Annotated in this window: 52 protein-coding genes (1 of these 52 cut by a window edge); 28 read left to right on the top strand and 24 right to left on the bottom strand. The window is 70.2% G+C overall.

The window, feature by feature from the left end; genetic code table 11:
* Nucleotides 1–45 precede the first annotated feature (45 nt).
* Entirely contained in the window at nucleotides 46–1209 is a 1164-nt protein-coding gene (locus tag ACFO0C_RS39485) for a response regulator (protein ID WP_378071922.1), read from the top strand.
* An 8-nt stretch (nucleotides 1210–1217) separates the two neighbouring features.
* Here ACFO0C_RS39485 and ACFO0C_RS39480 read toward each other — a convergent pair whose 3' ends face one another.
* From ACFO0C_RS39480 to ACFO0C_RS39450, 7 genes are all read right to left on the bottom strand, one after another.
* A complete protein-coding gene (locus ACFO0C_RS39480) occupies nucleotides 1218–1622 on the bottom strand; it encodes an Hpt domain-containing protein (RefSeq protein ID WP_378071921.1) in 405 nt (134 codons plus the stop codon).
* A 50-nt stretch (nucleotides 1623–1672) separates the two neighbouring features.
* Complete coding sequence (gene rhaI, locus ACFO0C_RS39475; protein WP_378071920.1) at nucleotides 1673–2824, bottom strand: L-rhamnose isomerase; 1152 nt, start codon at nucleotides 2822–2824, stop codon at nucleotides 1673–1675.
* Nucleotides 2821–3888 carry an ABC transporter permease gene (locus ACFO0C_RS39470; RefSeq protein WP_378071919.1) on the bottom strand — a complete coding sequence of 356 codons (1068 nt, stop codon included), beginning with the start codon at nucleotides 3886–3888 and terminating at the stop codon, nucleotides 2821–2823. Before ACFO0C_RS39470 ends, rhaI begins: the two co-directional genes overlap by 4 nt.
* Nucleotides 3885–4883, bottom strand: a complete 999-nt coding sequence (locus ACFO0C_RS39465; protein ID WP_378071918.1) for an ABC transporter permease — start codon at nucleotides 4881–4883, stop codon at nucleotides 3885–3887. Before ACFO0C_RS39465 ends, ACFO0C_RS39470 begins: the two co-directional genes overlap by 4 nt.
* Complete coding sequence (locus ACFO0C_RS39460; protein WP_378071917.1) at nucleotides 4880–6493, bottom strand: sugar ABC transporter ATP-binding protein; 1614 nt, start codon at nucleotides 6491–6493, stop codon at nucleotides 4880–4882. Before ACFO0C_RS39460 ends, ACFO0C_RS39465 begins: the two co-directional genes overlap by 4 nt.
* Nucleotides 6493–7521, bottom strand: coding sequence for an autoinducer 2 ABC transporter substrate-binding protein (locus ACFO0C_RS39455; protein ID WP_378071916.1), 1029 nt, complete (start codon nucleotides 7519–7521; stop codon nucleotides 6493–6495). The genes ACFO0C_RS39460 and ACFO0C_RS39455 overlap by 1 nt, the downstream gene beginning before the upstream one ends.
* Before the next feature lie 579 nt (nucleotides 7522–8100).
* Complete coding sequence (locus ACFO0C_RS39450) at nucleotides 8101–9225, bottom strand: DUF3618 domain-containing protein (RefSeq protein ID WP_378071915.1); 1125 nt, start codon at nucleotides 9223–9225, stop codon at nucleotides 8101–8103.
* A 367-nt stretch (nucleotides 9226–9592) separates the two neighbouring features.
* On the opposite strand from ACFO0C_RS39450, the gene ACFO0C_RS39445 reads away from it, so the two are divergent.
* Nucleotides 9593–9790, top strand: coding sequence for a hypothetical protein (locus ACFO0C_RS39445; RefSeq protein ID WP_378071914.1), 198 nt, complete (start codon nucleotides 9593–9595; stop codon nucleotides 9788–9790).
* Nucleotides 9791–9998: 208 nt separating this feature from the next.
* On the opposite strand, the gene ACFO0C_RS39440 is transcribed toward ACFO0C_RS39445, so the two are convergent.
* Nucleotides 9999–10433, bottom strand: coding sequence for a phage holin family protein (locus ACFO0C_RS39440; protein WP_378071983.1), 435 nt, complete (start codon nucleotides 10431–10433; stop codon nucleotides 9999–10001).
* 153 nt (nucleotides 10434–10586) lie between these two features.
* On the opposite strand from ACFO0C_RS39440, the gene ACFO0C_RS39435 reads away from it, so the two are divergent.
* Nucleotides 10587–12845 carry a serine/threonine protein kinase gene (locus ACFO0C_RS39435; protein ID WP_378071913.1) on the top strand — a complete coding sequence of 753 codons (2259 nt, stop codon included), beginning with the start codon at nucleotides 10587–10589 and terminating at the stop codon, nucleotides 12843–12845.
* 78 nt (nucleotides 12846–12923) lie between these two features.
* Here ACFO0C_RS39435 and ACFO0C_RS39430 read toward each other — a convergent pair whose 3' ends face one another.
* From ACFO0C_RS39430 to ACFO0C_RS39420, 3 genes are all read right to left on the bottom strand, one after another.
* Nucleotides 12924–13484: a Uma2 family endonuclease gene (locus ACFO0C_RS39430; RefSeq protein ID WP_378071982.1), complete on the bottom strand. Its 561-nt coding sequence runs from the start codon at nucleotides 13482–13484 to the stop codon at nucleotides 12924–12926.
* A 422-nt stretch (nucleotides 13485–13906) separates the two neighbouring features.
* The gene (locus ACFO0C_RS39425) at nucleotides 13907–14482 is read right to left on the bottom strand and encodes a Uma2 family endonuclease (RefSeq protein WP_378071912.1); all 576 of its coding nucleotides are present in this window, start codon (nucleotides 14480–14482) and stop codon (nucleotides 13907–13909) included.
* Between the two features lie 102 nt (nucleotides 14483–14584).
* Nucleotides 14585–15919, bottom strand: a complete 1335-nt coding sequence (locus ACFO0C_RS39420) for an aminotransferase class I/II-fold pyridoxal phosphate-dependent enzyme (protein WP_378071911.1) — start codon at nucleotides 15917–15919, stop codon at nucleotides 14585–14587.
* 58 nt (nucleotides 15920–15977) lie between these two features.
* Here ACFO0C_RS39420 and ACFO0C_RS39415 point away from each other — a divergent pair, with 58 nt between their 5' ends.
* From ACFO0C_RS39415 to ACFO0C_RS39380, 8 genes are all read left to right on the top strand, one after another.
* Nucleotides 15978–17465 carry a CoA-acylating methylmalonate-semialdehyde dehydrogenase gene (locus tag ACFO0C_RS39415; protein WP_378071910.1) on the top strand — a complete coding sequence of 496 codons (1488 nt, stop codon included), beginning with the start codon at nucleotides 15978–15980 and terminating at the stop codon, nucleotides 17463–17465.
* Nucleotides 17466–17475: 10 nt separating this feature from the next.
* A complete protein-coding gene (locus ACFO0C_RS39410) occupies nucleotides 17476–18813 on the top strand; it encodes an aspartate aminotransferase family protein (protein WP_378071909.1) in 1338 nt (445 codons plus the stop codon).
* Nucleotides 18814–18966: 153 nt separating this feature from the next.
* On the top strand, nucleotides 18967–20418 hold the full coding sequence (locus ACFO0C_RS39405; protein ID WP_378071908.1) for an aminobutyraldehyde dehydrogenase: 1452 nt from the start codon (nucleotides 18967–18969) through the stop codon (nucleotides 20416–20418).
* A 3-nt stretch (nucleotides 20419–20421) separates the two neighbouring features.
* Nucleotides 20422–21534, top strand: coding sequence for an ABC transporter ATP-binding protein (locus ACFO0C_RS39400; protein ID WP_378071907.1), 1113 nt, complete (start codon nucleotides 20422–20424; stop codon nucleotides 21532–21534).
* A gap of 41 nt (nucleotides 21535–21575) precedes the next feature.
* Complete coding sequence (locus tag ACFO0C_RS39395) at nucleotides 21576–22784, top strand: polyamine ABC transporter substrate-binding protein (protein WP_378071906.1); 1209 nt, start codon at nucleotides 21576–21578, stop codon at nucleotides 22782–22784.
* Nucleotides 22785–22788: 4 nt separating this feature from the next.
* Complete coding sequence (locus ACFO0C_RS39390; RefSeq protein ID WP_378071905.1) at nucleotides 22789–23652, top strand: ABC transporter permease; 864 nt, start codon at nucleotides 22789–22791, stop codon at nucleotides 23650–23652.
* Nucleotides 23649–24440: an ABC transporter permease gene (locus ACFO0C_RS39385; protein WP_378071904.1), complete on the top strand. Its 792-nt coding sequence runs from the start codon at nucleotides 23649–23651 to the stop codon at nucleotides 24438–24440. The genes ACFO0C_RS39390 and ACFO0C_RS39385 overlap by 4 nt, the downstream gene beginning before the upstream one ends.
* Nucleotides 24441–24586: 146 nt before the next feature.
* Complete coding sequence (locus ACFO0C_RS39380; protein WP_378071903.1) at nucleotides 24587–25969, top strand: aspartate aminotransferase family protein; 1383 nt, start codon at nucleotides 24587–24589, stop codon at nucleotides 25967–25969.
* A 255-nt stretch (nucleotides 25970–26224) separates the two neighbouring features.
* Here the strand turns inward: ACFO0C_RS39380 and ACFO0C_RS39375 are convergent, their stop codons facing one another.
* Nucleotides 26225–26560, bottom strand: a complete 336-nt coding sequence (locus ACFO0C_RS39375) for a gamma-glutamylcyclotransferase family protein (protein WP_378071902.1) — start codon at nucleotides 26558–26560, stop codon at nucleotides 26225–26227.
* A 143-nt stretch (nucleotides 26561–26703) separates the two neighbouring features.
* Nucleotides 26704–28731, bottom strand: a complete 2028-nt coding sequence (locus ACFO0C_RS39370; RefSeq protein WP_378071901.1) for a glycoside hydrolase family 3 protein — start codon at nucleotides 28729–28731, stop codon at nucleotides 26704–26706.
* A 62-nt stretch (nucleotides 28732–28793) separates the two neighbouring features.
* Between ACFO0C_RS39370 and ACFO0C_RS39365 the strand changes: the two genes are divergently transcribed.
* Together ACFO0C_RS39365 and ACFO0C_RS39360 are read left to right on the top strand one after the other, a co-directional pair.
* Nucleotides 28794–29309 (top strand): response regulator, encoded by a 516-nt coding sequence (locus ACFO0C_RS39365; RefSeq protein ID WP_378071900.1) that lies wholly within the window; start codon nucleotides 28794–28796, stop codon nucleotides 29307–29309.
* 71 nt (nucleotides 29310–29380) lie between these two features.
* Nucleotides 29381–31015, top strand: coding sequence for a sensor histidine kinase (locus ACFO0C_RS39360; protein WP_378071899.1), 1635 nt, complete (start codon nucleotides 29381–29383; stop codon nucleotides 31013–31015).
* 80 nt (nucleotides 31016–31095) lie between these two features.
* Here the strand turns inward: ACFO0C_RS39360 and ACFO0C_RS39355 are convergent, their stop codons facing one another.
* From ACFO0C_RS39355 to ACFO0C_RS39330, 6 genes are all read right to left on the bottom strand, one after another.
* Entirely contained in the window at nucleotides 31096–32367 is a 1272-nt protein-coding gene (locus ACFO0C_RS39355) for an NAD(P)/FAD-dependent oxidoreductase (RefSeq protein WP_378071898.1), read from the bottom strand.
* 5 nt (nucleotides 32368–32372) lie between these two features.
* The gene (locus ACFO0C_RS39350; protein ID WP_378071897.1) at nucleotides 32373–32828 is read right to left on the bottom strand and encodes an Lrp/AsnC family transcriptional regulator; all 456 of its coding nucleotides are present in this window, start codon (nucleotides 32826–32828) and stop codon (nucleotides 32373–32375) included.
* A gap of 48 nt (nucleotides 32829–32876) precedes the next feature.
* Nucleotides 32877–34148 carry a 4-aminobutyrate--2-oxoglutarate transaminase gene (gene gabT / locus ACFO0C_RS39345; RefSeq protein WP_378071896.1) on the bottom strand — a complete coding sequence of 424 codons (1272 nt, stop codon included), beginning with the start codon at nucleotides 34146–34148 and terminating at the stop codon, nucleotides 32877–32879.
* A 2-nt stretch (nucleotides 34149–34150) separates the two neighbouring features.
* Nucleotides 34151–35587 (bottom strand): gamma-aminobutyraldehyde dehydrogenase, encoded by a 1437-nt coding sequence (locus tag ACFO0C_RS39340; RefSeq protein ID WP_378071895.1) that lies wholly within the window; start codon nucleotides 35585–35587, stop codon nucleotides 34151–34153.
* Nucleotides 35588–35727: 140 nt separating this feature from the next.
* Complete coding sequence (locus ACFO0C_RS39335; protein ID WP_378071894.1) at nucleotides 35728–36933, bottom strand: PP2C family protein-serine/threonine phosphatase; 1206 nt, start codon at nucleotides 36931–36933, stop codon at nucleotides 35728–35730.
* A 9-nt stretch (nucleotides 36934–36942) separates the two neighbouring features.
* Nucleotides 36943–39291, bottom strand: a complete 2349-nt coding sequence (locus tag ACFO0C_RS39330) for a glycoside hydrolase family 3 N-terminal domain-containing protein (RefSeq protein ID WP_378071893.1) — start codon at nucleotides 39289–39291, stop codon at nucleotides 36943–36945.
* Nucleotides 39292–39527: 236 nt separating this feature from the next.
* On the opposite strand from ACFO0C_RS39330, the gene ACFO0C_RS39325 reads away from it, so the two are divergent.
* Genes ACFO0C_RS39325 through ACFO0C_RS39315 form a run of 3 tightly spaced genes read left to right on the top strand, consistent with a single transcriptional unit; the run spans nucleotide 39528 to nucleotide 42668 of the window.
* Nucleotides 39528–40844 (top strand): substrate-binding domain-containing protein, encoded by a 1317-nt coding sequence (locus ACFO0C_RS39325; protein ID WP_378071892.1) that lies wholly within the window; start codon nucleotides 39528–39530, stop codon nucleotides 40842–40844.
* Complete coding sequence (locus ACFO0C_RS39320) at nucleotides 40841–41767, top strand: carbohydrate ABC transporter permease (protein ID WP_378071891.1); 927 nt, start codon at nucleotides 40841–40843, stop codon at nucleotides 41765–41767. Before ACFO0C_RS39325 ends, ACFO0C_RS39320 begins: the two co-directional genes overlap by 4 nt.
* A 1-nt stretch (nucleotide 41768) precedes the next feature.
* Complete coding sequence (locus ACFO0C_RS39315; protein ID WP_378071890.1) at nucleotides 41769–42668, top strand: carbohydrate ABC transporter permease; 900 nt, start codon at nucleotides 41769–41771, stop codon at nucleotides 42666–42668.
* Here the strand turns inward: ACFO0C_RS39315 and ACFO0C_RS39310 are convergent.
* Nucleotides 42633–43670 (bottom strand): LacI family DNA-binding transcriptional regulator, encoded by a 1038-nt coding sequence (locus ACFO0C_RS39310; protein ID WP_378071889.1) that lies wholly within the window; start codon nucleotides 43668–43670, stop codon nucleotides 42633–42635. The genes ACFO0C_RS39315 and ACFO0C_RS39310 overlap by 36 nt on opposite strands.
* 383 nt (nucleotides 43671–44053) lie before the next feature.
* Here ACFO0C_RS39310 and ACFO0C_RS39305 point away from each other — a divergent pair, with 383 nt between their 5' ends.
* On the top strand, nucleotides 44054–44206 hold the full coding sequence (locus ACFO0C_RS39305) for a hypothetical protein (RefSeq protein WP_378071888.1): 153 nt from the start codon (nucleotides 44054–44056) through the stop codon (nucleotides 44204–44206).
* 38 nt (nucleotides 44207–44244) lie between these two features.
* Here ACFO0C_RS39305 and ACFO0C_RS39300 read toward each other — a convergent pair whose 3' ends face one another.
* Nucleotides 44245–45126: an LLM class F420-dependent oxidoreductase gene (locus ACFO0C_RS39300; protein WP_378071887.1), complete on the bottom strand. Its 882-nt coding sequence runs from the start codon at nucleotides 45124–45126 to the stop codon at nucleotides 44245–44247.
* 66 nt (nucleotides 45127–45192) lie between these two features.
* Here ACFO0C_RS39300 and ACFO0C_RS39295 point away from each other — a divergent pair, with 66 nt between their 5' ends.
* The 5 genes from ACFO0C_RS39295 to ACFO0C_RS39275 all read left to right on the top strand — a co-directional run bounded on the left by ACFO0C_RS39295 (nucleotide 45193) and on the right by ACFO0C_RS39275 (nucleotide 50163).
* A complete protein-coding gene (locus ACFO0C_RS39295; RefSeq protein ID WP_378071886.1) occupies nucleotides 45193–46104 on the top strand; it encodes a formylglycine-generating enzyme family protein in 912 nt (303 codons plus the stop codon).
* 455 nt (nucleotides 46105–46559) lie between these two features.
* On the top strand, nucleotides 46560–47051 hold the full coding sequence (locus ACFO0C_RS39290; protein ID WP_378071885.1) for an Hsp20/alpha crystallin family protein: 492 nt from the start codon (nucleotides 46560–46562) through the stop codon (nucleotides 47049–47051).
* Nucleotides 47052–47262: 211 nt separating this feature from the next.
* Nucleotides 47263–47448, top strand: coding sequence for a hypothetical protein (locus ACFO0C_RS39285; protein ID WP_378071884.1), 186 nt, complete (start codon nucleotides 47263–47265; stop codon nucleotides 47446–47448).
* A 93-nt stretch (nucleotides 47449–47541) separates the two neighbouring features.
* Nucleotides 47542–49131: a methyl-accepting chemotaxis protein gene (locus tag ACFO0C_RS39280; protein WP_378071883.1), complete on the top strand. Its 1590-nt coding sequence runs from the start codon at nucleotides 47542–47544 to the stop codon at nucleotides 49129–49131.
* Between the two features lie 33 nt (nucleotides 49132–49164).
* Nucleotides 49165–50163: a P1 family peptidase gene (locus tag ACFO0C_RS39275; protein ID WP_378071882.1), complete on the top strand. Its 999-nt coding sequence runs from the start codon at nucleotides 49165–49167 to the stop codon at nucleotides 50161–50163.
* On the opposite strand, the gene ACFO0C_RS39270 is transcribed toward ACFO0C_RS39275, so the two are convergent.
* Nucleotides 50150–50965 (bottom strand): MerR family transcriptional regulator, encoded by an 816-nt coding sequence (locus ACFO0C_RS39270; protein ID WP_378071881.1) that lies wholly within the window; start codon nucleotides 50963–50965, stop codon nucleotides 50150–50152. The two genes, ACFO0C_RS39275 and ACFO0C_RS39270, sit on opposite strands and share 14 nt — an antisense overlap.
* A gap of 60 nt (nucleotides 50966–51025) precedes the next feature.
* On the opposite strand from ACFO0C_RS39270, the gene ACFO0C_RS39265 reads away from it, so the two are divergent.
* Nucleotides 51026–52045, top strand: coding sequence for a TIGR03617 family F420-dependent LLM class oxidoreductase (locus ACFO0C_RS39265; protein WP_378071880.1), 1020 nt, complete (start codon nucleotides 51026–51028; stop codon nucleotides 52043–52045).
* Here the strand turns inward: ACFO0C_RS39265 and ACFO0C_RS39260 are convergent.
* On the bottom strand, nucleotides 51994–52368 hold the full coding sequence (locus ACFO0C_RS39260) for a DUF427 domain-containing protein (protein ID WP_378071879.1): 375 nt from the start codon (nucleotides 52366–52368) through the stop codon (nucleotides 51994–51996). The two genes, ACFO0C_RS39265 and ACFO0C_RS39260, sit on opposite strands and share 52 nt — an antisense overlap.
* Nucleotides 52369–52384: 16 nt before the next feature.
* On the opposite strand from ACFO0C_RS39260, the gene ACFO0C_RS39255 reads away from it, so the two are divergent.
* On the top strand, nucleotides 52385–52846 hold the full coding sequence (locus ACFO0C_RS39255; RefSeq protein WP_378071878.1) for an aminoacyl-tRNA deacylase: 462 nt from the start codon (nucleotides 52385–52387) through the stop codon (nucleotides 52844–52846).
* A 121-nt stretch (nucleotides 52847–52967) separates the two neighbouring features.
* Here the strand turns inward: ACFO0C_RS39255 and ACFO0C_RS39250 are convergent, their stop codons facing one another.
* Nucleotides 52968–53822 carry an SDR family oxidoreductase gene (locus ACFO0C_RS39250; RefSeq protein WP_378071877.1) on the bottom strand — a complete coding sequence of 285 codons (855 nt, stop codon included), beginning with the start codon at nucleotides 53820–53822 and terminating at the stop codon, nucleotides 52968–52970.
* Nucleotides 53823–53986: 164 nt separating this feature from the next.
* Here ACFO0C_RS39250 and ACFO0C_RS39245 point away from each other — a divergent pair, with 164 nt between their 5' ends.
* The 4 genes from ACFO0C_RS39245 to ACFO0C_RS39230 all read left to right on the top strand — a co-directional run.
* A complete protein-coding gene (locus ACFO0C_RS39245) occupies nucleotides 53987–54358 on the top strand; it encodes a winged helix-turn-helix transcriptional regulator (protein ID WP_378071876.1) in 372 nt (123 codons plus the stop codon).
* A gap of 12 nt (nucleotides 54359–54370) precedes the next feature.
* Nucleotides 54371–54721, top strand: coding sequence for a UBP-type zinc finger domain-containing protein (locus ACFO0C_RS39240; protein WP_378071875.1), 351 nt, complete (start codon nucleotides 54371–54373; stop codon nucleotides 54719–54721).
* 68 nt (nucleotides 54722–54789) lie between these two features.
* The gene (locus ACFO0C_RS39235) at nucleotides 54790–56349 is read left to right on the top strand and encodes a methyl-accepting chemotaxis protein (protein WP_378071874.1); all 1560 of its coding nucleotides are present in this window, start codon (nucleotides 54790–54792) and stop codon (nucleotides 56347–56349) included.
* Nucleotides 56350–56441: 92 nt separating this feature from the next.
* Nucleotides 56442–56501 carry the 5' portion of a diguanylate cyclase gene (locus ACFO0C_RS39230; protein ID WP_378071873.1) on the top strand. Its footprint extends 963 nt past the window's final position, so 60 of the gene's 1023 nt are visible here — the first part of the coding sequence; it begins with the start codon at nucleotides 56442–56444; its stop codon lies off the right edge, out of view.

Below are 56501 nucleotides of genomic sequence, written 5' to 3'. Positions count from 1 at the left end.
GGGAGCCACGTACCACCAAGGCCGGTCAGTTGAAGGAGGGCCACGATGAGGACCGAGCTGTACCGGTCGGGCGACGCCGATAATGTCAAGAAGCCAACGCTGCTGCTCGTCGATGACGACGACGTGGTGCTGGAGACGCTCTCCATCCAGCTGGGCCGCGACCATCGGCTCCTGATGGCGGGTAACGCCGAGCAGGCGCTGAAGCTGCTCGCCGCGCACGAGAACGTCGCCGCGGTGGTCAGTGACGTGCGGATGCCCGGGATGGACGGCATCGCGCTGCTCGGGAAGATCCAGCAGGACTACCCGGACGTCGTCCGGATCCTGCACAGCGGGCACGGGGACATGAAGACCGTGATCGCCGCGATCAACTCCGGCGGTGTCTACCGCTACCTGTCGAAGCCGGCCAGCCGCACCGACATCATGGACGCGATCAAGGGTGCGGTCACCCGGCACGATCACGCCATGGCCGAGCGCAAGATGGTCGACACCACGCTGAAGACCAGCGTGCAGGCCCTCTTCGGGATCCTCGAACTGTCCAGCCCGCTCGGGTTCGCCCGCGCCGGCCGGATCCGCAAGCTGGTCGGCGAGCTCACCAGCGCCCTCGAACTCGACGGGCTCTGGGAGATCGAGGTCGCCGCGATGGCCTCGCAGATCGGCGCGGTCAGCGTGCCGGCCGAGGTCATGCGCAAACTCACCGAGGGCGACAACCTCACCCCGGACGAGCAGAAGGCCGTCAACGGGATGCCCGGCATGGTCCTCCCGCTGATCAAGGACATCCCGATGATCGAGGACGTGGTGTCCACGGTCCGCGGTCTGGCCGGCGAGAAGCCTCCGGCGGGCGGCTGGTCGCCGCTGGTCGAGGGTGCGATCAGTGTCGTGCGTACGGCCATCGAGTACGACACCGCGGCGGCCCGGTCCAGCACGCCGGCGATGGCCATCGGCGCTCTGACCCGGGCGGGCACCTGCGCGCCGCACGTGCTGGCCGCCCTGCGCCAGGTCAAGGGTGTGGAGAGCCCGGTGGCCGGCAGCACGCACGCCTACGCCGTGGCCGACCTCCAGGTAGGGATGCGCCTGGCCCAGGACGTCACCGCCACCAACGGGCTGGTGCTGATCGGCAGCGGCACCGTCGTGACCGAGGCGATGCTGGACCGTCTCGTCAACTTCTCCCGCGTGGTGGGTCTGGTCGAGCCGGTGCTCACCGCGGCCTGACCCAGATCTCATCCGGGTATCCGCTCGAACTCGAGCGTCAACGCCCGGACCGCCCGCAGCGCGCCGTCGGTCTCGGCGCGCAGGCGATCTCCCGTCGGGCCGGGGTCGGCGACGGCCCCGGCCCGGGCCGCGTCCTCCACCCGCGAACACACCGCGGCCAGTCCGGCGGCGCCGATGTTCGCGGCCGACCCCTTCAAACTGTGCGCCTGGTCCCGCACCGGGCCCGGATCTCCCGCGTGCATCAGGCGAACCAGCTCGTCCGCCGCGAGAGGGGCCTTCGCGGCGAACGAGCGCAACAGCCGGAGCACCAGGGCCAACTCGGCGGGCGACGGTTTCGCCTCGACGAGATCGGCGAGGCGGGCCCGTACACCGGCCACCCGGGCCAGGTCCTCCGGCTGTGTGGCGGTCTCCATCCGCTCATCGTGCTCTCGGATGGACCCATTCAGGGATGGTTTGCGACGATTTATGCTCCCCAGCTGGCCTGGGTCCCGCCCACACGCTCGGCGGCGGCCGTCTGGGCGTACCCCGATGCCTGGAAAGCCTTGACCGGGTCGCGCGGCAGCCCCCGTGCCTCCCGCCGGTCCGCGAGCGCCGCACGCACATCGGTCTCGTAGGCGTCCATCAGCACCTGGTGCGCCCCCAGGACGTCACCCTCGCGCTGGGCGGTCGCGAGCGCCGCCTGATCCACCTGCAGCGCCTTGGCCAGCGCCTGCTCGACGTTGAGCACCGACAGGATCTGGCCGGGGATCTTCTCCTCGATGTTGTGACACTGGTCGAGCATGAAGTTGACGCCCGACTCCGGCCGGTGCGCGTCCGCCGCCACGATCTCCGACATGATCCGGAACAGCTGGAACGGGTCGGCCGAACCCACGATCAGGTCGTCGTCGGCGTAGTAGCGCGAGTTGAAGTCGAACGCGCCGAGCCTGCCCTGCCGGATCAGCTGCATCACGATGAACTCGATGTTCGTGCCCGGCGCGTGGTGGCCGGTGTCCAGCACGACCGTCGCCCGCTCGCCCAGCGCCAGGCAGTGCAGCAGCGACGTGCCCCAGTCCGGGATGTCGGTCGAGTAGAAGTACGGCTCGAAGAACTTGTACTCCAGCAGGATCCGCATGTTGTCGTCGGACGCGTCGTAGATCTCCCGCAGCGACTCGGCCAGCCGGTCCTGGCGGCCCCGCAGCGAGTCCTGGCCGGCGTAGTTCAGGCCGTCCGGCAGCCAGATCTTCAGATCCGTCGAACCGGTCTGCCGCATCACGTCCAGGCACTGCTTGTGGTGGTCGATCGCCTTGCGCCGGATCGCCGGATCCGGGTTGCAGAGCGAGCCCAGCCGGTAGTCGTCGTCCTGGAAGACGTTCGAGTTGATCGCGCCGATCCGCACACCCAGCTTGTCGGCGTGCGCCCTCAGGTCGCTCCAGTCGTCGACCAGATCCCACGGGATGTGCAGCGAGACCCGGTTGGCCAGGCCGGTGAGACGATTCACCTGCGCGGCGTCGGACAGCTTCTCGTACGGGTTGCGTGGCCCACCGGGACGGGTGAAGACCTTGAACCGGGTGCCCGAGTTCCCGTACGCCCAGCTCGGGACCTCGATCGTGAAGCCGTCCAGACCGTCGAGGTTCATGATGTGGTACCTCCGTACCGTCGATTGGTGAGCCCGTTCAACAGCGCGGCGAACACCAGCACCGCGCCGAGCGCGAGGAGCTGGTACTGCGAACCCTCGTTGCCGACGAAGGCCAGCAGGATGCCGGCGTTGAGCCAGACGATGAGCAGAGTGGCCAGCACGACCCCGGCGACCCGGCCGATGCCACCGGTGATCGCCACACCGCCGAGGACGGCGATGGTGATCGCGGGCAGGGCCATGCCGTTGCCGGAGACGCCCGCATCCGGACGGGCCGAGGCGAACTGCCCCACGGTCACCACGGCCACCAGGCCGGAGATGAGACCCGCGTAGACGTACGCCTTGAAACGCGTGTCCCGGACCGGGAGGCCGGCCCAGCGAGCGGCGACGTCGTTGGTGCCGATCGCGTAGAGACGCCGCCCGTACGCCGTGCGGGCCAGCAACAGCCAGACCGCGACCACGGTGGGCAGCAGGAACGTGAAGATGCCCAGCGGCACGTTCGGGAGGTACTCGCCGATCAGCGGCAGCTCCACCGACCGGCTCAGGGAGAACAGCCCCTGGATCGGCTCGGTGCTGATCGGCTGCTGGTTGTTGACGACGATCGCGATGCTCTTGTACGCGTAGAACGTCGCGAGCGTGGCGATCAGGGCCGGGAAGCCGATGTACGACACCAGGAACCCGTTGATCGCGCCGAGGAACGCGCCGAACCCGGCGGTCGCGATGATCGCCAGCCACAGCGGCCAGCCCCACTCGCCGTACGCGAAGCCGAACACCATCCCGGCCAGACTCACCATCGCGCCCACCGACAGGTCGATGCCGCCGCGTCCGGAGAGGATGACCAGCATCTCGGCCAGGCCCAGCATGGCCAGGGGGACGGCGCTGATCAGGCTGGCCGACATGTAGTCGAAGTCGTACGGTGCGGTCAGGTAGCCGCCCGCGTCGTTGATGAAGAAGGTGACGACGACTACTACGATCAGTACCGCCAGCAGGGCGATTCGCTGCGTCAGCAGGATCTTGAGCCAATCGGACTTTTCCGATTTTGTCGGCTTTTCTGCCACCGTGGTCATCGGGCCCTCCTTGCGCGGGCGCGCAGCAGGTCGGCGCCGACCGCGACGATGATGAAGATGCCGACGAACAGGTCGGACAGTTGCGAACGCCAGCCCAGCTGGGTCACCCCGGACGCGACCGACTGCACCAGCAGCGCGCCGAGCAGGGTGCCGAGCACCGAACCGCGGCCGCCCATGATGCTCGTCCCGCCGATCACGACCGCCGCGATCACCGCCAGCTCCTTGCCGGAACCGACCGACTGGTCCAGCGTCGACGTGCCCTGCGCGATCACGAAACACGACGCCAGGCCGACCAGCACGCCGGTGAAGACGTAGGCCAGCAGCACCCGCCGCTGCACCCGGACCCCGGCCAGGCGCGCGGCGACCGGGTCCCCGCCGATGGCGTAGAAGTGCCGCCCGCCCGCGGTGTGCCGCAGGTACCACCAGACGGCCGCGGTGATGACCACGGTGATCAGGAAAGCGTGCGGGACACCCAGCGTGCGCCCGTCGGGTCCACGGCCGAAGAACGCCAGGGTGCCCGGGATGCCGTTGACCGTCCCGGACCCGAAGATCTGCAGGCCGAGGAACATGAACAGGTTCGCCGTGCCGAACGTGATGATGATGGCGTGCACCCGGCCGTAGGCGATCAGCGCGCCGTTGACCAGGCCGAGCACCGCGCCGGCGGCTATCGACAGCAGCACCGCCGTGCCGAGGCTCACCCCGTCGGTGCCGACCAGCGCTTTCGCGGTCAGCACCGAGCACACCATGATGGCGCCGCCGACCGAGACGTCGATGCCGCCGGTGATGATCACGATGGTCATGGCCACGCCGACCAGAGCGATCGGTGCGGTCGCCACCAGCAGCGGCTGGATCGAGCCGGCGGTCAGGAACGCCGGGGTGCTGACCGCCAGCGCCGCCCACAGCACGGCGATCACGCCGACCAGTACGACCTCCTGCCCGGTGATCGGGCTCGGCAGCACTCTCCGCTTGATCTTCGCTTCCGCCACCGCGGTCATGCGTCGCCTCCCGCGGCCGTCTTGTCCGTTTCGCTGCCCGTCTTGTTCACTTCGCCGCCGGCGGCTGCCTTGTTCGTCTTGCTGCCTTCGGTGGCTGTCTTGTCTGTTTCGCCGCCTCCGGCGGCTGCGGCCAGCAGGTCGACCTGGCTGGCGTCCGGGCCGAACTCGTCGGTCGTGGTGCCGCCGCGCACCACCTGGATGCGGTCGGCGATGCGCAGTGCCTCCGGCAGGTCGGAGGTGACCACCAGGACGGCGGTGCCCTCCTCGGCCAGCTCGGTGATCAACCGGTGGATCTCCTCCTTGGCGCCGACGTCCACACCCTGCGTCGGCTCGGCCAGGACCAGCACCTTCGGCCGCTCCACGAGCTGCCGGGCCAGCACCACCTTCTGCGCGTTGCCACCGGACATCGCGCTGATCGCCTGCCGCTCGTGCGGCGTCTTCACCGCGAGCCGCTCGATCAACTTGAGCGCCACAGCCTTCTCCCGCGCCCGGTCCACCCACACGCCGAACCTCGACATCAGCCGCAGATGACCCGCCGAGATGTTGAAGGCGATCGACTGGAAGCCGAACATCCCCTCGACCTTGCGGTTCGCCGGCAACAACGCGATACCGAGCCGCTGTGCATGCTCGGGACTCTTGATGTTGACTTGACTTGAGTTGATCAATATTGATCCATGTGTACTGCGATCAATGCCGTACACACATGCCGCGATCTCCGACACGCCCGAGCCGACCAGTCCGTACAGTGCGACGATCTCGCCGGCCTTGACGCTCACGTCGACGTCGCGGAACCTGCCGTCCCGGCTGAGGTTCCGCAACTCCAGAACCGCCGGGCCGTCCGGCACCTCGCGATGCGGACGGGCGTCCGACAACTCCTCGCCGACCATCAGGTGAGCGATCTGCCGGACGCTCAGATCCCCGATCGGGTACGTGCCGATGGTGCGCCCGTCACGCATGACCGTGACCTCGTCGGCGATCCGGAACAGCTCGTCCAGACGGTGCGAGATGTAGATGACCGCCACGCCGGCGGCGGTGAGCCGCCGGACCACGTCGAACAGGACCTCGATCTCGGCGTCGGTCAGGATCGCCGACGGCTCGTCGAGGATCAGCACCTTCGCGTCCGCGGCCAGGGCCTTCGCGATCGACACCTGCTGCTGTTCGGCCACCGACAGGGTGCCCACCTCGGCGGTCGCATACCGTTCCGGCAGGCCGAGCAACTCCAGCAGCTCGACGACCTTCGCGTTCTGCGCCGGCCAGTCGACACGTCCGGTCCGCTTCAGCTCGCGACCGAGGAAGATGTTCTCGGCGACCGTCAGCTCGGGGAACAGCTGAGGCTCCTGATAGACCGTGGCGATGCCGAGTGCGATCGCCGCCGTCGTCGACCCGAGCTTGACGGCCTGGCCCTCGAACTCGATCTCGCCGGTGTCGGCCACCTCGGCCCCCGCCACGATCTTGATCATCGTGGACTTGCCGGCGCCGTTCTCACCGACCAGGGCGTGGACCTTGCCCGCCCGTACCGTGAAATCGGCGTGCTGAATGGCCCGGACCGCGCCGAACCGCTTGGAGACAGCGGTCAGGCGCAGTCGCGGGTTTTCGATCTCGTCGGTCATCAGTAGTTGAACTGGTCGACGTTCTGGTCGGTGATCGCCAGCGCCGGGCCGAGGAGCAGCATCTTGTTCGCCTCGGTGTAGGCGACCGCGGACAGCTCGCTCGACACGTTGTTCGTCGCCGCGAACGGCTTGCCCTGCGCGATCTGGGCGCCCGCCCACGCGGTCAGGTAGCCGAGGTTCTCCACGTCCCAGAGGATCGCGGCGGTCGACGACTTGTCCTGCAGGTACGGCTTCATCGCCTGCGGGGTGCCCAGGCCGACCGTGAACACCTTGCCGATCTTGCCGGCGTCCTTCACGGCCTGCGCCACACCCGGCGCCGACGACGTGCACTCACCGACCAGGCCGGTCAGGTCCGGGTGCGCGTTCATCAGGTCGGTCGCCATCTGCGTGGCCTTCGCCTGGTCCTCACCGGCGTAGACGATGTCGACGATCTCCGCCTCCGGGTACTTCTCCTTGGTGTACGCCTTCTGGACCTCGATCCAGGAGTTGAGGTTCTCCGCGGTCTGCCCGCAGGACACGATCGCGTACTTCCCCTTGTCGCCCATCGCCGTCAGCAGCGAGTCGGTCAGGCCCTCGCCGATGCCCTGCGCGGTCGCCTGGTTGACGAACACCTCCCGGACACTCGACGGGGCGTCGGTGTCGGCGGTCGCCACGTGGATGCCGGCGTCCTTCGCCTGCTGGAGCAGCGGCGCCATGCTGTCCGGGTCGTTCGGGGCGACGATGAGGGCGTCGACCTTCTGCTGGATGTAGGAGCGGACGATGTCGGCCTGCGCGGCGGCGTCCGCCTGGGTCGGGCCCTGGTAGAGCCACTCGACGTTGCCGAGCGCGGCGGCCGCTTCCTTGCCGCCGGCGTTCATCGCCTCGAAGTAGGGGACACCCTGAAGCTTCGGGACGAAAGCCACCTTGTAGGTCTTCTTACCCGCATCGCCGGTGGCGGCGGTGTCAGTGTCGTTCTTCTTGGTGCAACCGGTCAGAGCTATGGCAGCAGTCGTGGCCATGACGACGGCAGCAGTGAACCGAGGGCGCATGACGCCTCCTGATTAAGGGTTCTTGAAACGTTCTAGCTGAGGTGTGAGTCACGTTACGAGCCCGTTAGGGCAGGGTCAAGAGTTGATTCCCAGGGTGCCCTTGATTTCTTCCTCAAGCAGGCCATTCGCCCCAAGTCTCATCCTGATACGTTTCAAGCTCTGCCGCCGTTACCCCGTTTCGTCCCTTCACCGACTTACCGTCCCCTTCCCGCCACGTCTTCCCCCGTCGCCCATGCCATCGGCAGGGCCGGCCCCGGAGTGCGGCTGATGCCGGTGCGTGTCATGCCCGGCGAACCTGCGCCACGGCCCGGATGGAAGCCGATCTGGGCGGAAGCCGATCTGGGCGGAAGCCGATCTGGGCGGAAGCCGATCTGGGCGGAAGCCGATCTGGGCGGAAACCGATCTGGGCGGAAACCGATCTGGATGGAAACCGATCTGGACGGAGATCGAGGCGAACCCGGCTCTCGCGTCGCTCCCCGTCGTTCGTGATCCCGGCCCGACCCTGCTTCGGTGCCGACAGCGACGGGCCCCGCCATCGTGTGGCAGGGCCCGTGGAAGGTGTGACCTGTTCCCTCTCGGTCAGCGGAGTCTTCGGATCAGAATCGCCGCGACCGCCGCCACGGCCAGTGCGGCGCCGATGAAGGCGTAGCGCTGCCGCTGATCGGCCACCCGATCCGGGATGGTGCCGAATGCCGACCCGGCGCGGCCCCGCAACGTACCGACGGCTTCGGATGCCCGGCCGGGAAGCGTGCCGATCGCGGTGGTGGCTCGCTCGGCTGCCTCGGCTGCAGCCTCGGCGATGTGTGTCCCGGTCTCGGCCGACTCCTGCCTCGCCTGCCCCGTCCGCGGGGAGGCGCCGGACGTTCCGGCTCGCGGGCCACCCGCCGGCGTGGATCCGGTACTCGTGATCCCGCCGGCGGGTGTGCTGCCTTCCGAGCCTTTACGTCCGATCGTCTCGGCTGCGGTCCTCGCCTTTGCGGCCAGCCCGCTCGCGGCTTCGGCGGCCGCCTCCCTGATCCGGCCGGGTTCCGCGTCGGCAACGGTCTCGGTGATGCCCTTGGCCAGCCGATCCGCCTTCTCCGCGGCAGCCCTGGCCTTCTCCGCGGCGACGTCACCCAGATGGCCCGCCCGGTTCCTCGTCGCGGTGGCAGCCTCGGCCAGTTGCTCCTTCTTCTCGGCGAGGCTCTCCGTCAGGTGCGCCTTCTTCTCGGCGGCGGCATCGGCGATCTGCTTCGTCTTCGTGGCGGCGGCGTCCTTCACCCGGCTGGGCACGTCCAGCCTCGCCACCAGCGCGGCCGCGGTCTCGCCCATGTCCGCCCTGGTCTGTTCGATCTCGGCCCGCAGGGCCTCGGCCCGGGCGTCGGGATCGCCGCCCCGGTCGCTCCGGGCACTTTCGGCGGTACGGTGTACGCCCTCGCTGCCGGCCGTCCCGGATGTCGGGCGGGTCGCGACGTCGCCATGGTTCGTTACGTCGTCCGAGCCGGCTGTCTCGGATGTCGGGCGGGTCGCGACGTCACCGTGGTTTGTCGCGTCGTCCGAGCCGGCCGTCACCGCGTCGCCGGCCGGAGCCGTGTGTTGCGAGCCTGCCCGGGGCACCGCCGCGCGTCCGGTCGCCCGGCCGGCCGCCGGATCGGAGCGCTGCCCGGAGCCGGGTTCGGCCGCCGTCTGTCCGGAGGCCGACCCTGGTGTGCTTCCGGATGTCACGGCCGCGGTGGATCCGGTGGCCGGGTCCGGGGTGCCGCCGGTCGCCGTACCGGTGGATGGTTTTGTTGCCGGGCCGGACGTCGCGCCTGGTGAGTGGCCCGCGGCGGGGTTGGCGGCCGGCGCCGGCGAACCCGTGCGGCGCGGCGGATGCGGTGCCGGTTTCGGCGGCGCGGCACCGTGCGGCGCGGGGGAGCGACTGCCCGGCGCGGCCTTGGACGGCGGTGCGCCGGCGGATGGTGGGGCAGGCTTCGGACCTGCCGGCCCGTGCGGCTGCCCCGCGCCGCCGGCCGTGGCCGGTGACGGCTTGGGAGTGGCCGCACCTGCGGGAGACGGGGCGCGACCGGTCGCCGCGGCGACGGTGGCCGGCGTGACCTTCTGCGGTTCCGGATTTCCGGGTGCCGGTGACGCGCCACCCGGCGGCGGCCCCGGTTTCGGTGGTGTGTTCCTGGCATCACCGGATCGCGGTGCCGCGGCCTTTCCGGAGGAGGAACCGGTGGTCACCGTGCTCCGTGACCCCGGACCGGGCGTAACCGTGCTGTGTGTGCCCCTGGCCGGCTCCGGCTGAGAGGAGGCATCGGTGTCGAACAGTGTGGGATCGGGTGCGGCCGCGTGAGGCTTCGCCGTGCCCGGAGGCCCGGGTACCGGCCCGGCCGGTGGCGTGGCGGTGTGCTGGCCATCGGCGGCGGGCCGGTTCGAGGCGGGCGGGCCGGGTTTGGGCCGGTTGCGGCCGGGAGCCGGGCGGCGGGGCTCGGCGCGGTCGCGGTGCGGAACGCTCATGACGGCGTCCCGCGCCGGGCCGCGGCCATGAACTCGTTCACGTCGCGGCGTCCGCTGGCGATCGCGGCCTCCGGGGTGGGCGGTACCGCCTGCCGTATCTCACGCCTTCCGGCGATCGCGGCGATTCCCGCACCACAGAACAGTGCCACCGTGACGATGAGCGCGGCCGCCCAGACCGGCATGGCGAGGGACAGGGCGGCGCCCGCGGTCAGCAGCAGGGCGCCGACCCCGTACAGGGCGATCACCCCGGCCCCGCCGAGCAGGCCCGCACCCTTGCCGGCTCGCTTCCCCTTCTCGGTCATCTCGATGCGGGCCAGTGCCAGCTCGTCGCGGACCAGCGTGGTCACCTGCTCACTGAGCCGGCTGACCAGCTCCGCGGTCGATTGATCAGTTCGTGCGTCTGTGTGGGTCATCGTCCCTCCGTCCTGCACGTATGTCGCTGGCAGACGTACCCACACCAATCCTGACTAATCGCCCGCCACTGGCGCTCCCGATTCCCGCAACACCTGAGGAATGCCCGTTATGCGGCTTGGGGCAGGTGGGGGTGAGCTTGATGCGTGCGCCGGGCGGGTATAACGGTGCGCATGCCTGATGCGCCCGTGCTCCTCGCCGGACGGTACCGGCTGGGCGAGAGCCTGGGCCGCGGTGGGATGGGGCGGGTGTTCCTGGCCCGCGACGAGACGCTGCAGCGTGACGTCGCGATCAAGGAGATCGACCAGCCGCTGGGTGCGGACGGTGCGGCCTCCGCGCGGCGCACGCTCCGGGAGGCCCGGGCCGCGGCCCGGATCAACCACCCCAACGTCATTCAGGTGTACGACGTCCTGCAGCTCGACGACCGCACCTGGATCGTCATGGAGTACGTGCCGAGCCGGTCGCTCCGTGAGGAGATCGCCGAGCAGGGCCCCCTCGATCCCTATCGGGTCGCCCGGATCGGGCTGGATCTGCTCGGCGCGCTGCGGACCGCGCATCGTCTCGGCGTCGAGCACCGCGACGTGAAGCCGGCGAACGTCCTGCTTGCCGATGACGGGCGGGTGTTGCTGACCGACTTCGGGATCGCGGCGGTCGACGACGACGGGGTCATCAGTCGTTCCGACATCCTGGTCGGGTCGCCGCAGTTCATGGCGCCGGAGCGGGCTCAGGGCACCCGGAGCGGGCCGGAGGCCGACCTGTGGTCACTCGGCGCCACGCTGTATGCGGCGATCGAGGGCCGTTCGCCCTACGAGCGTGGTTCGACGATGGCCACCCTCGCCGCGCTCGCCACGGAGGAGCCGGATCCGCCGGTGCACGCCGGGGTGCTGCGCCCGCTGCTGGACGGCCTGCTCCGCAAGGACCCAGCCGTGCGGATCACGGCCGAGGACGCCGAGGGCATCGCCCGCTCCGTCATCACCGACCTCACCACGCCCTCCGAGCCTGCGGCGCCGTCGAGGCCGTCCGGCCTGGCGGGACTCGCCGCCAGCATCCCCGCAGCGTTCCGGATCCCCCGCCCCCGTTCCTCCAGCGAACGGTCGACGGCGGCGCGCGGTGAAGGGGCTGCGGCGCGCGGTGAAGGAGCGGCGGCGCGCGGCGAACGGCCGGCAGCGGCGCCCGGTGCGAGGACGGGATCCGCCGCGGAGGCCGAGCGCGCTCCAGATGCCGAGCGCACCCCAGACGCCGGGCCCGCTCCAGATGCCGAGCGCGCTCCAGATGCCGGGCGCGGCCATGGCTCGGGGCGCCGCCCGGATGCGGGATCCGGCGGGAACGCGGGCGCGGCGCAATCCGGTGGCGAGGGTGTGAAGGCGTCAACGCCGTCCGGCACCGGGTCGGCGGCGGCCGCGGTGCCGCTTGGGGAGCAGCTGCCGGACGCTTCGGCCGAGGTGGGCGCACCTGGTGAGTTGACTGCGGAGCCGCTTCCGGGCTCAGTGCTGGACGCCTCGGCCGCCGTGCATGGTGGGCCGGAAGCGGATCCGGACAGTGCGGGCGCGAGGAGTGGCACGGCACCGGAGTCGGACCCTGCGGTCGCCGATGACGTTCCGGAGGCCGGGCCAACAGCGTTGACCAGTGCGGATGCCGCGCCGGACCTGATGCCGGAGGCCATTCCCGCCGGGGTGCCCGACGACTCGACGCCTGGAGCGACAGAACTGGACACCAGGGTCGGCCTGTCGCCGACGCGGCGCCGCGGGGTGCTCGTGGCGGTGGCTGCCGTTGCCGTGGTTCTCGTGGCCGGGGTCGCCTGGGCGGTGAGCGGCAGCCCGGACGGTCCCGAGGCGCGCCCAGCCGTGACCGGCGTGGCGCCGTCGGCCGGTTCGGTGGGCGGCGGCACGGCGGCCCCGTCGCCGTCGGCCTCGGTGGATGCGGTTCAGGCCCCGTCGAGTCCGAGCCCGAGCGTGAACACGAGTCCGAGCCCGGACGGTGATGGGCGGCCGCAGCTCCCGGCCGGATGGGTGGAGTACAAGGACAAGACCGGCTTCTCCCTCTATGTGCCGGCGGGGTGGGAACGGTCCAAGGAAGGGACGATGGTCTACTTCCGCGGGGACGGGAAGATTCTCGGCATCGACCAGACCGACGAGCCGAAGTCGGATCCGGTGAAGGATTGGCGTAACCAGTCGGCGAATCGCGTGGCGGCGGGGAACTTCCCTCAGTACCGCGAGGTGCGCATCGAGCCGGTGGATTACTTCCTGAAGGCCGCCGACTGGGAGTTCACCTTCATGCGTGACGGTGCCCGCCGGCATGTCAACAACCGTGGCACGGTGGTCGCCTCCGACAAGGCCTACGGCATCTACTGGCAGACCCCGGACTCCGAGTGGTCCGACTCCCGCGACGACCTCCAACTGGTCTTCGACAGTTTCCGGCCGGCCGAGGGCTGAGGACGGGCAGGACGCAACCGGCAGGGCGCAACCGGCGGGACGCTCCGGCGGGCCGGAGCAGCAGGATCGGAACGGTGGTCAGTAGTCGAGGAGGAACGTGGTGTCGATCGACATGGCGAACGGCTCCTGGGATGTCAGCTTCTCGCCGTGTTTCGCGACGGCATGTTCGATGTAAGCGCCGTCCGCCAGGCGGAACAACCGCAGAGAGACGGACGGGTAGTCGGTGAAGTCCGGTTCGGCGAGCAGATACCACGGAATGCCGGCCGCGGCGTAGGCCAGCATCTTGAGACCACGGTCGATCTTGGTGTTACTCGGTGAGGTGATCTCGCAGACGAGGACCACATCGGCCGCATCGCTGACCGCGGCCCCGGTCGGACCCTTCTTGACGGCGAGGTCGGGGATGAGGATCCGCCCAGTAGCGAGCCTGATGTTGGGCGCCTGGGGCGCCCGAAGATCCGCTGTCCGTGCCGCGGGCCGCAACGAGTCCCGCAGGTTGCCCATGATCTCTTGGTGATGGTCGTTGGGCGAGGGGGTCACCAGGAGGCTCCCGTCGAGCAACTCGATGCGATGGTGTGTCTCGCCGAGCGCCAGATAGTCCGTCTCGGACCAGGGCCCTTCGTGGTCGTCGAGTGTCCCCATGCTCACCGGCAAAGTGTCGCATGCGCTCATGCCAAATATGGTCTCATGACAACTAAGCGCAAAGCAAGTAGTGATAGGTCAACTGGAGATCGGCTGTGCGGCGGCCCGGGCGGCAGTGGCCGGGCGCCCGGCCACCGCGGCGTGGCCGTCAGTGACCAGCCCGACGGTCGTCCGCACGGGTGGTGCAACGCGCTTGCCGACCACGAAGGGCCCGAGATGACCTCCAGCTGCTCTTCGGCAGTGCCGACCGGCGGGTGGAGGCGGGGCAGCTGGCAGCCCGAGGCGGGGCGGCCGGCGGGTCGAGGTGGGGCGGCCGGCGGGTCGAGGTGGGGCGGCCGGCGGGTCGAGGTGGGGCGGCCGGCGGGTCGAGGTGGGGCGGCCGGCGGGTCGAGGTGGGGCGGCCGAGGCTGGGGTGCCGTGGATCAGCTGCGCTGGATGCCGAGCAGGCGATTTCCGGTGATCGAGATCGGGAACGGCTCGTCGATCGTCAGCGTCTCGTCGCCCTCGGCCACCGCATACGTCTGGTAGCCGTTGGCCGCCAGGCGGAACAGGTGAAGTGTGACGGATTCGTATGCCGTCATCTCCGGCTCGATGAGTAGATACCACTTGATCTTTGCCGCGGCGTAGAGCTCTTTCTTGACCAAGCGGTCCATGGTGGCCGTGCCGGGCGAGGTGATCTCGCAGACGAGGAGAACGTCGGAGGCCTCCGCGACGGTGACGACCCGAGGCCCTCTGGAGACGATGAGGTCGGACTGCGCCAATCGTCCCGCGGCCAGCCGGACATCAACGTCCTGCCTGACTCGGAGTCCTGACGTGTCGCCCGCCGGCAGCAGGGTCGCGTAGAGCCGCCCGCTGATGTCCTGATGCGGTGCGTTCGGTCGTGGTGTCACCCAGAGGCTCCCGTCGAGCAACTCGATCCGATAGTTCATCGCGTCGAGCGCGAGGAACTCGTCCTCGGTCCAGGGGCCCGTGTGGTCGTCGAGGGAGACCTCCGTCATGGGCAGAGTGTCGCAAGCGCTCATGCCCGAAATTGTCGTACGGTAAGTTGTTATGAGTCAAGGTGTTATGAGGCCAGGTGTTATGGGGCAACGTGGTACGGGTCAGCGGGGAATGGGCTGTGCCGCCGCCCGGGCGGCCGTGGCCAGGCGCTCGGCGACCTCGCCGTGGTCGGTGGCGACCAGCCCGACGGTCACCCGCAGGTGGGGTGCCACGGCGCTGCCGACCGCGAAGGCCGTCCCCGCCGCCGCCCCGATCCCGGCGCTCGCCAGGCTCAGCAGGGCCGCCTGCTCGTCGGCGACGGGCAGCCAGATGTTCAGCCCCTCGCCGGGTGGCAGGTCGATCCCGGCGGACGCCAGCCCGGCGGTGATCAGGCGGCGGCGCCGTGCGTACTCGTCGCGGGCGGCGGCGACGGCGGTGACCGAGGCCGGGTCGGTGAGGAGGGTGAGCAGCAGATGCTGGAGGAGCCGGCTGGTCCAGCCCTGGCCGAGCAGCCGCCGCTCCAGGATCGGGTCGAGGACCGTCGCCGGGCCGCTGACCGCGGCGAGCCGCAGGTCGGGGCCGTGTGATTTGGAGAAGCTGCGCACGTGGACGGTCTGCCGGGGGACGTGTGTGCCGACGGACAGCGGCGGCCCGGAGGAGAGGTCGCCGGCCGAGTCGTCCTCCACCACGTACACCTGAGGGGTCTGGGCGAGGACCGCGGCGAGGGAGGCGGCCCGCGACGGTGACCACGACGCGCCGGTGGGGTTGAGGGCGCGCGGCTGGAGGAAGACAGCGGCGGGCCGGCGGGTCAGGGCGGCGGCGAGCCGGTCGGGGATCATGCCGTGCGCGTCGGTCGCGACGCCGACGACGCGGGCGCCGAGCGTGTCGAGCAGGTCGAGCAGCGGGGGGAAGCACGGGTTCTCGACGAGCGCGATGTCGCCGAGGCGCAGCAGGGCGGTGGCGACGTGGTCGACGGCGTCCATCGCCCCGTCGAAGACCGCGAGACGCTCCGGAGAGTACGGCCACCGCTCCCGCAGCAGCGTCCCGAGCTCCGGCAGCACCGGCTCGTCGAGGTAGCTGCTCGGCGCGGGGGAGAGGCCGCGCAGCCCGGGAAGTGGCGGTAACAGCGCCGGGTCGGGGACTCCGGTGGAAAGATCCAGTCCGAAACCCGAAGTTCGCCGCAGTGCTGCCCGATAACGACCAGGGCCGCCGGCGCCGGGTGTGGCGACGACGGTGCCGCGCCGCCCGTCGGTGCGGATGGTGCCGGCCCGGCGCAGGAGCTGCCACGCCGAGTTGACGGTGCTGGGGGAGAGGTGCAGCTCGGTGGCGACGGAGCGCACCGGGGGCAGTTTGAGGCCGCCGGCCAGGGCGCCTTCGCCGACCGCGCGGCTGACCGCTTCGGCCAGGCCGCGAGCGCTGGCGTCGGTCAACCGGTCCATGACGGCCTGGTAAAACATTATGTGACAGTACAATCAACTCATTGTTCGGTCTAGAGTCGTCACATAATCTCGGTGCATGAATCACATCGCGCACTGGATCGGCGGCGCCGAGTCCGCCGGCACCTCGGGCCGTGTCGGCCCGGTCTTCAACCCGGCCACCGGCGAGCAGATCGCCACCGTCGACCTCGCGAGCAAGGCCGAGCTCGACGCGGCCGTCGAGACCGCCAAGGCGGCGGCGAAGGAGTGGCGTTCGGCCTCCCTCTCGAAGCGGTCCGCGGTCCTGTTCAAGTTCCGGGAGCTGCTCGCCTCGCGCACCGGCGAGCTGTCCGCGATCGTCACCCGCGAGCACGGCAAGGTCCTCGCCGACGCGGCCGGTGAGGTCGCCCGCGGCCTGGAGAACGTGGAGTTCGCCACCGGCATCCCGCATCTGATGAAGGGCAACTTCTCCGAGCAGGCGGCCACCGGCGTCGACGTCTACTCGATCCGCCAGCCGCTCGGTGTGGTCGCCGGCATCACCCCGTTCAACTTCCCGGCGATGGTCCCGCTGTGGATGTGCGCCACCGCGATCGCCTCGGGCAACGCGTTCGTGCTCAAGCCCAGCGAGAAGGACCCGTCGGCCTCGCTCTGGCTGGCGAAGCTGTGGAAGGAGGCGGGTCTGCCGGACGGCGTGTTCACCGTCGTCAACGGCGACAAGGAGGCGGTCGACGCCATCCTGGTCCACCCGGACATCGCGGCGGTCAGCTTCGTCGGCTCGACCCCGATCGCCAAGTACATCTACGAGACCGGCACCTCGCACGGCAAGCGCGTGCAGGCCCTCGGCGGCGCGAAGAACCACATGATCGTCCTGCCCGACGCGGAGCTCGACGCGGCCGCCGACGCGGCGATCAGCGCGGGTTACGGCGCGGCCGGCGAGCGTTGCATGGCGATCTCCGTGGTGGTCGCGGTCGGTGAGATCGCCGACCCGCTGGTCGCGGCGATCGCCGCGCGGCTTCCCAAGATCAAGATTGGTGACGGTACGGATCCCGCCTCCGAGATGGGCCCGCTGATCAGCGCCCAGCACCGGGACAAGGTGGCCGGTTACATCGAGGCCGGTGCCGAGCAGGGCGCCACGGTGGTGGCCGACGGCCGCGCCGACGACCTGCCCAAGGACGGCTTCTTCCTGGGCGCGACGCTGCTCGACAACGTCACCCCGGAGATGATCGTCTACACCGACGAGATCTTCGGCCCGGTGCTGAGTGTGGTCCGCGTGGACACCTACGCCGAGGCCCTCGAACTGGTCAACAACAACGAGTACGGCAACGGCACCGCCATCTTCACCCGTGACGGCGGCGCGGCCCGGCAGTTCCAGTTCGACGTCAACGCGGGCATGGTGGGCGTCAACGTGCCGATCCCGGTCCCGGTGGCCTACTACTCGTTCGGCGGATGGAAGGCGTCGCTGTTCGGCGACACCCACATGTACGGCCCGGACGGCATCCACTTCTTCACCCGCAGCAAGGTCGTCACGTCCCGCTGGCCCGACCCGGGAACCTCGTCGATCGACCTCGGCTTCCCGCAGACTCGTTGAGGATCAACCAGTGACCACTGAATCGCAGGTGCGCGCGGACGACCGCGCGCACGTCTTCCACTCCTGGTCCGCGCAGGGCCTGATCGACCCGCTGCCCATCGAGAAGGCACTGGGCAGCCACTTCTGGGACTACAGCGGCAAGAAGTACCTGGACTTCTCGTCCCAGCTCGTCAACATCAACATCGGGCACCAGCATCCGCGCCTGATCGCGGCCATCCAGGAGCAGGCGGGCAGGCTGGCCACCATCCAGCCGGCCTTCGCCAACGACAAGCGCGGCGAGGCGGCCCGGATGATCGCCGAGATCGCCCCGGCCAACCTGAACAAGGTGTTCTTCACCAACGGTGGCGCGGAAGCGAACGAGAACGCGATCCGGATGGCCCGCCTGCACACCGGCCGGCACAAGGTGCTGTCGACCTACCGCAGCTACCACGGGTCGACCGCCACCGCGATCACCGCGACCGGCGACCCGCGCCGCTGGCCGAACGAGCCGGTCGCCGTCGGTGTCGTGCACTTCTGGGGGCCGTACCCGTACCGGTCGCCGTTCCATTCCGCGAACGAGCAGGAGGAGTCCCAGCGGGCTCTCCAGCACCTGCGCGACACGATCGTCTTCGAGGGCCCGGGCACGATCGCCGCGATCCTCCTGGAGACCGTCGTCGGCACCAACGGCATCCTGGTCCCGCCGCCCGGCTACCTGGCCGGTGTCCGGGAGATCTGCGACGAGTTCGGCATCGTCTTCATCGCCGACGAGGTGATGGCGGGCTTCGGCCGGTGCGGCGAGTGGTTCGCCGTCGACCGCTGGGGCGTCGCCCCCGACCTGATCACCTTCGCCAAGGGCGTCAACTCCGGCTACCTGCCGCTGGGTGGGGTGGTGATCTCCGAGGAGATCGCCGAGACCTTCCGCGAGCGCCCGTTCCCGGGTGGCCTCACCTACTCCGGGCACCCGCTGGCCTGTGCCTCGGCGGTGGCCAGCATGCAGATCTTCAAGGAGGAGGGGATCGTCGAGCACGCCCGCGCGCTCGGCGACGACATCATCGGTCCCGCGCTGGCCGCTCTCCAGGAGAAGCACCCCAGCGTCGGCGAGGTCCGCGGCCTGGGCGTGTTCTGGGCGATCGAGCTGGTCACGAATCAGGACACCAAGGCCCCTCTGGTACCGTTCAACGCCGCCGGGCCCGCCGCCGCGCCGATGAACGCGGTCGCCGCGGCCTGCAAGGAGCGGGGTCTGTGGCCTTTCGTCCACTTCAACCGGCTCCACGTCGTGCCGCCGTGCACGATCACCGCGGACGAGCTCCGCGAGGGCCTGGCGATCATCGACGAGGCGCTCACCGTCGCCGACGGATTCAGCGCCTAAAACACCGGATTACGTAGCTGAAACGGGGTCGGTGATGCTGATTCCGTTTCAGCTTTGGAAATTACTTCGGATTCCCTTGCTAGCTCGCTCGCCGGTGTGACAAGGTCCCTCCAGTCCGGGTGAGATCGCCCTAGGCGGAAGGCCAAAATCCCTGTGAGCACTCCTGTTCCCGTGCTGCGCAACTTCGTCGCCGGGTCCTACGCCGACACCGAGGACGGCGTCACGTCCCCGGTGATCGACCCCAGCACCGGGGAGACGTACGCGCAGGCGCCCGTCTCCTCGGCGCGGGACGTCGAGAGGGCGGTGGCGGCCGCCGCGGAGGGCTTCGAGGTGTGGCGGGACAGCACCCCGGCGGAGCGCCAGCGGGCACTGCTGCGCATCGCCGACGCGATCGAGTCACGGGCCGAGGAGATCATCCAGGCCGAGGTCCGCAACACCGGTAAACCGGTGGAGGCGACCCGGGCCGAGGAGATGGGCCCGATCCTCGACGAGCTGCGCTTCTTCGCCGGCGCGGCACGGATCCTGGAGGGTAAGGCCGCGGGGGAGTACCTGCGGGACCACACCTCTTTCGTACGCCGTGAGCCGATTGGCGTCTGCGCGCAGATCACCCCGTGGAACTATCCGATGGTGATGGGTGTGTGGAAGTTCGCTCCCGCCATCGCGGCCGGCAACTCGGTGGTCCTGAAGCCGTCGGACACGACCCCGGTCAGCACACTGTTGCTGGCCGAGATCGCGAACGAGTTCCTGCCGCCGGGCGTGCTGAACGTCGTCTGCGGTGACCGGGACACCGGCCGCGCCCTGGTCACCCACCCGACCCCGCAGTTCGTGTCGATCACCGGTTCCACCCGGGCCGGCATGGAGGTCGCCGCGGCCGCCGCCCCCGACCTCAAGCGTGTGCACCTGGAGCTCGGCGGCAAGGCGCCGGTCGTGGTCTTCGACGACGTCGACATCGCCGCCACCGCCGCCGCGATCGCCGGTGCCGGGTTCTTCAACGCCGGCCAGGACTGCACCGCCGCGACCCGGGTGCTGGTGCACGAGCGGATCGCCGCCGACTTCACCGCTGCCCTCGCCGCGGCGGCCAGGGCCACGAAGGTCGGCGCGCCCAGCGACCCGGACGCCTTCTTCGGCCCGGTCAACAACGTGAACCAGCTGGACCGGGTCACCGGCTTCCTGGACCGGACGCCCGGGCACGCCGAGGTGGTCGCCGGTGGGCACCGGGTCGGTGACCGCGGCTACTTCTTCGCGCCGACCGTGGTGGCCGGCCTGCGCCAGCGGGACGAGATGATCCAGGACGAGATCTTCGGCCCGGTCGTCACCGTGCAATCCTTCGCCGACGAGGGCCAGGCGGTCCGCTGGGCCAACGACGTCCGCTTCGGGTTGAGCGCCAGCGTCTGGACGCAGAACCATGGACGGGCCATGCGGGTGTCCCGCCGGCTGGACTTCGGTGCCGTCTGGATCAACACACACCTACCCTTCGTTTCCGAGATGCCACACGGCGGATACGGTCACTCCGGTTACGGCAAGGATCTCTCGATGTACGGGTTCGAGGAATACACCCGTATCAAGCACGTGATGAGCTTCAATGACACCCCCGCTCAGAGGTGATAGATGACCAGTTCTCCCCCGAACCCGGCGATCGAGTTCGCCGGCGTGCGCAAGGATTACCTGTCGCACGGTGAGGCGGTGCCAGCCGTCAAGAGCCTGGATCTGGCGATCGGACAGGGGGAGTTCTTCTCGCTGCTCGGGCCCTCCGGTTGCGGCAAGACCACCACGATGCGGATGATCGCCGGCTTCGAGGAGCCGACCGCGGGCAAGGTCTTCCTGGACGGCAAGGACGTGACCGGTGTCGCGCCCAACAAGCGCGACGTCAACATGGTCTTCCAGTCGTACGCCCTGTTCCCGCACCTGTCGGTGCAGGACAACGTGGCGTTCGGCCTCGAGCGGCGGAAGGTCGCCAAGAGCGACATCAAGCGCCGGGTCGGTGAGATGCTCGAGATCGTCTCGCTGACCGGCATGGAGAAGCGGCAGCCCAAGGAGATGTCGGGCGGCCAGCAGCAGCGGGTCGCGCTGGCCCGTGCGCTGGTCAACCACCCGCGGGCGCTGCTCCTCGACGAGCCGCTGGGCGCCCTCGACCTCAAACTGCGCCAGCAGATGCAGATCGAGCTCAAGCGTATCCAGCGCGAGGTCGGCATCACCTTCGTCTACGTGACCCACGACCAGGGCGAGGCGCTCACCATGAGCGACCGGATCGCCGTGATGAACAGCGGCCTGATCGAGCAGCTCGGCTCGCCGCGGGACATCTACGAGCGCCCGTCGACCCGGTTCGTGGCCGGCTTCATCGGCACCTCCAACATCATCGACGGCAAGGTCAGCTGGTCCGACCAGGGTTTCGCGGTCCTCGACAAGGGTCCCGGCGAGCGCGTCGTGGTCCCCGTCCCGGCGGGCGTCGCCGTGGGTCGTGACATCGAGGTCTCGGTCCGCCCGGAGAAGATCGACCTGCACCGTACGATCCCGGGCAACGTCAACGGGAGCCTCCTTTCCGGCACCGTCACCGAGGTCGTGTACCACGGGACCTCGACGAACTACACAGTGGCGACCACCGCTGGAACAGACTTCGTGGTGTTCGATCAGAATGCTCACGATGCAGAGGACGTCGCGTCTCGTGGTGAGCGCGTCTTCCTCACTTGGGCCCCGCAGCACTCGTACCCGATCGGAGTCTGATGTTCCCCACCGATAAGCCGAGCCCCTCCCTCGTGCGAGGCATGACGCAGTCGCGGCTCGGCCGCCGCGACGCGCTGCGCCTCGGCGGGCTGTCGGCGATGGGCGCCTTCCTCGCCGCGTGCGGCGTGGAGGGCAAGGGCAAACCGCAGGCCAGCATTGCCCCCGACGCCGTCGCGAAGTTCTGGTCCGGCAAGACCCAGACCGGCAAGCTCAACTTCGCCAACTGGCCGCTCTACATGGACCCGAAGAAGCCGGAACTCAAGAAGTTCACCCAGAAGACCGGCATCCAGGTGACCTACGACGAGGTCATCCAGGAGATGGGCCCCTGGTTCGCCAAGGTCCAGCCGCAGCTGTCCGCCGGGCAGTCGATCGGTTACGACCTCATGGTCATCACCAACTCGATCCAGTTCGGCCAGTTCCGTGACTCGGGCTTCCTCGCCCCGCTGGACCACTCCAAGCTGCCCAACTACGCCGCCAACGCGGCCAAGTCGTACGCCGCCTCCTCGTACGACCCGGGCAACGTCTTCAGCATCCCCTACGCGTCCGGTATCACCGGTATCGCGTACGACCCGTCCAAGATCAAGGACCCGGTCACCAGCCTCGCCGACCTGTGGAACCCGGCCTACAAGGGCAAGGTCGGCATGTTCAAGGACCTCCAGGAGCTGGGCAACTTCGGCCTGCTCGCGGCCGGTCTCGACCCCGCCAAGTCGGACGAGACCTCGTGGAAGCAGGCGGCGGCCAAGCTCAAGGAGCAGAAGGACGCGGACATCGTCCGCAACTACTACGACCAGAGCTACGTCGACGCCCTGGGCAAGGGCGAGGTCTGGATCACCCAGGCCTGGTCCGGTGACATCTTCCAGAAGAACGTCTCCGACGGCACGAACTTCAAGTTCGTCATCCCGTCCGAGGGCGGCACGATCTGGACCGACAACATGGCCATCCCGGTCACCGCGGAGAACCCGGTCGACGCCATCGAGCTGATGGACTTCCTGTACGACCTGGAGAACGCCACCACGCTGGCCGAGTACATCAACTACGTGTGCCCGGTGCCCGGCGCGCAGGCCCAGATGAAGAAGCACGCGGCCGCCGCGTCCGGCGAGGACAAGGACTTCCTGCTCTCGGTCGCCGACAGCCCGCTGGTCTTCCCGGGCGACGCCGAGTACAAGCGGCTCCACTACTACGTCAACTTCAACACCGCCGAGGAGAAGAACGACTTCGAGCGGGTGTTCCAACCGATCGTGCTGGGGTAAACCGATGGACCGGGTGAAACGTACACTCGCGCCCTATCTGCTCGTCCTTCCCGGCGGGCTGTGGCTCCTGCTGTTCTTCGCGGTGCCGATGGTCACCATGCTGTCGCTGTCGCTGCAGGAGGGCGACATCGTCAACGGCTTCGTGTTCACCGGCCACTGGCAGAACTACACGGAGTCCCTGGCGGACTATCAGACCCAGTTGATCCGCTCGCTGGTGTACGGCGCCCTCACGTCGATCATCCTGATCGTGATGGCGTTCCCGGTCGCCTACTGGATCGCCTTCTACGGGGGTAAGAAGAAGGCGACCTACCTCTTCCTGATCATGCTGCCGTTCTTCGTGTCGTTCGTGCTGCGCACCATCTCGTGGCGCATGCTGCTCACCGACGACGGTGTGCTGCTGCACCCGCTGAAGGCCGCCGGGATCCTTCCGGAGGGCTTCAACGTGCTCGGCACGTCCGGCGCGGTCATCGCCGGGCTGGTGTACAGCTTCCTGCCGTTCATGGTGCTGCCGATCTACGTGGCGCTGGAACGCATCGACCCGCGTGTGGTCGAGGCGGCGCGGGATCTGTACGCCTCCCCGATGACCTCGTTCCGCAAGGTGATCTTCCCGCTGGCGCTGCCGGGCGTCTTCGCCGGCGTGCTGATGACCTTCGTGCCGGCCAGCTCCGACTACGTCAACTCGGAACTGCTCGGCAGTTCGGAGACCACCATGATCGGTCAGGTCATCCAGGCCAAGTACCTGTCCAACTCCGACTACCCGTCGGCGTCGGCGCTGTCGTTCACGCTGATGGCGGTGCTGCTGATCGGGGTCTTCGCCTATGCCCGGGCACTGGGCACGGAGGACGTGATGAAGGTGGCGGCGCGATGACCGGCCGTGGTGGACGCCTGCTGCACGTCTACACCTGGGTGCTGATCGGCTGGCTGATCCTGCCGATCTCGGTGATGGTCCTGTTCGGGTTCAACAACCCGAGCGGCCGGTACAACCAGACCTGGCAGGGCTTCACGTTCAAGTGGTACAAGGACGTGTTCGCCCTGGAGGCCCTCACCGACGCCCTGGTGACGTCGCTGCTCGTCGCGGTGCTCACCGCGGTGATCGCCGGCGCGCTGGGCACCGGTATCGGCTACGCGCTGGGCCGCTTCCGGTTCCGCGGCTCCAGCGGCCTCAACCTGCTGATGTTCGCCGCGATCTCGTCGCCCGAGCTGGTGATGGGCTCGTCCCTGCTGAGCCTGTTCGTGTCGATCGGGGCGCCGCTCGGCGCGGTGACCATCACGATCGCCCACGTGATGTTCTCGGTGTCGTTCGTCGCCATCGTGGTCCGGGCCCGGGTGATGACCCTGGACCGGTCCCTCGAGGAGGCGGCCGCCGATCTCGGCGCGACCGGCTGGACCACCTTCTGGAAGGTGATCTTCCCGATCATCCTGCCGGCCATCATGTCCGGCGTGATGCTCGCGTTCGCGCTCTCCATCGACGACTTCGTGATCACCAACTTCACCGCGGGAACCACCGAGACGTTCCCGTTGTGGATCTGGGGTGCGACCCGTGTCGGCCTGCCTCCGCAGGTCAACGTGATGGGGACGATGATCTTCGCGGCCGGCGTGCTGTTCGCGGTGGTCTCCAACATCCGTTCGCGGTCGAAGAAGAAGGTCGCCGCGTAACAGACGGTGCGAATCGGCCCGGTGCTTCCCTGAAGCGCCGGGCCGATTTCTGTTAAGCCTGCGGAAATAGTCGCGGGATCTCTTGTGTGCGACGGATTCCGTGGGCAGGATCATGGTTACCTCTGGAACTAGTGGGAGAGATACCCGTGACAGACCGATCCCCCGCTGACGTGGACGCACTGTCCAACACCGCCCGCGACCACCTCTGGATGCACTTCACCCGCCTGTCGGCCTACCAGAGCGCCCCCGTGCCGGTGATCACCCGCGGTGACGGCTGCTATGTCTGGGACTCCACCGGCCGCCGCTACCTGGACGGCCTCTCCGCCCTCTTCGTGGTGCAGACCGGTCACGGCCGGCAGGAGCTGGCCGACGCCGCCGCCAAGCAGGCCGCCGAGCTCGCCTACTTCCCGATCTGGTCCTACGCCCACCCGAAGGCGATCGAGCTGGCCGCCCGCCTCGCCGACCTGGCGCCCGGCGACCTGAACCGGGTCTTCTTCACCACCGGCGGCTCGGAGGCCGTCGAGTCGGCGTGGAAACTGGCCCGCTCCTACTTCAAGCGGGTCGGCAAGCCGCTCAAGACCAAGGTCATCTCCCGCGCCGTCGCCTACCACGGCAGCTCGATGGGCGCCCTGTCGATCACCGGCATCCCGCCGTTCAAGCAGGACTTCGAGCCGCTGGTCCCGTCGACGATGCGGGTACCGAACACGAACTACTACCGCCGCCCCGACGAGAACATGACGCCGGAGCAGTTCGGCGTCTGGGCCGCCGACCGGATCGCCGAGCAGATCGAGTTCGAGGGCCCGGACACGGTCGCCGCCGTCTACCTGGAGCCGGTGCAGAACGCCGGCGGCTGCTTCCCGCCGCCGCCCGGCTACTTCCAGCGGGTCCGCGAGATCTGCGACCGCTACGACGTGCTGCTCGTCTCCGACGAGGTGATCTGCGCGTTCGGCCGCCTCGGTGAGTACTTCGGCGCCGACAGGTACGGCTACCAGCCCGACATCATCACCGTCGCCAAGGGCCTGACCTCCGGTTACGTCCCGCTCGGCGCGATGATCGCCTCGGACCGCCTGGCCGAGCCGTTCCTCACCGGCACCAACTGGTTCGCCCACGGCATCACCTACGGCGGCCACCCGGTCGGCTCCGCGGTCGCGCTGGCCAACCTGGACATCATGGAGCGTGAGGGTCTCAACCGGCACGTCCGCGACAACAGCCCGCTCTTCCGCTCGTACCTGGAGAAACTGCTCGACCTGCCGATCGTCGGCGACGTCCGCGGCGACGGGTACTTCTTCGGCATCGAGATGGTCAAGGACAAGGCGACGAAGGAGACCTTCAACGCCGACGAGTCCGAGCGCCTGCTCCGCGGCTTCCTCTCGCAGGCCCTCTTCGAGGCCGGCCTCTACTGCCGCGCCGACGACCGTGGCGACCCGGTGATCCAGCTGGCGCCGCCGCTGACCGCGACGGAGACCCAGTTCGCCGAGATCGAGCAGATCCTCCGGTCGGTGCTCACCGAGGCCCAGAAACTCCTCTGAAAGGTCAAGACCACTCACCGCAGGCGCGTCGGCTCAGGTCGGCGCGCCTGCCGCTTTCCCCCATTTTGTACGGCCACGAAGAGTACCCGGGCTACACCGCGACGCAGGCGCCGATCCCGGCCGACAGCGCGACCGCCGGGCTGAATCCGGTGGTCACCGGTTGGTTCCGCCGCTGTCTCAGCACACCGAGACAGCGGTGTGGGCCAGCCGGTTTCGCCTTGCCGGCCCGGCGTGCGGTGGGCGCGGCGGCGACGGTCAGTCTCGGGCGACGTAAACCCAGGCGGTGTCACCGGAGGCGAGCGGCGCCGTGACCCGGTGGTACTCGTCGACCTCGTAGCCGTCGGCGAGCAGCAGCTCCGCCTCGGTCACCTCGAGCGCCGCCCCCTCGACCGTCTCCCCGGAGTCGTCGGTGCGCACGAGGATCGGGTGGTAGGTCTCGCCGCTGACCGCGAGCACCTCCGGATCGGTGATCTCCAGCTGCTCCACCCGGAAACCGACGATCCGGTCGGCCCGCCCGCCGAGCTCACGCCCGAAGACGCTGCGCTGCACTGCCGGATCCCGCAGGGTCCCGTAGGAGAACAGAAGCGGCATGATCACCATCCTATCCAGACGCCGGGGCTACCCTGCGGGCGTGATCCAGTCGCGCAACCACGCCGGCCCCGGTCATGCCAGGGACTGCCATCAGCGGTGAACCTGACAAGATCAGCTTCGGCCGAATCCGCGAACCGCGCGGGTCAGGAGGTCAAGGGGCGTAGGAGGGTGGCCGCCCTGGACGGGTCGCCGGATTCGGTGGCCACGGCGGCGTCGGCGATCATCGACTGCCAGCCCGGTGGGGTGGTGCCGGCGGCGACCCGGGCCGCCGCGGTGTCCAGCGGGGTGGATGCGGTGGTGCGCAGCCCCCAGCCGTACGGGAAGAGCGGCTCGTAGATCTTGTCGCCGACGTTGACCGGGACCTGCTCGGCCGCGCGGGGCCAGGACACCGGCAGCCGTCCGGTGAACTGTTCGCGGCCGAAGAGCACGTCGGCCACCCCGGCGCCCTCGCTGCCGGGCAGCCACGACGCGACCAGCGCGTCGACCCGGTCCAGGCCGGTGACCACCTGCGGCCGGCCGGACACGACCAGGACGACGCACCGGGCCGCCGCCGCGCAGACCTTGTCGACCACCGCCTGGTCCGCCGGTTGCAGGGTGAGGAGTTTGGGTTCCTTCTGCTCGGCGGTGCCGAACTGCCAGGGTTTGCTGCCGACGTCGCCGTGGCCCTCGGCGTAGGGCGTCTCGCCGACCACGACGACCCCGACGTCCGCCGCGCCGATCGGGGCGGACGCGTCGGCGCTGAAGGTGACCGCCGGCGCGACGGCCCGGATGCCGTCGAGGATCGTGGTCCCGGGGATGACGTCGCCGTTGCGGCCCTGCCAGTCGACGGTCCAGCCGCCGGACTGGTTGCCGATGTCGTCCGCGGTGCGCCCGGCCACGTAGATCGTCGCGTCCGGCCGCAACGGCAGGACGTCACCGGTGTTCTTGAGCAGGACCTGGGAGGCGGCGACGGCGTCGCGGGCGAGTTCCCGGTGGGCGGCGGTCCCGATCGGCCCGGCGGTCACGTACGGCTCCTCGAAGAGCCCGAGCTCGAACTTGACCCGCAGGATCCGTGTGACGGCGTCGTCGATCCGTGCCCGGGACACCCGGCCGGCCTCCACCTCGGCCCTGAGGCGTTCCTGGAAGAGCGGCGCGGTCGTCGGCTCCATGAACATGTCGACGCCCGCCTCGACCCCGGCCCGGACCTGGTCGGCGGTCGGCTCGTCACCGCCCGGGGCGGAAGGCAGCTGGTGGATGGCCTCCCAGTCGCTCACCACGAACCCGTCGAAGCCGAACCCCTCCTTGAGCGTGCCGTTGATCAGCTCCCGGTTCGCGTGCATCTTGACCGGCCCACCCTCCGAGCCGACGCTGGAGAACGAGGGCATGACACTGCGCACCCGGTGTTCCCGGACCGCGGCGGCGTACGGCGCCAGGTCGATCCGGGCGAAGTCGTCCGGGCCGGCGGCGGTGACGCCCTGGTCGATGGCGTAGCCGCTGTCACCGGTGCCGTACCGGGTGTCGCCGTCCCCGGCGAAGTGCTTGACGGTGGCGACGACCCCGTTGTTCTGCAGCCCGTCGACGGCGCTCCCGCCGAGCCGGCTGACGAGGGCCGGATCCTCGCCGAAGCTCTCGTAGGAGCGGCCCCACCGTTCGTCGCGGGTGACGCAGACACACGGCGCGAAGTCCCACCGGATGCCGGTCGCCCGCATCTCCGCGGCGGTGGCCCGGTACACCTTCTCGACCAGGCCGGCGTCCCGGCTCGCGCCGAGGCCGATGTTGTGCGGGAAGACGGTGGCGCCGTGCACGTTGCCGTGCCCGTGGACGGCGTCGATGCCGTAGAGCAGCGGGATCCGCAGAGGGGTGGCGAGGGCGGCCCGCTGAAGGCTGTTGATCATCTCGGCCCAGGCCTGCGGGGTGTTCGGGGTGGGCACCGACCCGCCGCCGGACAGCACCGACCCGAGCCGCCACCGGGTGACCAGGTCGGGGTCGCCGTCGACCTGGGCGCGTTCGGCCTGGGTCATCTGCCCGATCTTGTCGTCCAGGGTCATCCGGGACAGCAGATCGGCGACCCGGCGTTCGACGGGCTGTCCCGCGTCGAGATAAAGCGGGTCGGAGGCGGCGGAGGCCGGAGTGACGGCCATGGTGAGCGCGACGGCGGCGCCCAGAGCGGCGAGCCGGAACAGTGGTCGCATGCCGTTCTCCTCGGTGGTCGGGGTCCTCCGTCCAGGAGAACGCACGGGTCGCCGGTGGCGATATGCCGATCTCGGGCGATATGCCGATCTCGCCCCGGGCCGTGCCGGGCTGGCGCATGCTGGAACGACGGACTTCCGACGGAGCTGACATGGCCGTATTGCTGATCGCTGAGGACGACGAGGACATCGCGGTCGTTCTCGTCAGGGTGTTCAAGCGAACCGGAATGACCGTGCTCCGGGCATCGGACGGAAGGGCAGCGTTCGAGGCGATCCTCGAGCACCGGCCGGATCTCGTGCTCACCGACCTGGGTATGCCGGTGATGGACGGCTGGGAGCTCATCGACGCGATCCGTAGTCATCCGGACGACGATGTCCGGCTGATCCCGGTGGCCGTTCTCAGCGGTCATCTGCGGCCCGGTGATCCCCGTCCCGGTGCCGCCCAGGTCTGCGCCATCATGCTCAAGCCGTGCCCCAACGACCGCCTGCTCGCGACCATGGACGAGCTGGTCGGCATCGGTCCGCACGACCACGATGCGGCGGACAATCGGTGTCCGGCGGACATGCCCGTCTCAGTATGAAAAATAGGGAAGTGGGTAAGGCGTTGAACAGCCCGTGACCACGGGCCTCGCTGAACAGAATCGGGCGGGTCATGGTGGTGCTGGACGAGGCCGCGGCCGCTCTGGACAACGGTGCCTTCCTCGGCGCCCTGCTGCAGAGCATGGACGCCGGCGTGCTCGCCTGCGACGGTGACGGCCGGGTGGTCTTCGCCAACCGGGCGATGCGCGAGATCACCGGCATCGGCCTCGACGGTCCGCTCCCACCCGACTTCGAGGACCGGGTGTTTCAGCACCTGACCACACCCGATCAGCGGCCGATGACGCGCGCGCAGAACCCCTTGCTGCGCGCGCTGCACGGCGAGCACGTGATCTCCGAGGACGTGATGGTCAGCCGTCCCGGGCACCGGGTGCGGATCTTCGACACCAGCGCGCAGCCGATCCCCGGGCCGGGCGGGACGACGCTCGGTGCGGTCGCGGTCTCCCACGAGGTCACCGCGCTGCGCCGGGTCGAGCGGTTCCGCAACTGCCACATCGCCGTCGAGCACGTGCTCAAGCAGGCCGGCACCGCGGCCGAGGCGGCGCCGAACCTGCTGCGGGCGGTCGCCGCCACGCTGGGCTGGCCGTGCGCCGAGCTGTTCCTGATCGACGACGCGACCGGGATGCTCCAGTCGGTCGGTCACTGGGACGCGGCGGGCCTCGACCCGGAGGGCTTCTTCGGTCACACACCGGAGTGGGGGCAGGGCATCACCGGCCGGGTCTGGGAGAGCGGACGCCCGATCTGGGTGCCGGACATCGCGCTCAGCTCCGACCTGCGCACCGCCCACGAGCGGGAGCGGGTGCAGATCTGCCTGCGCCGCGGGGTGCGCACCGCACTGGCCGTGCCGGTCCGCGACGGCGGCACCCTGCTCGGCGTGCTGGCCTGCTACGCCGGCACCCAGGAGTACGAGCCGGACCTGCTCACCGTCCTGCTCGACGGGGTGGCCGCGCAGATCGGGATATTCGTCGCGCAGCGCCGGGCCGAGGAGTTGTCGCGCCAGCTGGCCCGTGCCCAGGGCGACTTCGTGGACCTGGTCGGGCACGAGTTGCGGACCCCGCTCACCTCGATCACCGCGAACGCCACCCTGCTGGCCGAGGAGACGGCCGGCCTCGACCCGGAGATCCGGGAGATGACCCGGGTGATCGCCCGCAACGCCGAGGCCCTCCAGCGGATCGCCGACACCCTGCTCGACCTGGCCGGGCTCGACTCCGGCCACCTCGGCCTGGACGTGCACGACGTCGACCTGGCGTCACTGGTGGCCGACGCGGCGACCTGCCTGCGGCACAGCGGCGACCGGCTCACCCTGGTCACCGAGCTGCCGGCGGCGCTGCGCCTGCCCGGCGACCGGGTCCGGCTGCGTCAGGTGGTCGACGACGTGCTGTCCAACGCTGTCCGGTACAGCCCAGTCGGCGCGCCGGTGCACGTCACGTTGCGGGCCGTCGACACGACCGCCGAGCTGTGCATCGCCGACGGCGGGATCGGCACCCCCGAGGGCGAGCACGCCCGGGTCTTCGACCGGTTCTTCCGCGGCAGCAACGTCCGCCATCAGGGCAGCACCGGCAGCGGGCTGGGCCTGAGCCTGGCCCGCGCCATCGTGCTGCTGCACGGTGGAACGATCAAACTGTCCGACAACCGCCCGTCCGGCACGATCGTCTGCATCCGGCTCCCGCTCGCCGGCCCACCGGCCTGACCGAAAGCGATCGGCGCGAGGCGAAAGCTGCCCGCCTTTCGGAGGCCGCCCGCCTTTCGAAGGCTGCCCGCCGACGAAGGTCAGGCGGCGCGGCGGCGGTCGAACGCGTCCAGCAGGGCGGTCGCCCGCAGGCCCACGTTGATGCCGAGCCATCGCGCCGGCTCCGGCTCCCACCGGCGCGAGCGATGCCCGACCCACGGCAGGCGGGTCAGGTCACTGTCCACCCCGAGGATCAGATCCGCGAGGGTACGCCCGGCGAGATTGGCCGCCGCGACACCATCGCCCACGTAGCCCCCGGCCCAGGCGATCCCGTCCCGCAGACCGACCGACGGCATCCAGTCCCGCGGGATGCCGAGCGGCCCGCCCCACCGGTAGGCGATCGGCGGGTCGATCCCGAACAGCTCGGTGAGCGTCGCCCGCAGCGCCTCGAACACCTCCGGCACCAGGTCGTACTCCGGGCGGATCTTCGAGCCGAAGTGGTACGGCGCCCCGCGCCCACCGAACGCGAGCCGGTCGTCGGCGGTCCGCTGACCGTAGATGACCAGCCGCCGCTCGTCGGTGAACGTCTCCCGCCGGGCCAGTCCGACGCGCTGCCAGAACTCCTCGGGCAGCGGCTCGGTGACGATCATCAGGGAGTAGACCGGCGCGATGTCCCGGCGGTGCCCGGCCAGGCCGGCGGTGTAACCCTCCAGCGCCCGGACGATCGTGGGTGCGGTGACCGTACCCCGCATGGTCTTGATCTGTCCGGTTTTGATCTCCTCGACGCGGGTGCCCTCGTGGATCGTGACGCCGAGGCGCTCGACGGTCTCGGCCAGCCCGCGGACCAGTTTGGCCGGGTGCAGGGCGGCGCAGTGCTCGCTGTAGACGCCGCCGAGCACGTCGGTGGCGCGGCACATGGCCTTCGCCGTGTCCGCGTCGACGAAGCCCGGGTCGCCCTGGGCCCGCCGCAGCTGGACCGTGCTGCGGACCAGGGAGAGCGTGCCGCCCTTGGCGTAGTCGCAGTCGATGCCCTCGGCGGCGGCGACCCGGCCGACCTCGTCGACGGTGTCGCCGAGCGCCCGGTGCATGGCGGCCGCCGCGTCCGGCCCGAACCGCCGCGACAGCTTGGCCTCGGAGACCGGGAAGAGGCCGGACGCCCAGCCGCCGTTGCGGCCGGACGCGCCGAAGCCGCAGTACTCCGCCTCCAGGACCACGACCCGCTTCGACGGGTCGGCCTTGGCCAGGTAATACGCGGTCCACAAGCCCGTGTACCCGCCGCCGGCGATGGCCACGTCGGCGGAGAGGTCACCGGCGAGCGGCGGGCGTTTCTCGATCGGGCCCAGACTGTCGAGCCAGAAGGAGGGGCTGTTCATAGGTTCTACCGTGTTCCCCAGGCGTAGGTCTGTTTGGCGAGTCGCAGGTACATGAAGGTGTCGGCCTCGGTGACGCCGTCGATCGTGCGCACCTTCTCGTTGAGGATGTCGAGCAGGTGCTCGTCGTCGGTGCAGACCAGCTCGACCAGCAGGTCGTAACGCCCGGCGCAGATCACCACGTAGTCGACCTCGGGGACCTCGGCGATCCGGTCGGCGATGGTGCGCAGGTTGCCGTTGACCCGCAGGCCGACCATCGCCTGCCGGGCGAAACCCAGGGTCAGCGGGTCGGTGACCGCCACGATCTGCATCAGCCCGTTGTCCAGGAGCCGCTGCACGCGCTGGCGCACCGCGGCCTCGGAGAGACCGATCGTCTTGGCCAGCGTGGCGTACGACATGCGGCCGTCACGCTGCAGATGCTCGATGATCAGTTTGTTCGTATCGTCCAGCGTCACGTCCGTCACGCCGCGATTCTTCCCTGGAACGCTTGACGTCAGCAAAGGGGTCGCCCGTCAGGTGAGCAGAGCGCCGCGGAGGATGTCGAGACCGCGACGCAGATGCTCGTCCGGAATGACCAGAGGCGGCAGGAAACGCAGCACATTGCCGTAGGTGCCGCAGGTCAGCGTCAGCAGTCCGGCCTCGTGGCAGGCCTTCGACACCTTCGCGGTCCGCGTGGGATCCGGCTCGTCGCCGGGCAGCACCAGCTCGATCGCGATCATCGCGCCGCGGCCACGGACCTCGGCGATCCCCGGGTCCCCGGCGGCGATCTCCGCCAGCGCCGGTTTCAGCACCGACTCGATCCGCCGGGCCGCGGCGTTCAGGTCCAGCTCACGCATGGTCTCGATGGCGGCGAGGGCGGCCGCGCAGGCCACCGGGTTACCGCCGTACGTCCCACCGAGCCCACCGGCGTGCACCGCGTCCATCAGATCGGCCCGCCCGACGACCCCGGCGATCGGCAGCCCGCCGCCCATGCCCTTGGCCGTGGTGATCAGATCCGGCTCCAGGCCCTCGTCCTCGGACGCGAACCACTGCCCGGTACGCGCGAACCCGGTCTGGATCTCGTCGGCGATGAACACCGCCCCGTTCGCCGTCGCCCACGCCGCGATCGCCGGCAGGAAGCCCGGCGCCGGCACCACGAAACCGCCCTCACCCTGGATCGGCTCGATCAGCACGGCCGCCACGTTGGAACCGCCGACCTGCTTCTCGATCACGTCGATCGCCCGGCGGGCCGCCTCCGGACCGGTCAGTCCGCCGTCGCGCAGCGGGTACGACATCGGCGCCCGGTAGACCTCCGGGGCGAACGGGCCGAACCGGTGCTTGTACGGCATGTTCTTCGCGGTCAGCGCCATCGTCAGGTTCGTCCGGCCGTGGTAGGCGTGGTCGAACACGATCACGGCCGGCCGTCCGGTCGCGTGGCGGGCGATCTTGACGGCGTTCTCCACCGCCTCGGCACCCGAGTTGAACAGCGCGGCCCGCTTCTCGAAGCTCCCCGGGGTCAGATCGATCAGCTGCTCGCAGACCGCCACGTACGACTCGTAGGGGGCCACCATGAAACAGGTGTGGGTGAACCGCTCGACCTGCGCGCGGACCGCCTCGACCACGCGCGGGGCGGCGTTGCCGACGTTGGTGACCGCGATCCCGGAGGCGAAGTCGATCCACTCCCGGCCGTCGACGTCGGTGATCGTGCCCAGTTTCGCGTCGGCGACATAGGCGTTCACCACGGACCCGACACCCTTGGCGACGGCAGCGAGCCGCCGCTTGTGCAGTTCCTCCGAGCTGGTCACGGTCAGGCCCCCACGTTGTGCATGACGTGCTTGATGCGGGTGTAGTCCTCGAACCCGTACACCGACAGGTCCTTGCCGTGCCCGGAGTGCTTGAATCCGCCGTGCGGCATCTCGGCGACCAGCGGGATGTGGCAGTTGACCCACACGCAGCCGAAGTCGAGCCGCTGCGTCATCCGCATCGCCCGGCCGTGGTCCTTCGTCCAGACGCTGGAGGCCAGGGCGTACTCGACACCGTTGGCGTAGCCGACCGCCTCGTCCTCGTCGCCGAACCGCTGCACGGTGATGACCGGGCCGAACACCTCGTTCTGGATGATCTCGTCGTCCTGCCGCAGCCCGGAGACGACCGTGGGGGAGTAGAAGAAGCCCCGGTCGCCGACCCGCGCGCCACCGGCCTGGAGGACCGCGTGCTCGGGCAGCCGGTCGATGAAACCGGCGACCCGGGCCAGCTGGTTCGCGTTGTTGACCGGGCCGTAGAGCACGTCCTCCTGGTCCGGGGCGCCGGTCTTGATCTCCCGGGCCTGGGCCGCGAGCGCCGCCACGAAGTCGTCGTGGACACCGGCGGACACGAGCACGCGGGTGGCGGCGGTGCAGTCCTGGCCGGCGTTGAAGTAACCGGCCTCGGCGATCGACGCGGCGGCAGCCTCGACGTCGGCGTCGTCGAAGACCACGACCGGGGCCTTGCCGCCCAGCTCCAGGTGGGTGCGCTTGAGGTCGGCGGCGGCCGAGCCGGCCACCTCCATGCCGGCCCGGACCGAACCGGTGATCGACACCATCTGCGGGGTCTTGTGGGTGACCAGGGCACGGCCGGTGTCACGGTCGCCGAGGACCACGTTGAACAGGCCGGCCGGCAGGAACTCCGCGGCGATCTCGGCCAGCATCACGCTGGTGACCGGGGTGGTGTCGGACGGCTTGAGCACCACGGCGTTGCCCGCGGCCAGCGCCGGCGCGATCTTCCACATCGCCATCAGCAGCGGATAGTTCCACGGGGTGACCTGGGCACAGACGCCGATCGGCTCGCGGCGCACGTAGCTCTCGAAACCGTTCATGTACTGCCCGGCCGAGCGGCCCTCCAACACCCGGGCGGCGCCGGCGAAGAAGCGCAGGTGGTCGATGGCCGGCGGGAGCTCCTCGCTGGCGGTCAGGCCGAGCGGCTTGCCGGTGTTCTGCGACTCGGCGGCGACCAGCTCGTCGGCGCGGGCCTCGATGGCGTCGGCGAACTTGAGCAGGGCGCGCTGGCGCTCACCGGGAGTGGTGTCCCGCCACTGCTGGAACGCGGTGGAGGCGGCGGTCATGGCCCGGTCGACGTCCTCGGACCCGGAGACCGGCGCGGAGGCGAACACCTCACCGGTGGACGGGTCGACGAGATCCTCGTACCGCCCCTCGACGGGTGCGACGGCCTCGCCCCCGATGAGGTTGTGCAGTACCGTCTTCGCGGTCATCCGGCGCCTCCAGCTGTGGTATCAGCGAATTCGGCCCCATCTTTTCTGCTGAATCCGTTGCGAACAAGAGTTCGCAGCAATATTTCCGTAGGAGCTGGGGCCGGTAACCAACCTGCCATCGAACGGTGACACACGAGCCGTCATCCGAGTCGGCGAACCGCCAGAACCGCGACGTCGTCGGTCGGCAGCTCGTCCGCGGCATTCGACATGACGGTAGCGCAGACCACCTCCGGCGCGTCGGCCGCAACGATCGCGACCAGCCGGTCCAGCCCGGTGTCGATCACCTCGCCGCGGCGCTCGACCAGACCGTCGGTGTAGCAGAGCAGCAGCGTGCCGGGCGCCAGTGGCACCGCGGTGGTGCGGCGGGCCCGGCCCGGGTGGATCACCCCGAGCGGCGGGTCGACCGGCACGGCGGCCAGCCCGGCCGGGCCGTCCGGGGCGGCCAGCACCGGGCACAGATGGCCGGCCGAGGAGATCATCGCCCGGTCCCGGCCGGGGCTGATCATCGCGTAGAGCGCGGTGGTGAGACTGCCCGCCTCGAAATGCTGCACCTTGCGGTCCAGCAGGGTCAGCGCCTTCGCCGGGTCGTCGCAGATCAGCGCGTAGGCCCGCAGGGCGCTGCGGATGCGGCCCATCACCACCGCCGACGCCAGGCCGTGCCCGGACACGTCGCCGATCACCACACCCAGCCAGCCGGACGGGAGGACGAACACGTCATACCAGTCGCCGCCGAGGCCGGTCGCGTGGCCGGGCACGTAGCGCGCGGCCAGGTCGACGCCGGGCACCGACGGCAGCCGGGCCGGGAGCAGGCTGCGCTGCAGCGCCAGGGCGGCCGCCTGATCGAGTTTCGCCGACCGGATCCGCCCGGCCACGGCGGCCCGGTCGGCGACCAGCTCGAGCAGCCTCACGTCGTCGTCGCCGAACTCGCGGCGGCTCAGCGTGCCGACGTGCAGCACCCCCACCAGATCCCGGCCGGCCAGGATCGGCACGCCCAGCAGCGAGTGGATGCCCATCGTGATCAGGATCGGGTTGACCACGTCGCCCGCGGAGACGTCGGTGAGCCGGACCGCGGTCCGGGTCGCCGCGATCCGGCCGGCGAACCCGCGGCCCACGGCCACCCGGAACCCGGCCCGGACCTCGTCCTCCAGGCCCTTGGCCGCGGTCGCGACGAGCTGCTGGGAGTGGGCGTCGAGCAGCAGGATCGCCGCGGTGTCGACACCCAGCAGATCACGCACCCGGTCCAGCAGCTCATCGAGGAGATCGGAGACGTCGAGCCGGGACAGCGTCGCATCGGTGACCGCCTCGAGCCGGCGCAGCCGCTCGTCGTCGTTGATGCGTGGGGGCACGAGTTCAGCCTAGTGTTCCGGTCGCACCTCCACCGGCGTGGTGATGACCCGTCCGGGCCCGGCTGGGCGGATCGGCCCGGTCAGCTCGACCGTCGCCTCGCAGGGCAGGTCACCGGCCGACGTGCCGGCGAGAACCCGCAGCTCACCGGGCTCGACGATACGTTTCAAGTCGCGGCCGGTGAATGCCGTACGGTCGGTGTGCACGTGGAAGACCACCTCCGCCGCGGCACCGGCGGCCAGCTCCACCCGCTGGAAACCGGCGAGCTGAACCACCGGACGGGTGACCTGGGCGACCGGGTCGGTCAGGTAGAGCTGCACCACCTCCGTCCCGGCCCGGTCGCCGGTGTTGCGGACCCGCACGGTGGCGGTGAACGCGCCGTCGGTCGGCACCCGGCTCGCGGACAGACGCAGGTCGCCGACGCTGAACGAGGTGTAGGACCGGCCGTGCCCGAACGCGAACAGCGGCGCCGGGTCCAGGTTGCTGGTGCCGGTGTGCACCGCGCCGAGCCGGGGCTGCAGATAGGTGCCGGGCTGGCCGCCCGGGGTGCGCGGGATCTGCACCGGCAGCTTGCCGCTGGGCTGCACCCGGCCGGAGAGCACACCGGCGATGGCCGGGCCGCCCTCCTCGCCCGGCATGAACGCCTGCACCAGGGCGGCGGCCCGGCCCTCGAAGTCGCCCAGCGCGTACGGCCGGCCGGACACCACGACCACCACCACCGGAGTGCCGGTGCCGAGAAGCGCTTCGACGAGATCCGCCTGGACGCCCGGCAGGCGCAGGTCGGCGGCGTCGCAGCCCTCGCCCGAGGTGCCCTTGCCGAACAGGCCGGCCAGGTCACCGACGAACGCCAGGCACACGTCGGCGTCCCGGGCGGCGGCCACCGCCTCGGCGAATCCGGAGCGGTCGTCGCCGTCGACGGCGCACCCCGGGGCGTACGCGATCTCGGCCCCCGCGAACTCGGCCCGCAGGGACTCGGCCGCCGTGGGCAGCGCGATCTCCGGGTCGACGCCCGGATAGCGGGGAAGCACGTGGTTGGCGAAGGCGTAGCAGCCCAGGAAGGTGCGCGCGTCGTCGGCGCAGGGGCCGACCACCGCTATCCGCCCCGTGCCGGACAGCGGCAGCACCTCACCCGGGTCGAGGAGCACGATCGAGCGCTCGGCGACCTCGCGGGCCAGCTCCCGGTTGGCCGCGGAGTCCAGCGTGACCTCGGCGGCCGTGGCCACCGAGCCTTCCGGGGTCCACTCCGGATCGAGCAGCCCGGCGGCCGCCTTCTGGGTGAGCACCCGGCGGGCCGCGCGGTCCACGAACGACTCGTCGACCTCGCCGGACCGGACCCGGTCGGCCAGCTCCGCGCCGTACCCGATGGTGTCGGGCAGCTCCACGTCGATGCCGGCCTCCAGCGCGCGGGCCCCGGCGTCGCCGTCGTCGCCGGCGATGCCGTGCATGCTCGCCAGGAACGGCACCGCCCAGTAGTCCGACACCACCGTGCCGGTGAAGCCCCACTCGCCGCGCAACAGGTCGGTGAGCAGCCAGGAGTCGGCGCCGGCCGGCACCCCGTCGACGTCGGAGTAGGAGTTCATCACCGATCCGGCGCCGTCCCGGACGGCGGCCTCGAACGGTGGCAGGATCATGTCGAGCAGCTCGCGGCGGCCCATCGGCACCGGGCCGTGGTTGCGGGCGCCGCGAGAGGCGGAGTAACCGGCGAAGTGCTTGAGCGTGGCGATCACCCCGGAGCTCTGCAGCCCCCGCACATACGCCGAGCCGACGGACGCGACCAGGTAGGGGTCCTCACCGATGGACTCCTCCACCCGGCCCCACCGGTAGTCGCGGACCACGTCGAGGACCGGGGCCAGCGCCTGGTGCACGCCGAGGGCCGCCATGTCCCGGCCGATCGCGGCGGCCATCCGCTCGATCAGCTCCGGGTCGAACGTGGCGCCCCAGGCGATCGCGGCCGGGTAGACCGAGGCGCCGTGCATGGTGAACCCGGTCAGGCACTCCTCGTGCACCATCGCCGGGATGCCCAGCCGGGACGAGGCCATCACGATGCGCTGCTGGCGCACCAGCTCGGCGGCGCCCTCGGAGACGGTGATCGGGTAGCTGCCGTAGATCCGGGTGAGCTGGCCGAGACCGTGCCGGCTGGCGTCCTCCAGCGCGGGGCCCCCGCTGAACTCGCTCTCCATCGGGGCGACCGAGTGCTCCGACTCCGGCTCGGGGCCGGCTGGACCGGTGGCGCCCTTGTCCTTGCCGATCCACCGGCTGCCGAGCTGGGCCACCTTCTCCTCGAGCGTCATCGCGGCGAGGAGGGCCTCGACGCGCTCGGGAACCGGCAGCGCCGGATCCTGCCAGGGATGTGTTGTCAACGAAACCTCCGAAACTTTCGGTGCCGTCCAACGGCGGGCCGGTGGGCTGCGGCGGACGGTGACGCGCCCACCGGCGTTGCTAACTCTCGCGCTCCGGGCACGGTTAGAGCAAGAGCCTTGACACTCGTAACGGCGAAACCCTACGTTAACGAAACCTCGCGTTAATTTGCGGCTGTCACTCGAAACTTCCGGCAGCGGCTACCGCTCTTAATCTGCTTCTGACAACGGAGATCAGCGTGAAGCGCAGGAATTTCTTGACCCTCTCCGCCGGCCTCGGCGCCGGAGCGACGCTCGCGGCCTGTGGCACGTCCGGCCCGGCCGGCGGCGGTGACACCGCCAAGGCCGGCGAGGCCTCCTACTGGTTCCTCAGCGGCCCGCCCGGTGAGCCGGTCCGCACCGGGGCCGTCGACCGGTTCAACAAGGCCAACCCCAACGGCCAGATCAAGATCAATACGTTCCAGAACGATGCATACAAGGACAAGCTGAAGACCGCGCTCGGCGCCGGCCAGCCGCCGACGATCATCTGGGGCTGGGGTGGTGGCGGCCTGAAGAGCTACGTCGACGCCGGCCAGGTCGACGACCTGACCGACTGGTTCGGGCAGAATGCGGCGGTCAAGGACCGGCTCTTCCCGTCCTCCTTCGGCCCGGCCACGATCAACGGCAAGATCTACGCGATGCCGGCCGAGACGGTGCAGCCGATCGTGCTCTTCTACAACAAAGAGGTCTTCGCCAACGCCGGGCTCACCCCGCCGCAGTCGTGGGGCGAGATCATGGACCTGGTGCCGAAGTTCAACGCCAAGGGCATCGCGCCGTTCTCCCTCGGTGGTCAGTCCCGCTGGACCAACATGATGTGGCTGGAGTTCCTCTTCGACCGGATCGGCGGCCAGTCGGTCTTCGGTGACGTCTTCGACGGCAAGGCGAACGCCTGGAGCAACCCGGCCGCGATCGACGCGCTCACCAAGATCCAGGACCTGATCAAGGCGGAGGGCTTCGTCAAGGGCTTCGCCTCGATCACCGCCGACTCCAACGCCGACCAGGCCCTGCTCTACAAGGGCAAGGCGGCCATGATGCTGCACGGCAGCTGGTCCTACGGCATCATCCAGGCCCAGGGCGGCTCGTTCATCAAGGACGGCAAGCTCGGCTACATGAACTTCCCCGGTGTCGACGGCGGCAAGGGCAACCCCGAGGACACCGTCGGCAACGCCGGCCAGTTCCTGTCGATCTCCGCCAAGGCCTCCGCCGAGCAGAAGGAGATCGCCAAGAAGTTCTTCGCCAGCATGCTCGACGACACCGAGCAGTCCGACTGGATCGGGACCGGCGGCGTGCCCATCGTCAAGGGCTCCGACGCCAAGCTCGCCGCCTCTCCGGACGCCGACTTCCTCAAGTTCGTCTACGGCGTGGCCAGCAACGCCAAGGTGTTCGCCCAGTCGTGGGACCAGGCACTCAGCCCGACCGCGGCGGAGACCCTGCTGGACAACATCTCGAAGCTGTTCACCCAGTCGATCGGTCCGCAGCAGTTCGCCGACAACATGAACGCGGTCATCGGGAAATGACCGTCGCTCCGCCTGTGGTGCGGACCGCTCCCCCCGGCAGCAACAACGCCGGGGGGAGCGGGTCCGTCTCCTGGATGGCCTGGCCCGCCCTGATCGCCTTCACCCTCTTCGGGGTGATCCCGCTGCTCGGCGTCCTGGTGCTCAGTTTCAGCTCGTGGAGCGGCCAGACCACCGAGATCCCGTTCTCCGGCCTGGACAGCTGGCGGACCGTGCTCGCCGACCCGGACCTGCCGCACGCGCTCTGGGTCACCTTCCTGATCATGGCGTTCTCCTGGCTCGTGCAGACCCCGATCTCGATCCTGCTCGGGGTGTTCCTCGCCGCCCAGCACCGCTACCGCGCGGTGCTGGCGGTGCTCTACTTCATCCCGCTGCTGCTCAGCCAGGCCGCCATCTCGATCACCTACAAGGCGCTGCTCGACCCGAACTTCGGGCTCGGTGCCGGGCTCGGCTTCGAGTTCCTGCAGCAGGACTGGCTCGGCGACGGCACCCTGGCCATCGGCGTCGTGGTGTTCGTGGTGTCCTGGCAGTTCATCCCGTTCCACTCGCTGATCTACCAGGGCGGGGTGCGGCAGATCCCGGCGTCGATGTACGAGGCGGCCCAGATCGACGGCGCCGGCCGGGTCCGTCAGTTCTTCAACATCACGCTGCCGCAGCTGAAGTACACGGTCATCACCTCGTCGACGCTGATGGTGGTCGGGTCGCTGACCTTCTTCGACCTGATCTGGGTGCTCACCGCCGGCGGCCCCGGCGACGCCACCTCGGCCCTGGCCGTCGACATGTACCAGCGCGGATTCAAGGCCAACCTGATGGGCCCGGCCAGCGCGATCGCCGTCATCCTGGTGCTGTGCGGCCTGCTCCTGGCGCTGGGACTGCGCCGGCTCGGCGGGCGTGACCAGGCCGACAGCCAGCTGGAAGGAGCCTGACATGGCGACGATGCTCGACAGCCGTACCCCTTCGCCGGCCTTGCGGAAGCCGCCGGTGAAACGCCGTCGCCGGTTCAGCCCGCTGCACTGGAACTTCGCCGGTGGCCTGGCCGGATGGCTCTGGCTGGCGATCGTGGTGATCCCGATCTACTGGATCGTCATCACCAGCCTCAAGCTGCAGAACGACTACTACGACACCAACCCGCTCGCCCCGCCGTCCGACCCGACGCTGGAGAACTACCGGTTCGTCCTGGAGAACGACTTCGTCCGGTACTTCATGAACAGCGTCATCGTCACGGTCGGCGCGGTCGGCCCGGCGGTGATCGTGTCGTTCATGGCGGCGTACGCGATCATCCGCGGCGGCGCCGGCAGCCGGTTCCTGCGGATGGTCAACGGCCTGTTCCTGATGGGTCTGGCGATCCCGCTGCAGGCGGTCATCATCCCGATCTACCTGATCATCATCAGGATCCAGATGTACGACACCCTCGGCGCGATCATCATGCCCTCGCTGGCGTTCGCCATCCCGCTGAGCGTGCTGGTGCTGGGGAACTTCATCCGCGACGTGCCGAAGGAGCTCTTCGAGTCGATGCGGATGGACGGCGCCACCGAGTGGGGCACCCTGTGGCGGCTCGCCTTCCCGCTCACCCGGCCGGCCCTGGTGACCGTCACCATCTACCAGGGACTGACCGTGTGGAACGGCTTCGTGCTCCCGCTGATCCTCACCCAGAGCCCGGAGAACCGGACCCTGCCGCTCGCCCTCTGGGAGTTCCAGGGCCAGTTCAGCGTCAACATCCCCGCCGTGCTGGCCGCCGTCGTGCTGACGACCGTGCCGATCCTCACCCTCTACGTGATCGGGCGACGTCAGCTACTCAGCGGGCTGACCGCCGGATTCAGCAAGTGACCTGGTGCTCTCCCGCACCATGAGCTTGGTCGCCAGCTCCACCCGGGGAGTCTCGATGGACTCGCCGCGCGACAGCCGCAACACGGTCCGCGCGGCGAGCCCGCCCATCTCGGCCAGCGGCTGACGGACCGTGGTCAGCGGCGGCGACGACCACCGCGACTCCGGCAGGTCGTCGAAACCGACGACGCTCAGCTGGTCGGGCACCCGAAGGCCGCGCCGCCGGGCGGCCTCGCACACGCCCAGAGCCATCAGGTCGCTGGACGCGAAGACCGCGGTCGGCCGCTCGGGCAGGTCGAGCAGCCGGTTGCCGGCCAGGAAACCGGCCTCGTGCCGGAAGTCGCCGGTGGTGATCAGCTCCTCGTCGACCCGCACGCCGGCCGCCTCCATCGCCGCCCGGTAACCGTCGAGCCGGGCCCGGCTGCACAGCAGGTTGCGCGGGCCGGCCACGAAACCGATCCGCCGGTGGCCCAGCGACAGCAGGTGATCGGTGGCGGTGCGCCCGCCGGACCAGTTGGTCGCCCCGATCGTCGGCACGTCGGAGGCCACCCCGCCGGCCGGGTCGATGATCACCACGGGCACCTTGAGACGATGCAGCTCGCTGTGCACCGGCTCGGCCACGTCGGAGGTCACGAAGATGACGCCGTCGGAGGCGCGGGCCCGCAGGTTCTGCAACCACTGCCGGGTCGCGGTGCTGCGCCGATGGACCTGGGAGACCACGGTGCCGACGCCGGCCGCATGCGTCACGTCCTCGACGCCGCGCACCAGCTCCAGCGCCCACGGGCTGTCCAGGTCGTTGAAGACCAGGTCGACAAGTCGGGCACGCCCGGAATGCCGAGAGTTGCGAGGACGGTAGTCGTGCTCTCGCAGCAGCCGCTCGATCAGCTCGCGGGTGCCCGGTGACACGTCGGAGCGACCATTGAGCACGCGAGACACGGTCGGCACGGAAACACCGGCCGCCTCCGCGATCGCGGCGATCGTCACCCTTCCCCTGCCAGTGGCCACGGGGCTGCTCCTTACGCCGGCCCATCTCGGCTGGAACTTTCGGAATCCGGCATCGGAATTCTGCCATGCCCCGACCGTACGAGAAATCCCTGGTCGGGGTGGGACCGCTCCCACTTCCGTTCCGCTTCGCGAAACACTCATTTCCGGCACGGCGGCCGGGCGGGGTGGCCCTGGCGGGCCGGGCTGGGCGGCAGGAGATCGGCATCCTTGATCATCGCGGGATCCTGCTCACCGCCCTCGCGCGGCCGCGGCTCGGACGCCGGGAAGGTCCCGCCCGGCCGGCCCTGCGGACTGCCCACCTGCGCCGAGGTCAGCAAGGCCACCGACGTCGGCGCGCGCGGCAAGCCGCGGAGCGCGAACGCCGGTGGCCCCGGGGAGTGCCGGTGGGGCCGGCCGGAGAGCCTGCCGGGCGGCTGGGAGCTGCTCCTGGAGACCAGCGTGGCCAAGGGGTCCTGCTGCCGGCCGGAGGTGGCGGCATCATCAACGTCGACGAGGCGAAAGAACCGGCCGGCAAGGCCCTGGAGCGCCTGGGCTGAGCGGTGGGCCGGTCCGACCCGCCGGCCGGCCCGTCATCTCAGGAGAACTGCGGGACCACCTCTTCGGCGAACCGCAGCAGCGGCTCGTGGTCGTAGGCGACCCGCGGGAAGTAGGTGATCACGTAGTCGGCGCCGGCCGCGGCGAGCTGCTCCAGCTTGGCGATGTGCTGTGCGCTGGAGAGGCTCAGGTCGACGGAGTAACCGGTCGACTTGGTGATCCGGTCGTAGTCGCGCTCCAGCCTGTCGCAGTGGGCCCGCAGGACCGCCGCCTTCTGCCGGAAGATCTCCGGGTCGCCGTTGCCGAAGTTGGCGCCGTCGGCGTACTGCGCGACCAGCTTGAGCGTCACCTTCTCGCCGCCGCCGCCGAGCCAGAACGACGGGTGCGGCTTGCGCACACCCTTCGGCTCGTTGATCGGCTTGTCGATCCGGTAGTGCTTGCCGGTGAAGACCGGCTCGTCCTCGGTCCACATCCGGTGCACGATCTCGACGGCCTCACGGAACGCGGCCATCCGCTCCGGGACGTCGGCCCACTCGTAGCCGTAGGCCTTCCACTCGTGTTCGTACCACCCGGCGCCGAGACCCGCGTAGAGGCGGCCGTGGCTGGCCACGTCGACCGTCGAGGCGATCTTGGCGTAGAGGGCCGGGTGCCGGTAGCCGTTGCAGCCGACCATCTGGCCGATGTTGACCCGGCTGGTGTCGCGGGCCAGCGTGGACGTGACCGTCCAGGCCTCGAACGTGGTGTTCATCGTCGGCTCGGGCACCGTATGGAAATGGTCGTAGACCCAGATGCTGTCCCAGGGTCCGGCGTCGGCCACCTTGGCCACCGCCGTCATCGCCTCGTACTGCTCGACCGGGTCGGCGATCTCGACCAGGTCCATCCGCCACCCCTGTGGCACGAAAACCCCGAAACCAATGCTCATGAGATCAACCTACCGCCGGGTGACCCGCACCGCCCGTGATGACCATCCATACCTATCCTATCGGCTATGAGCTGTTGCACTCCCTCGTCCGGCCGGGCGGCCGCCGCGGCCGCCGCGCCGGTTCCCGGCGCCGGGACGCATGCGATCGAGCAGGTCTGCGTGCCGGCGCAGAGCTTCGCGATGGGGGACGCCCACGACGACGGGGTACGCCCGGACGGCGAACAACCCGTCCACGAGGTGCGCCTGCCCGCCTTCACCATCGACGCCACCTCGGTGACGGTCGCCGATTTCCGCGCGTTCACCCGGGCCACCGGCTTCCGAACCGACGCGGAGCGGTACGGCTGGTCCGCCGTCTTCCACCTGGCCCTCACCGACCCGGACCGGGTGGCCGGCCGGATGCACGGCACCCCGTGGTGGCTCGGTGTCGAGGGCGCCGACTGGGCCCATCCCGGCGGCCCCTCCGACACCGCGCTCGACGACCACCCGGTGGTGCACGTGAGCTGGGACGACGCGCGGGCCTACTGCGACTGGGCGGGCCGCCGGCTGCCGTCGGAGGCGCAGTGGGAGTGCGCGGCCCGGGGCGGTCTGCCGTCGCGGCGCTACCCGTGGGGTGACGACCTGCCCGCCGAGGGGCACGCCGTCAACATCTGGCAGGGCGGCTTCCCGCTGCACAACACCGCGGAGGACGGGTTCGTCACCACCGCCCCGGTGCGGTCGTTCCAGCCCAACGCGTACGGCCTGTGGCAGCCGGTCGGCAACGTGTGGGAGTGGTGCGCCGACTGGTTCTCCCCGGTCTACTACGCACAGTCGCCGGTGGACGACCCGCGTGGCCCGGAGTCGGGTGACGCCCGCGTGATCCGGGGCGGCTCCTACCTCTGCCACGACTCGTACTGCAACCGCTACCGCAACGCGGCCCGCTCCTCGAACACCGTAAATTCGTCGACGGGCAACATGGGCTTCCGTACCGTGGCCGCGTGAACGGGAGGGGCCGCATGAACGGATGGGTGCGTGTGCACTGGTACCGGAACGACGGGTCCGCCCGCGGTCTCCCGCCGTTCGGCCGTTGACTGGCCGAGCGCGGCATCGACTGGGAGCCGTTCGCGCCCGGTGAGGTCCGCGGCGGCACCATGTGCGGCCGTGACGACACGACCGGCCGCTGGTGGTGCGAGACCTACTGGGAGGTCCGGGCGGACGCCCTGGTCCGGCTCGGCCTGCATCCCGACCAGGAGCTGTCACATCTCCGGAGTCCCGTGCACCCGCGGTGGTGGCTCAGAAAAATCATGGCCGAACGGTTGGCACTCGGGGCCGACAAGTGCTAAAAAATGTCTTGTCGGTGCTGGTCAGAGAAAGATGACCACCGACCTCGGCGAGAGTTGTCAGCCGAGCGCCACGCGCCGCCGGACCGTCCGGTGGCCGCTTCGAGGAGGTTGATCGTGGTGCTGACTTTCGATCCTTTCCGCGAGTTCGACCGTCTGGCCGATCGCATGCTCGGTGTCCCGGCCATCGCGGGTGGTCCCGCGGCCGCGGCGATGCCGATGGATCTGTATCGCTCCGGTGACCACTTCGTGCTGCACTGCGACCTTGCCGGAATCGACCCGGGCTCGGTCAGCGTGGACGTCGACGGACGCGTGCTCACGATCCGGGCCGAGCGGTCCGCCCGGACCGACGCCGACGTGCAGTGGCTGCGCCGCGAGCGCGTGACGGGTGCCTTCGAGCGGCGACTCACCCTCGGCGACGGCCTGGACCTGGACCGGGTCGACGCGACCTGGCAGGACGGCGTGCTCACCGTGACCATTCCGGTCGCCGAGGCAGCCAAGCCCCGGCGCATCGCGATCGCGACCGGCCACGCGCCGGCACTCGCCGCCTCCGACCGGCCCGCCACCATCGAGGGGGACCCCGCTCCGGCGAAGTCGCAGGCCGGCTGATCCCCTCGGCCCGTCGCTGATCAACCAGCCGGGCCGGCGGACAGCCGGCCCGGCTCCTACCGCACGGCGGACGGCCGGGAAAGCAGCCACCCGGCCGGCTCCTAGCGCACGACGGACGGCCGGAAAAACAGCCGCCCGGGGCGTTGCCGGCGGGCGGTGCGGTGGGGGAGGGTTGCGGCTCCCCGCCAGTCACATCCCCCGGGAGCCTGTTGTGCCTCGCTCGTACCTCCAGGTGGCAGCCGTCGCCGCGATCGTCTTCATCGGCGCCGCCCTGGCGGTCCTTAACACTTCGCCGACCGGGATCCCGGCCACGCTGATGTCGTCGCTGCTGGCGGTCACCTGGCTGACCGCGTGCTGCAGCCTCGCGGGCCTGGCTCTGGCGTCGATCCGCCGCTGAGGCGGCACCGCCGGGTCATGAAAGGTAGTATATGTCCGTAAATTCCGGGTAGCTGACCGGCTCATGCCGCCTGCCGCTCGTACCGTGGCAGACATGACCGCCACGACTCGGAACCTGGGCGTGCGGCACAAGATCGCCGCCGTGATCGTGATCGGCCTGCTGGTCTCGCTGATCACCGGAATCCTCGCGAACCGGGCGCTGAGCCGCGCCGCTGCCGCCGCCGACACGCTTTACCACAGCTCCCTGGCCAGCGAGGCGGCTCTCAGCCAGCTGCAGGCGATCAGCATCCAGACCCGCGTCGACCTGTCTAACCTGCTTATCTCCCGGACCGCGACCGACGACACGAAGTACGAGAAGGCGGTCCGCGACGGGCTCACGGCGTTCGACACCGCCTTCGACGCCTTCCAGGACACCGATCCGGCGGCCCCCGCCGCGATCATCGCGTCGCTGTCCGAGAACTGGCAGAAGTACGCCGACGTGCTCACCAGCAAGCAGATCGCCAACGCCGGGAACAAGGACTACGACGCCTACGTCACCGTGCGGGAGAGGGAGACGCTCCCGCTCATCAACGCCGTGAAGCAGGACTTCACCGACCTCTCGGCGGCGGAGTCCGCCTCCGCGGCCGCGTTCGCCGCCCAGGCCGACCACGCATACCGGAACAACCGGTCCCTCATTTTGGCCGTGTCGATCCTCGGCAATGTGCTCGCCATCATCATCGGCGTGCTGGTGATCCGCTCGATCGTGGGTGCGCTCGGCCGGGTCCAGCGGGTCTGTGAGGCCCTGGCCGAGGGCGATCTCACCGGCCGGACCGGGCTGACCGGCGACGACGAGCCGGGCCGGATGGGCCGGGCCCTGGACACCGCGGTCGGCAACCTGCGCCACACCGTCGCCACCATCAGCGGGTCGGCGGTGGCCCTGGCCGGTGCCGCCGACCGGGTCGGCGCGGTAGCCGATGAGATCGCCGGTTCCGCCGAGCGGACCACCAGCCGGGCGCAAGCGGTGTCGGCGGCGGCCGAGGAGATCTCCCGCAGCGTCGACACGGTGTCGGCCGGCAGCGAGGAGATGGGCGCGTCGATCCGGGAGATCTCGCAGAACGCCACCGAGGCCGCCCAGGTCGCGGGTTCGGCCGTGGGACTCGCGTCGCGGACCTCGGCCACCATGAACCAGCTCGGCGTCTCGTCGGCCGAGATCGGCGACGTGATCAAGACGATCACCTCGATCGCCGAGCAGACCAACCTGCTCGCCCTGAACGCGACGATCGAGGCGGCCCGTGCGGGCGAGGCCGGCAAGGGGTTCGCGGTGGTGGCCAGCGAGGTGAAGGACCTGGCACAGGAGACCGCCCGGGCCACCGAGGACATCTCCCGGCGGGTGGAGGCGATCCAGGCCGACACCCAGGGTGCGGTGCAGGCGATCGAGGAGATCAGCCGGGTGATCGCGCGGATCAGCGACTTCCAGACGACCATCGCGTCCGCGGTGGAGGAGCAGACCGCCACGACCGCGGAGATGAACCGCAGTGTCGGCGAGGCGGCGACCGGCACCGGCGAGATCGCCGAGAACATCACCGGGGTCGCCGAGGCGGCCCGGTCCACCAGTGACGGCGTGGTCCGGTCCCAGCAGACCACCGCCGAACTCAGCCGGATGTCGGCCGAGCTCACCGCCCTGGTCGGCAACTTCCGGTACTGAAGGCCGGCCGGGTGTGGGCGGTACGGTCGGGTGATGATCCGACCACAGCTGCTCTCGGCCTGGGCCGGGCACTGGACCGGGGACGGTACCGGCGTCACGGTGATCCTTCCGCCGCCCGGCACCGTCGGCTCCGGCGAGGTCCGCGGCGGCGCCCCGGCGACCCGCGAGTTCGCCCTGCTCGAGCCGGGCCGCCTGGTCGAGCAGGTCGACGCGGTGGTGCTGTCCGGCGGGTCGGCGTTCGGCCTGGCGGCCGGCGACGGCGTCGCGACCCTGCTGCGCGAACGCGGCCGCGGCTTCCCGACACCCTTCGGCCCGGTCCCGATCGTCGTCGGCATGTCGATCTTCGATGCCTCGGTCGCGGCCGATCCACCGGGTCCCGGCGCCGGGCGCGCCGCGGCCCTCGCGGCCCTCACCGGACAACCCTTCCTCAGCGGTACGGCCGGAGCCGCCACCGGGGCCACGACGGGCAAGTGGCGTGGCGCCCTGGAACCGGGCGGGCTGGGCCGGGCCACCGGGCGGGCCGGACCGGCCACGATCGAGGCGGTCGCCGTGGTCAACGCCTGGGGCGACGTGCTCGACTCCCGAGGCAACGTGATCAACGCCCGAGGCAACGTGATCGACGCCCGGGGCCACGTGATCGACGCCCGGGGCCTCGTGATCGACGCCGGGGGCGACGTGCTCGACGCCCGGGGTCACCTGATCGACGGCCGGGGCGTCGTGACCGACGGCGACCACGTGGGGCCCGGGCCGCGGCGGCCGGAGGTGCCGTTCGGCCGGCCGATGACGAACACCACGATCGCCGTCCTGCTCACCGACGCGAAGCTGAGCAAGACCGACTGTCACCTGCTCGCCCAGAGCGGCCACACCGGCTTCGCCCGCGCCCTGCACCCGGCGCACTCCCGCTACGACGGCGACGCCGTGGTCGCGTTGGCCACCGGCGAGGTCGACGGCGCCGACCTGGACCTGCTGCGCGCGGCCGCCACCGAGGTGATGGCGGCCGCGATCCGCGACGCCGTGGTCAGGCCCGCTTGACGGCCACCTGGAGCTCGGTCACCCAGTCGTCACGGTTCTCCGGGCACTCCAGGTTGATCTCCCGGGCGTAGCCGTCGGCCCGGTAACCGTTCGCGTCGATCCACGCGGCGAGGACCTGCGCGGTCGGCACCACCGCGTCCATCGGGCCGCGGTGCACGATCGTCGCGGCCTCCACGATCAGCGGCAGGTCCCGTACCACGAAATCGCCCGAACCCGGACCGGCGGAGACCTGGATCGCGGCATGCACGGTGATCCGGCCGTCGGTGGCGTCCTCGTAGTAGGCGACGCCGGGCCCGGCCGGCCGCACCCCGGCCGCGTCCAGCCGCCGGAACAGCTCGTCGTAGAGCGGATTGATCACCGGGCTGATGTGCTCCGGCTCGTAGCCGTCGGCGACAGCGGTCAGCTCGGCCACCCGGACCGGCGGGATCCGCTTGATCACCACGTCGTCGCTGGGCATGTGGCCCTCCCTCTCGATGGCCCGGAGACGCGCCTCGACCTGGACCAGGCGCGCGTTCGACGCGGCCACGGTCTCCTCCAGCTCGGCCCGGCGCAGCCGCAGCATGCCACGCAGCTCGTCGGCACTGAGCGTCCCGTCGATGATCTCGTGCACCTGGTGCAGCGTGAACCCGAGATCCTTGAGCGCGATGATCCGGTTGAGCCGGGCCAGCTGCGCGGCCGTGTAGTGCCGGTAACCGCTGGCCGGATCGACGTGGGCCGGCCGCAGCAGCCCGGTGGCGTCGTAGTGGCGCAGCATCCGGATCGACACACGTCCGTGCCGGGCGAAGTCTCCGATGGTGAACATGATGGCTCCGAGTTGACTGCCTCACACAGTGTGAGAGTCAAGATCTGGTATTCGTGGTGGATGCTGGTTGACTACGCCGCGCCGGTCGCGGCCTCCCCGGCCGAGGCCGAGACGGCCGCGGTCTCCGCCGAGCAGGTCGGGTACGACGGTTTCAACGCGGCCGAGACCAGGCACGACGTCTTCACCACCCTGGCGCTGGTGGCCCGGGCCACCGGGACCCTGTCGCTGCAGTCGACGATCGCGGTGGCGTTCGCCCGCAACCCGATGACGGTCGCGGTCCTCGCCAACGACCTGCAGCTGATCTCCGAGGGCCGTTTCCGGCTCGGGCTGGGCTCGCAGGTCAAGCCGCACATCGAGCGGCGGTTCGCGATGCCGTGGAGCCGCCCGGCCGCGCGGATGGAGGAGTTCGTGGCCGCCGTCCGGGCCGTCTGGCACGCCTGGGCGACGGGGGAGCGGCTGGCCTTCCGCGGCTCCTTCTACCAGCACACGCTGATGACCCCGTTCTTCGATCCGGGGCCCAACCCGTTCGGCAATCCGCGGATCCAGCTCGCCGCAGTGGGTGACCGGATGCTCGCGACCGCCGGCCGGGTCGCCGACGGCCTGCTCGTGCACCCCCTGACCAGCACCGCCTACCTCGCCGAGCGGATCGTGCCGACGGTGCGGGCGGCGCGCGGCGGCTCGCTCGATTCCTTCGCTCTGGAGATGAGTGCCTTCGTGGTGCTCGGTGCCGACGAGGCCGGCCGGGCGAAGGCGGAGCGGGCGGTGCGCGGGCAGATCGCCTTCTACGCGTCGACGCCCGCCTACCGGCCGGTGATGGAGATGCACGGGTGGGGCGAGCTGGCCGACCGGCTCAACGTGATGTCGCGCCGGCAATCGTGGGACGAGATGGCCGGCGCGGTCACCGACGACGTGCTCGACGCGTTCGCCGTCGGTGGCGATCCGGCGTCGGTGGCCGCGCGGCTGGGCGATCGATTCGGATCCACGATTGATCGGATCTCGCTCTACACGCCCTATGAGGCGGACCGGTATCAACTGGCCGCGGTGCGGTCGGCGATCCGGACCTCCGCTTTGTCCGGGTAGAAGGCGACGTGGCCCTTGATCGCGGCGACCGCGTCGTGGGGGTCCTGGTAGCCCCACACCGCGTTCTCCGCGCCCGGCAGCGACCAGTAACTGGCGTCGCCCTTGTAGGGACAGTAGGTCCGGTGATCGGTCGGCGAGATCAGTGCCGGGTCGACGTCGGCGAGCGGGACGTACTGCACCGGCGGATAGCTCGCCTCCTGCAGCGTGAGCGCGTCGGCGGTGTCGGCGACGACCTGCCCGCCGACGGTGACCGTCACCCTTGAGCCGGTCGGCGTGATCGTGATCGGATGATCCGGGCCTGGTTGCAGACGAGGCTTGGACATGTGAAGGAGCCTAACGTTGTCGAGTGCCGTGGAGGCCGTGTCCGCCGCCGGGATCGAGTACGACGTGATCCGGCACGGGCCGGTCAGCAGTGTCGCCGAGGCCGCCGCCGCCCAGCGGATCGAGGTGCGTGACCTGGTCAAGACGCTGGTGGTGCGGCGGGGCGACGACGACTACCTGTTCGTGCTGGTGCCCGGCGACCGGTCGATCTCCTGGCCCAAGCTGCGCGCGCTGCTCGGGGTGAGCCGGCTGTCGATGCCGGACGCGGCGACCGCCAAGGAGGCCACCGGGTACGAGCGGGGGACCATCACCCCGTTCGGCTCCCGGCGGCCGTGGCCGGTGATCGCCGACGAGAGCACCCGCGGCCGCATCGTCGGTCTCGGCGCGGGCGAACGCGGCGTCGGCCTCCGGGTGGCCGCCGACGCCGCGGTCGAGGCCCTCGGCGGTTCCTTCGCGGATGTGACCGAACTCAGTTCCTGAGGCTCGCGGCTGCCGGGTCGGCTCAGCTTTTGAGGCTCGCGGCTGCCGGGTCGGCTCAGCTTTTGAGGCTCGCGGCTGCCGGGTCGGCTCAGCTTTTGAGGCTCGCGGCTCCCGGGTCGGCTCAGCTCTTGAGGCTCGCCGCCACCGCGTCGGCCAGCGGGGTGGTCGGGCGGCCGATCAGGCCGGACAGGGTCTTCGTGTCGTCGTCCAGGTGCCCGTCGCGGATCTTGACGTCGGTGTCGGCGAGCAGTGCGGCGAACTGCTCGGGCACCCCGGCGCCGGCCAGGGCGGCCTGGTACTGCTCGGCCGGCAGGTCGGTGTAGACGACCGGGGAGCCGGAGGCCTCGGCCACCGCGGCGGCCAGCCCGGCGAGGGTGAACGGCTCGTCGCCGGCCAGCTCGTAGACGCCCGCCTCACCGCTGAGCAGGACGACCGCGGCCGCCTCGGCGAAGTCGGCGCGGGTGGCGGCGGCGATCCGGCCGTCACCGGCGCTGCCGTACAGCGCGCCCTGGGCGATCGCCGGCCCGAACGAGGCGGCGTAGTTCTCGATGTACCAGCCGTTGCGCAGGAAGGCGTACGGGATCCCGCTGCTCTTGATCAGCTCTTCGGTGGCCAGGTGCTCGGGCGCGAGGCCGACCGGGCTGGTGTCGGCACGCAGGATGCTGGTGTAGGCCAGGAAGCCGACACCGGCCTGCTTGGCGGCGTCGATCACCGCGGTGTGCTGCGGGATCCGCTGGCCGACCGCGTTGCCCGAGACGAGCAGCAGCCGGTCGACCCCGTCGAACGCGGTGGTCAGGGTCTCCGGGCGATCGTAGTCGCCCTCGCGCACCTGCACGCCGAGCGCCAGCAGGCCGCCCGCCTTGGCGGTGTCGCGGACGACGGCGACGATCTCGCCGGGCGTGGCGCCGCGGGCGATCAGCGCCTCGACGACGAGGCGGCCCAGCTGTCCGGTGGCTCCGGTGACGGCGATGGTCATGTCGACTCCCTGTTGAAGAAACTTCCCGGCCGGACGTCAGCACTGTTATCGACGTGCCATAACAGTGCTGACGTCCGGTCGGCCCGCTCGGTGCGGTGACCAGAACAATGGCACTAACTTTTCGAAAGTGCAAACCTCTCGACAGTGCTGGTATCGTCTGCGGCGTGGACGACGACGAGCTGATTCCCAGCGTGTTCGCGCGGGACTGCGCCTCCCGGGGCGTGCTCGCCGACGTGACCGGCCGCTGGGGTGGCCTCGCCCTCGCGGCGCTGCACGACGGGGCGTTCCGGTTCAACGCGCTGCGCCGCCGGGTCGACGGCGTGAGTGAGAAGATGCTGGCCCAGACGCTGCAGGCACTCGAGCGCGACGGCCTGGTCGTCCGCGAGGTGCAGGCCACCATCCCGCCCCGGGTGGAGTACAGCTTGACTCCCCTCGGGGAGAAGGTCGCGGCCAAGTTCGTCGAGCTGATCGAGCTCGTCGAGGGCGAGTTCGGGCAGATCGCCGTGGCGCAGGCGGCGTACGACCGTACCCATTGATAGGTTTTCGCCGTGACCAGCGACGCACCGATCCGCACCGACGTCCCTCCCTCCGGCACCGGCTGCGCCGAGTGTCTCGGCGCCGGCGGCTGGTGGTTCCACCTGCGCCGATGTGCCGAGTGCGGCCATGTCGGCTGCTGTGACAGCTCGCCCTCGCAGCACGCCACGGCGCACTGGCGCGACACCGGGCACCCGGTGATCCAGTCCTTCGAGCCGGGCGAGGACTGGTTCTGGGATTATCGGACGGGGCAGGGCCTCTCCGGGCCTGAACTGGCCCCGCCGGGCAGCCGTCCCGACGACCAGCCCGCGCCCGGTCCGGCCGGTTCCGTCCCGTCTGACTGGACCCGCAAGCTGCACCGATGACCTTTGCCTTTCCTCAGGTGAACGCCGCCACATCCGATGGTGTGTGCGTCGGATGCTAAGGAGGGCAGATGCGGGCGATTCAGAACATCGGTACGGCTAAGCGGCTGGGGGTGATCGTCGCCACCGGAGCCGTCGCGCTCGGCGGCCTGGCCGCGATCACGCTCACCAGCCAGTCGACCCTGACCGATCAGGCCGAGCAGATGCGCAGCCTGGAGGCCTGCCTGGCGGCGATCAACCACCTGAACAACCGGCAGAGCGAGCTGAAGGTGGACGCCTACCGCTCCGCGCTCGGCCAGGACGTCAGCCAGGACGTGATCGACGACGTGGACTCGTCGACCGCCGCAGCCGACAAGGTCGAGGCGTGCGGTCTTCCCTCCGCCATGTTGCAGGAGTTCAAGGGCTACCGCCCGGACTTCGACGCGTTCAACGTCTTCATCACCGAGTTCGTCAACGCCGGTGTCACCAACGCCAAGTCGGTGCTCGGCCGGATCGACGAGATCCCCGAGGCCAACAACAAGACCGACGATCAGCTCGACGCCCTCACCGAGAAGGTGGAGGCCGCGATCGCCCAGGAGAAGGCCGACATGGACACGGCCGTCTCCGGGACCCGCAACATGGCGATCCTCGTCGCCGCGCTCGGTCTGTCCGCACTGATCGGCATGTCCATCCCGATGGTCCGGTCCATCCTCGGCCCGATCCGGCAGCTCGGCCTGGTCATCGACGCCCTCGACAAGGGTGACCTCACCGTCCGCAGCGGCATCACCAGCCGCGACGAGCTCGGTACCATGGCCGCCGGTCTGGACCGCTCCCTCGACAAGCTGCGCGCCTCGATGCAGACCATCGCCGGTGACGCCGACAAGCTCGCCACCGCGTCGAACCAGCTCGCCGGCGTCTCCGCGCAGATCGCCGACGCCGTCGACAACACCGACCGGCAGAGCACTTCCGCCGCCACCGAGGCCGACGAGATCTCCCGCAACGTGCAGACCGTCGCCGCCGGTTCCGAGGAGATGGGCCTGTCGATCCGGGAGATCTCCCGCAACACCAGCGAGGCCGCCCAGATCGCGTCGGTCGCGGTGACCGAGGCCGCCCGCGCCACCGACACCATCCGCCAGCTCGGCGAGTCGTCGGCCGAGATCGGCAACGTGATCAAGCTGATCACCTCGATCGCCGAGCAGACCAACCTGCTGGCCCTGAACGCCACCATCGAGGCGGCCCGCGCCGGCGACGCCGGCAAGGGCTTCGCCGTGGTCGCCTCCGAGGTCAAGGACCTCGCCCAGGAGACCGCCCGCGCCACCGAGGACATCCACACCCGGGTCAACGCCATCCAGCAGGACACCGGCGGCGCGGTCGAGGTCATCAACCGGATCTCCGAGGTCATCGCCCAGATCAACGACTTCCAGACCACCATCGCCTCGGCGGTGGAGGAGCAGACCGCCACCACCGGTGAGATGAGCCGCAGCATCGCCGAGGTCGCGGCCGGTTCCAGCCGGATCGCCTCCAACATCAGCGACGTCTCCTCGGCCAGCGCGGCCACCGTCGGCGGCGTCACCCAGACCCGGGAGGCGAGTGCGGCGGTGTCGCGTACCGCCGACGAACTCCGCACCCTGGTCGGCGCCTTCAAGTTCTGACCTTTCGACCGAGAAGGGGGCCCGCTGTCGGGGCCCCCTTTTCCACGTTCCCTCACGGGCCCTGTCCGGCTGCCGATCAGATGCTCATGCACGTGGACGACGACGCGCTGCTCAAGCGCAGACGCACCATCGAGACCGCGGCCCTGGTGTCG

The sequence above is a fragment of the Actinoplanes subglobosus genome (assembly GCF_042650585.1).
Taxonomy (GTDB): domain Bacteria; phylum Actinomycetota; class Actinomycetes; order Mycobacteriales; family Micromonosporaceae; genus Actinoplanes; species Actinoplanes subglobosus.
This window is presented reverse-complemented; position numbering and strand designations above follow the sequence as displayed.

Bases quoted from the DNA above. Each gene is read 5' to 3' on its own strand.
- ACFO0C_RS39300 (WP_378071887.1), bottom strand. From the start codon at position 45,126: ATGAGCATTGGTTTCGGGGTTTTCGTGCCACAGGGGTGGCGGATGGAC.
- ACFO0C_RS39270 (WP_378071881.1), bottom strand. From the start codon at position 50,965: ATGTTCACCATCGGAGACTTCGCCCGGCACGGACGTGTGTCGATCCGG.
- rhaI (WP_378071920.1), bottom strand. From the start codon at position 2,824: ATGAACCTCGACGGTCTGGACGGCTTCACGATCGAGGTCCCGAGCTGG.
- ACFO0C_RS39385 (WP_378071904.1), top strand. From the start codon at position 23,649: ATGACCGGCCGTGGTGGACGCCTGCTGCACGTCTACACCTGGGTGCTG.
- ACFO0C_RS39480 (WP_378071921.1), bottom strand. From the start codon at position 1,622: ATGGAGACCGCCACACAGCCGGAGGACCTGGCCCGGGTGGCCGGTGTA.
- ACFO0C_RS39340 (WP_378071895.1), bottom strand. From the start codon at position 35,587: ATGACCGCGAAGACGGTACTGCACAACCTCATCGGGGGCGAGGCCGTC.
- ACFO0C_RS39295 (WP_378071886.1), top strand. From the start codon at position 45,193: ATGAGCTGTTGCACTCCCTCGTCCGGCCGGGCGGCCGCCGCGGCCGCC.
- ACFO0C_RS39320 (WP_378071891.1), top strand. From the start codon at position 40,841: ATGACCGTCGCTCCGCCTGTGGTGCGGACCGCTCCCCCCGGCAGCAAC.
- ACFO0C_RS39465 (WP_378071918.1), bottom strand. From the start codon at position 4,883: ATGACCGCGGTGGCGGAAGCGAAGATCAAGCGGAGAGTGCTGCCGAGC.
- ACFO0C_RS39435 (WP_378071913.1), top strand. From the start codon at position 10,587: ATGCCTGATGCGCCCGTGCTCCTCGCCGGACGGTACCGGCTGGGCGAG.
- ACFO0C_RS39235 (WP_378071874.1), top strand. From the start codon at position 54,790: ATGCGGGCGATTCAGAACATCGGTACGGCTAAGCGGCTGGGGGTGATC.
- ACFO0C_RS39455 (WP_378071916.1), bottom strand. From the start codon at position 7,521: ATGCGCCCTCGGTTCACTGCTGCCGTCGTCATGGCCACGACTGCTGCC.
- ACFO0C_RS39360 (WP_378071899.1), top strand. From the start codon at position 29,381: ATGGTGGTGCTGGACGAGGCCGCGGCCGCTCTGGACAACGGTGCCTTC.
- ACFO0C_RS39355 (WP_378071898.1), bottom strand. From the start codon at position 32,367: ATGAACAGCCCCTCCTTCTGGCTCGACAGTCTGGGCCCGATCGAGAAA.
- ACFO0C_RS39275 (WP_378071882.1), top strand. From the start codon at position 49,165: ATGATCCGACCACAGCTGCTCTCGGCCTGGGCCGGGCACTGGACCGGG.
- ACFO0C_RS39485 (WP_378071922.1), top strand. From the start codon at position 46: ATGAGGACCGAGCTGTACCGGTCGGGCGACGCCGATAATGTCAAGAAG.
- ACFO0C_RS39420 (WP_378071911.1), bottom strand. From the start codon at position 15,919: ATGTTTTACCAGGCCGTCATGGACCGGTTGACCGACGCCAGCGCTCGC.
- ACFO0C_RS39260 (WP_378071879.1), bottom strand. From the start codon at position 52,368: ATGTCCAAGCCTCGTCTGCAACCAGGCCCGGATCATCCGATCACGATC.
- ACFO0C_RS39470 (WP_378071919.1), bottom strand. From the start codon at position 3,888: ATGACCACGGTGGCAGAAAAGCCGACAAAATCGGAAAAGTCCGATTGG.
- ACFO0C_RS39460 (WP_378071917.1), bottom strand. From the start codon at position 6,493: ATGACCGACGAGATCGAAAACCCGCGACTGCGCCTGACCGCTGTCTCC.
- ACFO0C_RS39400 (WP_378071907.1), top strand. From the start codon at position 20,422: ATGACCAGTTCTCCCCCGAACCCGGCGATCGAGTTCGCCGGCGTGCGC.
- ACFO0C_RS39265 (WP_378071880.1), top strand. From the start codon at position 51,026: ATGCTGGTTGACTACGCCGCGCCGGTCGCGGCCTCCCCGGCCGAGGCC.
- ACFO0C_RS39390 (WP_378071905.1), top strand. From the start codon at position 22,789: ATGGACCGGGTGAAACGTACACTCGCGCCCTATCTGCTCGTCCTTCCC.
- ACFO0C_RS39370 (WP_378071901.1), bottom strand. From the start codon at position 28,731: ATGCGACCACTGTTCCGGCTCGCCGCTCTGGGCGCCGCCGTCGCGCTC.
- ACFO0C_RS39415 (WP_378071910.1), top strand. From the start codon at position 15,978: ATGAATCACATCGCGCACTGGATCGGCGGCGCCGAGTCCGCCGGCACC.
- ACFO0C_RS39425 (WP_378071912.1), bottom strand. From the start codon at position 14,482: ATGACGGAGGTCTCCCTCGACGACCACACGGGCCCCTGGACCGAGGAC.
- ACFO0C_RS39315 (WP_378071890.1), top strand. From the start codon at position 41,769: ATGGCGACGATGCTCGACAGCCGTACCCCTTCGCCGGCCTTGCGGAAG.
- ACFO0C_RS39365 (WP_378071900.1), top strand. From the start codon at position 28,794: ATGCCGATCTCGGGCGATATGCCGATCTCGCCCCGGGCCGTGCCGGGC.
- ACFO0C_RS39430 (WP_378071982.1), bottom strand. From the start codon at position 13,484: ATGGGGACACTCGACGACCACGAAGGGCCCTGGTCCGAGACGGACTAT.
- ACFO0C_RS39375 (WP_378071902.1), bottom strand. From the start codon at position 26,560: ATGCCGCTTCTGTTCTCCTACGGGACCCTGCGGGATCCGGCAGTGCAG.
- ACFO0C_RS39250 (WP_378071877.1), bottom strand. From the start codon at position 53,822: ATGACCATCGCCGTCACCGGAGCCACCGGACAGCTGGGCCGCCTCGTC.
- ACFO0C_RS39395 (WP_378071906.1), top strand. From the start codon at position 21,576: ATGACGCAGTCGCGGCTCGGCCGCCGCGACGCGCTGCGCCTCGGCGGG.
- ACFO0C_RS39280 (WP_378071883.1), top strand. From the start codon at position 47,542: ATGACCGCCACGACTCGGAACCTGGGCGTGCGGCACAAGATCGCCGCC.